At 72.3% G+C, this 41,598-nt stretch carries 29 protein-coding genes and 1 pseudogene; 11 read left to right on the forward strand and 19 right to left on the reverse strand.

What is annotated here, in order from left to right; all coding sequences use genetic code 11:
- Window positions 1–521 (forward strand): cellulose binding domain-containing protein (locus ACFOX0_RS30815; RefSeq protein ID WP_377552589.1); only part of this gene is annotated, 521 nt, incomplete at its 5' end.
- 101 nt (window positions 522–622) lie between these two features.
- Here the strand turns inward: ACFOX0_RS30815 and ACFOX0_RS30820 are convergent.
- Window positions 623–820, reverse strand: a pseudogene (locus tag ACFOX0_RS30820) (aminotransferase class V-fold PLP-dependent enzyme); the annotation flags it as partial.
- 164 nt (window positions 821–984) lie between these two features.
- Between ACFOX0_RS30820 and ACFOX0_RS30825 the strand changes: the two are divergent.
- On the forward strand, window positions 985–2,157 hold the full coding sequence (locus tag ACFOX0_RS30825) for an SGNH/GDSL hydrolase family protein (protein WP_377552591.1): 1,173 nt from the start codon (window positions 985–987) through the stop codon (window positions 2,155–2,157).
- Between the two features lie 54 nt (window positions 2,158–2,211).
- On the opposite strand, the gene ACFOX0_RS30830 is transcribed toward ACFOX0_RS30825, so the two are convergent.
- From ACFOX0_RS30830 to ACFOX0_RS30845, 4 genes are all read right to left on the reverse strand, one after another.
- On the reverse strand, window positions 2,212–4,338 hold the full coding sequence (locus tag ACFOX0_RS30830; protein ID WP_377552593.1) for a beta-galactosidase: 2,127 nt from the start codon (window positions 4,336–4,338) through the stop codon (window positions 2,212–2,214).
- 110 nt (window positions 4,339–4,448) lie between these two features.
- Window positions 4,449–5,789 carry an ABC transporter substrate-binding protein gene (locus ACFOX0_RS30835; RefSeq protein ID WP_377552595.1) on the reverse strand — a complete coding sequence of 447 codons (1,341 nt, stop codon included), beginning with the start codon at window positions 5,787–5,789 and terminating at the stop codon, window positions 4,449–4,451.
- A 73-nt stretch (window positions 5,790–5,862) separates the two neighbouring features.
- Complete coding sequence (locus tag ACFOX0_RS30840) at window positions 5,863–6,792, reverse strand: carbohydrate ABC transporter permease (protein WP_377552597.1); 930 nt, start codon at window positions 6,790–6,792, stop codon at window positions 5,863–5,865.
- A 2-nt stretch (window positions 6,793–6,794) separates the two neighbouring features.
- Window positions 6,795–7,712: a carbohydrate ABC transporter permease gene (locus ACFOX0_RS30845; protein ID WP_377552599.1), complete on the reverse strand. Its 918-nt coding sequence runs from the start codon at window positions 7,710–7,712 to the stop codon at window positions 6,795–6,797.
- Between the two features lie 308 nt (window positions 7,713–8,020).
- On the opposite strand from ACFOX0_RS30845, the gene ACFOX0_RS30850 reads away from it, so the two are divergent.
- The 8 genes from ACFOX0_RS30850 to ACFOX0_RS30885 all read left to right on the forward strand — a co-directional run bounded on the left by ACFOX0_RS30850 (window position 8,021) and on the right by ACFOX0_RS30885 (window position 22,534).
- Entirely contained in the window at window positions 8,021–9,031 is a 1,011-nt protein-coding gene (locus ACFOX0_RS30850; protein WP_377552639.1) for a LacI family DNA-binding transcriptional regulator, read from the forward strand.
- A gap of 149 nt (window positions 9,032–9,180) precedes the next feature.
- On the forward strand, window positions 9,181–11,853 hold the full coding sequence (ppdK, locus tag ACFOX0_RS30855) for a pyruvate, phosphate dikinase (RefSeq protein WP_377552600.1): 2,673 nt from the start codon (window positions 9,181–9,183) through the stop codon (window positions 11,851–11,853).
- 145 nt (window positions 11,854–11,998) lie between these two features.
- A complete protein-coding gene (adhE, locus tag ACFOX0_RS30860) occupies window positions 11,999–14,665 on the forward strand; it encodes a bifunctional acetaldehyde-CoA/alcohol dehydrogenase (RefSeq protein WP_377552602.1) in 2,667 nt (888 codons plus the stop codon).
- A 104-nt stretch (window positions 14,666–14,769) separates the two neighbouring features.
- Window positions 14,770–17,019, forward strand: coding sequence for a formate C-acetyltransferase (pflB, locus tag ACFOX0_RS30865; RefSeq protein ID WP_377552604.1), 2,250 nt, complete (start codon window positions 14,770–14,772; stop codon window positions 17,017–17,019).
- 5 nt (window positions 17,020–17,024) lie between these two features.
- Entirely contained in the window at window positions 17,025–17,771 is a 747-nt protein-coding gene (gene pflA, locus ACFOX0_RS30870) for a pyruvate formate-lyase-activating protein (protein ID WP_377552606.1), read from the forward strand.
- A gap of 196 nt (window positions 17,772–17,967) precedes the next feature.
- A complete protein-coding gene (locus tag ACFOX0_RS30875) occupies window positions 17,968–19,437 on the forward strand; it encodes an RICIN domain-containing protein (RefSeq protein WP_377552608.1) in 1,470 nt (489 codons plus the stop codon).
- 290 nt (window positions 19,438–19,727) lie between these two features.
- Window positions 19,728–20,780, forward strand: a complete 1,053-nt coding sequence (locus tag ACFOX0_RS30880) for an SMP-30/gluconolactonase/LRE family protein (RefSeq protein ID WP_377552610.1) — start codon at window positions 19,728–19,730, stop codon at window positions 20,778–20,780.
- Window positions 20,781–20,812: 32 nt separating this feature from the next.
- Entirely contained in the window at window positions 20,813–22,534 is a 1,722-nt protein-coding gene (locus ACFOX0_RS30885) for a PQQ-dependent sugar dehydrogenase (RefSeq protein ID WP_377552612.1), read from the forward strand.
- A 105-nt stretch (window positions 22,535–22,639) separates the two neighbouring features.
- Here the strand turns inward: ACFOX0_RS30885 and ACFOX0_RS30890 are convergent, their stop codons facing one another.
- From ACFOX0_RS30890 to ACFOX0_RS30910, 5 genes are all read right to left on the reverse strand, one after another.
- Window positions 22,640–23,743 carry a glycoside hydrolase family 53 protein gene (locus ACFOX0_RS30890; RefSeq protein WP_377552614.1) on the reverse strand — a complete coding sequence of 368 codons (1,104 nt, stop codon included), beginning with the start codon at window positions 23,741–23,743 and terminating at the stop codon, window positions 22,640–22,642.
- A gap of 157 nt (window positions 23,744–23,900) precedes the next feature.
- Window positions 23,901–24,953, reverse strand: a complete 1,053-nt coding sequence (locus ACFOX0_RS30895; protein WP_377552616.1) for a LacI family DNA-binding transcriptional regulator — start codon at window positions 24,951–24,953, stop codon at window positions 23,901–23,903.
- Between the two features lie 35 nt (window positions 24,954–24,988).
- Window positions 24,989–25,891 (reverse strand): carbohydrate ABC transporter permease, encoded by a 903-nt coding sequence (locus ACFOX0_RS30900; protein ID WP_377552618.1) that lies wholly within the window; start codon window positions 25,889–25,891, stop codon window positions 24,989–24,991.
- A 2-nt stretch (window positions 25,892–25,893) separates the two neighbouring features.
- Window positions 25,894–26,841, reverse strand: coding sequence for a carbohydrate ABC transporter permease (locus ACFOX0_RS30905; protein WP_377552620.1), 948 nt, complete (start codon window positions 26,839–26,841; stop codon window positions 25,894–25,896).
- Between the two features lie 64 nt (window positions 26,842–26,905).
- Entirely contained in the window at window positions 26,906–28,213 is a 1,308-nt protein-coding gene (locus ACFOX0_RS30910) for an ABC transporter substrate-binding protein (RefSeq protein ID WP_377552622.1), read from the reverse strand.
- 204 nt (window positions 28,214–28,417) lie between these two features.
- On the opposite strand from ACFOX0_RS30910, the gene ACFOX0_RS30915 reads away from it, so the two are divergent.
- Entirely contained in the window at window positions 28,418–30,721 is a 2,304-nt protein-coding gene (locus tag ACFOX0_RS30915; RefSeq protein ID WP_377552624.1) for a beta-galactosidase, read from the forward strand.
- Window positions 30,722–30,749: 28 nt separating this feature from the next.
- Here ACFOX0_RS30915 and ACFOX0_RS30920 read toward each other — a convergent pair whose 3' ends face one another.
- From ACFOX0_RS30920 to ACFOX0_RS30960, 9 genes are all read right to left on the reverse strand, one after another.
- The gene (locus ACFOX0_RS30920; RefSeq protein WP_377552626.1) at window positions 30,750–32,747 is read right to left on the reverse strand and encodes an ATP-binding cassette domain-containing protein; all 1,998 of its coding nucleotides are present in this window, start codon (window positions 32,745–32,747) and stop codon (window positions 30,750–30,752) included.
- Window positions 32,748–32,872: 125 nt separating this feature from the next.
- Window positions 32,873–33,937, reverse strand: a complete 1,065-nt coding sequence (locus ACFOX0_RS30925; protein ID WP_377552628.1) for an LLM class flavin-dependent oxidoreductase — start codon at window positions 33,935–33,937, stop codon at window positions 32,873–32,875.
- 84 nt (window positions 33,938–34,021) lie between these two features.
- On the reverse strand, window positions 34,022–35,251 hold the full coding sequence (locus ACFOX0_RS30930) for a vanadium-dependent haloperoxidase (RefSeq protein WP_377552630.1): 1,230 nt from the start codon (window positions 35,249–35,251) through the stop codon (window positions 34,022–34,024).
- Window positions 35,252–35,301: 50 nt separating this feature from the next.
- Window positions 35,302–36,339, reverse strand: coding sequence for an aldo/keto reductase (locus tag ACFOX0_RS30935; protein ID WP_377552631.1), 1,038 nt, complete (start codon window positions 36,337–36,339; stop codon window positions 35,302–35,304).
- A 23-nt stretch (window positions 36,340–36,362) separates the two neighbouring features.
- The gene (locus ACFOX0_RS30940) at window positions 36,363–37,694 is read right to left on the reverse strand and encodes an LLM class flavin-dependent oxidoreductase (RefSeq protein ID WP_377552632.1); all 1,332 of its coding nucleotides are present in this window, start codon (window positions 37,692–37,694) and stop codon (window positions 36,363–36,365) included.
- Window positions 37,691–38,440 (reverse strand): ABC transporter ATP-binding protein, encoded by a 750-nt coding sequence (locus ACFOX0_RS30945; RefSeq protein WP_377552633.1) that lies wholly within the window; start codon window positions 38,438–38,440, stop codon window positions 37,691–37,693. The genes ACFOX0_RS30940 and ACFOX0_RS30945 overlap by 4 nt, the downstream gene beginning before the upstream one ends.
- The gene (locus ACFOX0_RS30950; protein ID WP_377552634.1) at window positions 38,416–39,258 is read right to left on the reverse strand and encodes an ABC transporter permease; all 843 of its coding nucleotides are present in this window, start codon (window positions 39,256–39,258) and stop codon (window positions 38,416–38,418) included. Before ACFOX0_RS30950 ends, ACFOX0_RS30945 begins: the two co-directional genes overlap by 25 nt.
- Entirely contained in the window at window positions 39,255–40,316 is a 1,062-nt protein-coding gene (locus ACFOX0_RS30955; RefSeq protein WP_377552636.1) for an ABC transporter substrate-binding protein, read from the reverse strand. Before ACFOX0_RS30955 ends, ACFOX0_RS30950 begins: the two co-directional genes overlap by 4 nt.
- A gap of 596 nt (window positions 40,317–40,912) precedes the next feature.
- Window positions 40,913–41,598: RICIN domain-containing protein (locus ACFOX0_RS30960; protein ID WP_377552638.1), on the reverse strand; the 686-nt coding region annotated here is incomplete at its 5' end.

Genomic DNA, 41,598 nt, shown 5'->3' on the forward strand with positions numbered 1-41,598 from the left:
CCGGCGGCACCATCACCACCGGCAACCACTTCGACGCCTGGGCCCGCAACGGCATGAGCCTCGGCAGCTTCGACTACATGATCCTGGCCACCGAGGGCTACCAGAGCAGCGGCAGCTCCAACATCACGGTGGACGGTTCCGCCCCACCGCCCACCACCGCGCCGCCGACCACCGCACCGCCGACCACCGGACCGCCGACGACCCCGCCGCCGGGCGGTGGCGGTTGCCGCGCGACGTACTCGGTCACCAACAGCTGGGGCGGCGGTTTCCAGGCCAACGTGACCGTCACCAACGGCGGATCGTCGGCCCTCAACGGGTGGACCGTCCGGCTCACCCTGGCGAACGGGCAGACCATCAGCAGCCTGTGGAACGGCGTGAACACCGGCACCAGCGGGTCGGTGTCGGTGAAGAACGCCGCGTACAACGGCAACATCGCGGCGGGCGGTTCGACGTCGTTCGGGTACACCGGCAACGGTGACGGGTCGCAGACCCCGACCAACATCAGCTGCACCAGTCCCTGACCGCGGGACCGCACACCCCGTCGGGCCGGCCCGGATCCACTCCGGGCCGGCCCGAGTGGCCAGGACGCCCAGGCCAGGACGCCGCAATCAGGACGCCGAGGTCAGGACGCGGCGGTCAGGTCGCGCAGGCCGGCGAGCAGCCGGTCGACGTGCCCGGTGGTGGTGCCGAGGCCGAGGCTGGCCCGGACCGCGCCGCCTCCGGTCGGCGGCCGGTCCAGCCGGGTGGCCGCCTCGGCGAGCAGCCGGCGGGTGAGCGGGTGGGCGCAGAACAGGCGTACCCGACCGGTACGGGCACCGACCAGAACCGGGCCTCCGGGCCCGACGACACGACCGGCCGCCGCTCCCGGACGGTCGCGCCCGAGCCGACTAGGACATCGACGTCTGTTGACTTAATCCGTAAAGTGTTCCAGGCTGCGGACAGCCCTCCCCACCCGACGAGCGCGCCAGACGACGAGGAGACCCGGTGAATCATCGACGTGTTCCGGTAGCCGTCGGCGCGCTCGCCGTGCTGCTGACGGTCGGCGCGGCGGCCGTTCCGGCACCGACCCCGGCGGTCGCGGCCGGCAGCACCGCCGGCAGCAACCGGGCCAGTACGCCGGCGGTCCGTCCGCCCGCCGGCGTGCTGGCCCAGGTGCACACGGCCGGCCGGGTCAAGGATCTCGGCCCCACGGTCCGGTACACCTGGCCCGGCGTCTACTTCGAGGGCAGGTTCCGCGGCACCGGCGTGGGGCTCGCGCTCGACGACGCGGTCAACGACTACGACGTCCAGGTCGACGGCGCGACCGTGGCGACCCTGGTCACCCCGGGGCGGACCACCAGATGGATCACCGGCCTGACCCGCGGCACGCACACCGTACGGCTGGTGAAGCGGACCGAGAGCCCGGCGGTCGCCGGAGCGTTCGGCGGCCTGCGCGCGGTGCCGGGTGGCGCCGTCCTGAGCCCGCCCGCCGCCCGGCATCGGCAGATCGAGTTCATCGGCGACTCCTACACCGCCGGCTACGGAAACATGTCCACCACGCGCGACTGTTCGGCCATCGGCGGGGTGGACCGCAACAGCGACGCGGACCTCGCCTTCGGCGCGATCACCGCTCGCCGGCTGGGCGCCGACTACCAGGTCAACGCGAAGTCCGGGTTCGGTGTGGTGCGCAACTACAACGGCGCCCTGCCCGAGGTGGACTACCGCACCTACTACGACCGGGTGCTGCAGGAGGTGAGTCCCGAGCCGTGGCGGCGGCCGGCCGGCTGGCGCCCGCAACTGGTGGTGGTGGGCCTGGGCATCAACGACTTCTCGACCCCGCTGCACGCCGGCGAGCGGTGGGCGACCACGGACCAGTTGGTCGCCGACTACACGACGTCCTACCTGGGCTTCGTCGCCAAACTCCGGGCCCGGTACGGTCCGCGCACGACGATCGTGCTCAGCGCCACCGCCGTCGGGGACAGCCCGGTGTTCGCCGACGCCGTCCGGCGGGCCGTCCGCGAGCGCAACGCCCGGGGCGACGACCGGGTCCGGTACTGGTACTACGACGACCCGGGCCTGGACCGGCTCGGCTGTGACTGGCACCCGTCGCTGCACGACCACCGGATCATCGCCGACCAGCTCGACAGCTATCTCGCCACGCTCCCTTTGGCCTGGTAGCCGACCGGGTACCACCCCGGCCCGACGCCGACCGGACGAACACCGTACCGGCGGTCACCTGCTCACTCGGCTGAGCCGGTCCGGCTCGCGGTGGTCACCCGGGCCGCCGGCGTACCCGTTGGTCGGCGCGTCGGTGGTGGTGCCGGCCGGCGCGCCGGCGGGCCCGGTCTCGGTGTCCCGCAGGACCGCCACGGCCCGGGGCCGCAGGACCGTGCCGGTGCCGTCGATCCGGTGCCCGGGCACGCCGGCCAGGTCGAGCGTCCGTCCGGTGCGGTTGATGAGGAACCGGTACGGTCCCCGTACCGCCAGTTCGACCTTGCCGCGCAGCGGGGCCGGCAGTTCGCTGGACACGCCCGCCCGGTCGGCGAGGTCGGCCAGCACGGCGGTGAGACCGGTGGGTCCGAGCCGGCTGGCGACGTACGCCGCGGAGCCGCGCCCGGTGGCCCGGCGGGTGACGGCCACCCGGCCGGCCGGTGGGCCGGAGGTGTACCGGGCGAGCACCTCGACCCCCGGGTCGACGACGTCGACCCGGTCGGCCCAGACGGTGCCGGTGGTGCCGTTGTCCAGGGCGACCCGCTGCCCGTCGCGCAGCGGCCCGAACTCCTCGATCCGGATGCCCAGCAGGTCCCGCAGCGCGCCCGGATAGCCGCCGAGCCAGACGTGGTCGTGTTCGTCGACGACGCCGGAGAAGTAGGTGGTGACGAGGTGTCCCCCGCCGGTGACGTAGTCGCGGAGCCGGTCGGCGAGGGCGGCGGGCACCACGTGCAGCACCGGGGCCACGAGCAGGTCGTAGCGTTCCAACTCGGCGGTGACCGGCACGACGTCGGCGCGGACGCCGAGGTTGAGGAACGCGGTGTACCAGTCCAGCGCCTCCCGCCGGTAGCGCAGCCGGTCGGTGGGGTGCGAGTCGTGTTCGGCGACCCACCAGGACTCCCAGTCGAAGACGATGGCGGCCCGGGCCGGCCGGCGGTTCGTCCCGGCGATCTCGGCGAGGTCGCGCAGCCGGGCACCGAGTTCGGCCACGGCGCGGAAGACGGCGCTGTCCGTGCCGGCGTGCGGCACCATGGCGGAGTGGTACTTCTCCGCGCCGGCCGCGGACTGCCGCCACTGGAAGAAGCACACCGCGTCGGCGCCGTGCGCCACGTGGGTGAGCGAGTCGCGGGCCATCGCCCCGGCGACCTTCGGTACGTTGACCGGCTGCCAGTTCACCGCGCTGGTGGAGTGCTCCATCAGGTACCAGGGCCGGCCGCCGGCGATGTTGCCGGTGAGGTTGGCCGAGAAGGACAACTCGTCGAGCGCCTGCGGGCCGGGCACGAGGTAGTGGTCGTTGGCGACGAAGTCCACCTCGGCGGCCCAGTCGGCGTAGTGCATGCCGTTCGTCTCGCCCATGACCATGAAGTTGGTGGTGACCGGGACGTCGGGGGTCAGCTCGCGCAGCACCGCGCGTTCGGCGCGCAGGTGGTCCTTGAGCGCGTCGGAGGAGAACCGCTTGAAGTCCAGCTGCTGGGTCGGGTTCGGGTACGAGGCCGCCAGCCGGGGCGGCAGGATCTCGGCCCAGTCGCCGTACCCCTGGGCCCAGAAGGTGGTCGCCCAGGCGGTGTTCAGCGCCTCGACGGTGCCGTACCGCGCCCGCAGCCAGCGGCGGAACGCGGCCGCGGCGTCGTCGGAGTAGTCGTAGGCGTTGTGGCAGCCGAGTTCGTTGTTGACGTGCCAGGCCGCCAGCGCCGGGTGGTCGCCGTACCGGCCGGCCAGGGCCCGGACCAGCCGCAGGGCGTGCTCCCGGAAGATCGGTGACGTGGGCCGCCAGTGCTGCCGCCCGCCCGGCCAGAGGGTACGTCCCTCGCGGTCCACCGGCAGGATCTCCGGGTACGCGGTGGTCAGCCACGGCGGCGGCGACGCGGTCGCGGTGGCCAGGTCCACGGCGATCCCGTTGGCGTGCAACAGATCCATGATCTCGTCGAGCCAGGCGAAGTCCCACGCGTCCGCGCGCGGCTGGATCCGGGCCCAGCTGAAGATCGCCAGCGAGACGATGTTCACGCCGGCCGCCCGCATCGCCCGGACGTCGTCGTCCCAGACCTCGCGCGGCCACTGTTCGGGGTTGTAGTCGGCGCCGAATCCGAGTCGGGCCCGAGTCGGGTCGGTGGGCCAGCGCAGCCAGCGGTGACCGTGGTTCTCCTGCACAACGACTCCTGTTTTCCACGCCTACTGGTGGTTTTCGCGGGTACTGACGAATGCCACCCGCCGCGGCACCGTCCGGCCGTCGGGTCGGCCGGACGGTGCGTCCGCGCGGGCTACTTGACGGTGAAGCCCTGTTCCTTGCCGTACTTGACCGAGGCCTCCTGCCAGGCCTTCAGGCCGTCGCTCAGCGAGCCGTTGCCCAGGTACGCCTTGCCGGCGGTGTCACCGAAGACGCTGTTGGCGTAGACCTGGAACGGCAGGTACGACCAGCCCGGAACGACCTGTCCGGCGGACGCGGCCAGCACCTCGTTGACCTTCTGCCCGCCGAAGTACGGGAACTCCTTGTTCTTGAAGGCGGGCGCCTCCAACTGCGCCGCCTTGGCCGGGAAGGCACCGGCGTCGACCCGGGTCTGCGCGCCCTCGTCGACGGTGGCGTACTTCATGAACGCCCAGGCGAGCTTCTTGTTCGCGGCGGCGTTCATGATCGCCAGGGAGCTGCCGCCGTTCTCCGCGGTGGCCTTGCCGCCCGCCTCCCACTGCGGCATCGGCGCGACCCGCCACTTGCCCGACCCGGCCGCCGCGCCGGACTCCAGGTTGGCCGGCATCCAGGCGCCGGTGGTCAGCGAGGCGATGGTCCCGTCGGCGAGACCCTTGAACCACTCGTCGGTCCAGCCGTTGACCGGGGAGAGCAGCTTGCCGTCGATGAGCTTCTGCCAGGTGGTCGCGTACTTCTGGGCGCCGGGGTCGGCGAAGTTGACGCCGACCGTCGTGCCGTCGACCGTGTACGGCTTGCCGCCGGCCTGCCAGATCATGCTCGTGGTCTGGCCCGGGTCGCCGTTGTCGCTGGTGAGGTAGACCTTCGGGTCCGCCTTGTGCAGCTTCTCGGCCGCGGCGACGTACGCGTCCCAGGTGGCGGGGACGGCGATGCCGTGCTTGTCGAAGACGTCCTTGTTGTAGAACAGCGCCATCGGGCCGGAGTCCATCGGCAGGCCGTAGGTGACGCCACCGGACTTGACCCCGTTCCACGGGCCGGGGGTGAACGTGCCGTCCAGCTTGTCGGCGCCGTACGGCTTGAGGTCGGCCAGCGACTTGGCCAGGGCGAACTGCGGCAGCGCGTAGTACTCGACCTGGGCCACGTCGGGGACGCCGGAGCCGGCCTTGATCGCGTTCTGCAGGGCGGTGTACTGGTCCTTGTTGGTTCCGGCGTTGACCAGGTTGACCTTGACCTTGGGGTACTTCGCCTGGAAGCCCTCGACCACCTTCTTCAGGGTCGGCTCCCAGGCCCACACCGTGAGGTTGCCGCCGGCGTCCAGGGCCGCCTGCACGTCGGCCTCGGAGACCGGGCCGGAGGTGTCGCCGGATGCGTTGTCCGAGCCCGAACCACAGCCGGTGATGACTAACGATGCGCTCAGCGCGACGCCGGCCAGCAGCGCGCGACGACGGATGACCGTCATGGCCGTTTCCTTCCTGGGGGTGTTCATGGCGGGGGATCTCATGCGGGTGTGACTCGTGACCGGCGGGCGCCGGTCACTCCTTGACGCTTCCGGCGGCCAGACCCGACTGCCAGTACCGCTGCAGCAGCAGGAAGACCGCGATCAGCGGGATGATGGTGAGCAGCGAGCCGGTGATGACCAGGTTGAAGACCGCCTCGCCGCCCGCGGTCGCGGCCTGCTTGTTCCACGCGTCGAGGCCCAGCGTCAGCGGGTACCAGTCCGGGTCCTTGAGCATGATCAGCGGCAGGAAGTAGTTGTTCCAGGTGGCCACCACGTTGAACAGCAGCACCGTCACGGTGCCCGGGGCCAGCAGCGGCAGGGCGACGGAGAAGAAGGTGCGCAGCTCGCCGGCGCCGTCGACCCGCGCCGACTCCAGCATCTCGGCCGGGACGGCGTCCCGCGCGAACGTCCACATCAGATAGAGGCCGAACGGTGAGACCAGCGACGGGACGATGATCGCCCAGGGTGTGTTGGTGAGGCCCAGCCGGGAGAACATCAGGAAGGTGGGCACGGCCAGCGCGGTGCCCGGCACGGCGACGGCGCCGAGGACGACCGCGAACACCGCCCGCCGGCCCGGGAAGTCGAACTTCGCCAGGCCGTAGCCGGCCAGCGCGGCCAGCAGCGTCGCGCCGCCGGCCCCGACCACCACGTACAGCAGGGTGTTGAGCAGCCAGCGGGTGTAGGCGCCGTCGGAGTACGTGAAGGTCCGGGCGATGTTGTCGAACAGCGCGAAGTCCCGGTCCAGGCCCAGCCCACGGGAGCGGAACAGGCCGTCCTGGGTCTTCGTCGCGTTGATCACCAGCCAGACCAACGGCAGCAGCGTGTAGACCAGCACCAGCCCGGTCAGCAGGGTGAGCGGGGCGCTGCGCCGGCGGGCGCGCGCCGACGGGCGCCGCCGCGGCACCGGCCGGCGGCGACCGGGGGCGGGCCGGTCCGTCGGGCCGGCGAGGGGGGTGGTCACCATGGTCAGCCGGCCTTCCGCGTGCCGCGCAGCTGCACCAGGTACGCGACGATCATGGTGAGCACGCCCATGACGATCGCGACGGTGGCGGCGGTGTTGTACTGCTGCCCGTTGAACGACAACGAGTAGGCGTACAGGTTGGGGGTGAAGTACGTGGTGATCGAGTTCGGCGCCAGGGTCTTCAGGATGCTCGGCTCGGTGAAGAGCTGGAAGCTGCCGATGATCGAGAAGATGGTGGCGATGAGCAGCGGACCGCGCAGCGCGGGCAGCTTGATGGCACGGATGATCCGCAGTTGGCCGGCACCGTCGATCTCCGCGGCCTCGTACAACGACGGCGGCACCACCCGCAGCGCCGAGTAGAGGATCAGCATGTTGTAGCCGACGAACTCCCAGGTCACGATGTTTCCGATCGAGGCCAGGATGAGGTCGGCCGAGAGCGGGTCCGGCAGCGCGACGCCGAGGGCCTGGTTGAGGTCGCGGACCAGACCGAAGCGGGTGCCGTACATGAAGCCCCACATCAGGGTGGCGACGACGGCGGGCACCGCGTACGGCAGGAACACCGCGATGCGGAAGAAGGCGCTGCCGTAGAGCCGGCCACCGTCGATCGCCAGGGCGATGAGCAGGGCCAGGAACAGCATGATCGGCACCTGTACGGCGAGGAACAGCGCCACCCGGCCGAAGCCCGACCAGAACTGCGGGTCGGTGAGGACGTCGGCGTAGTTCTGCGCCCCGACGAACGTGGTCCCGCCGATCAGCCGGGTCCGGAACACGCTCAGGTAGAGCGCGTAACCGATCGGCGCGAGGAAGACCAGCGCGAAGACCGCCACGAACGGACCGACGAACTGCCAGCCGGCCCGGGACCGGCCGGCCCGGGTCGGCGGTCGCCGGCGTGCCATGGCGGTTGCGAGCCCTGCGGAGGCCATCGCTGCGCTCCTTCCGGCGGTGCGAGTCATGTTTACGTAAACATTTCCGCCCGGCCGCTGGCCTGCGGAAAGTGCCGACAAGATGACCGTCCGCAATGTTTACGTAAACTTGGGTTGCGGTATGGTGGCACTCTTCCTCAGGGCCGTCAAGGGCCCACGGGCGTACCGGGGTGGAACCGGCGACGCCGGGAGCAGGCAGGGAGCAGGCGGGAGCAAGGATGGGCATCGACGCGCCCCGGCAACGCCAGCCGGGCGTGCAGCGCGGCGGTTCCGGCGTGTCCGGCGGTCGTCGCAAGCAGCGCGTCTCCATGGCCGACGTGGCCGAACTCGCGGGCGTCTCCTCGCAGACCGTCTCCCGGGTCTCCAACGGCCACCCCGGGGTCATCGAGGCGACCCGGGAGCAGGTCCTGGCGGCCATGCGGGAGCTGGGTTACCGGCCCAACAGCGCCGCCCGCGCGTTGCGCTACGGCCAGTTCAACACCATCGGCGTGATCCTGTTCGGACTCTCCTCGACCGGCAACAGCCGTACCGTCGAGGCGATCGCCACCCAGGCCGCGGCCGAGGGTTACGCCATCACGCTCATCCCGGTCGGCGTGCCCACCCAGGACAACGTGCTGGGCGCCTTCACCCGGATGGGCGAACTCGCCGTCGACGCCGTCGTCGTCATCATCGAGGTCCACCTGCTCGACGCCAGCACGGTCGCGCTGCCGCCGGGCGTGCACGTCGTGATCGTCGACTCCGACGCCGGTGACCGCTACCCCGTCGTCGACACCGACCAGGCCGACGGCGCCCGCCAGGCCGTCCGGCACCTGCTCGACCTCGGCCACCGGACGGTCCGGCACGTGGCCGGGCCGGCCGAGTCCTTCGCGGGTGAGCGCCGGGCCCGGGCCTGGCGGGAGACCCTGGTCGAGGCCGGCCGCCCGGTCCCCCCGGTCGAGCGTGGCGACTGGTCCGCCGAGTCCGGCTACCGGGCCGGCCTGCGGCTGGCCGCGCTGCCCGACTGCACGGCCGTCTTCGCCGCAAACGACCAGATGGCCCTCGGCGTGCTGCGGGCCCTGCACGAGCACGGCCGGGCGGTCCCGGCCGAGGTCAGCGTGGTCGGCTTCGACGACATCCCGGACGCCGCGTCGTTCTTCCCGCCGCTGACGACGGTGCACCAGGACTTCGCCGAGATCGGCCGGCGGTGCGTCCGGTCGCTGCTGCGGCAGTTGCGGAACGAGCCGGCCAGCGCCGGCACCGACCTGGTGCCGACCCGGCTCGTGGTCCGGGACAGCACCGCGCCGGCCGCGCGACCCCGGCCCCCGGCCGCCGGTCGGTGAGCGGGCGGCGGCCGTAGGTCGGTCACCGCCGTACCGCGATCCTCGGGGACCTTCGGCCCGCGCGGGCCGCCGTCCGACCCTGTCGACGACGACGGCCGGGCCGGTACGACGGAGGTGGAACGTTCTCACCCCCCGGCGAGGAGACCGCGATGACAGCCAGGTACGTCCACGACTTCACCGAAGGCAACAAGGACCTCAAGGATCTCCTCGGCGGCAAGGGCGCCAACCTCGCCGAGATGACCCGGATGGGCCTGCCGGTGCCGCCCGGTTTCACGATCAGCACGGCCGCGTGCCGCGCCTACCTGGCCACCGGCGCCGTGCCACCCGGCCTCTTCACCGAGGTGGCGGAACACCTGCGGAGACTGGAGACCGGGCTGGACAAGCGGCTCGGTGACCCCCGGCGGCCGTTGCTGCTGTCGGTGCGCTCGGGCGGCAAGTTCTCCATGCCCGGCATGATGGAGACCATCCTGGACATCGGGCTCACCGACGTCACGGTCGGCGGGTTGGCCGCGCAGACCGGGGACGAGCGGTTCGCGTGGGACTCGTACCGCCGCCTCATCCAGATGTTCGGCCGGACGGTGTGCGGCGTACCGGGCGAGGACTTCGAGGCGGAGCTGTCCGGGGCCCGGGCCGCCGCCGGGGTCGACAGCGACGCCGAGCTGTCGGCCGACCAGCTGCGGCACCTGGTCGAGGCGTACCAGAAGGTGTTCCACCGGCACACCGGCGAGGACTTCCCGCAGTCGCCCCGGGAACAGCTCCACCTGGCGATCACCTCGGTCTTCCGGTCCTGGAACGCCGATCGGGCGGTGCTCTACCGCCGGCAGGAGCGCATCCCGCACGACCTGGGCACCGCGGTGAACGTGATGGCGATGGTCTTCGGCAACCTCGGCACCGACTCGGGCACCGGCGTGGCGTTCACCCGCGACCCGGCCACCGGCCGGCGCGGACTGTACGGCGACTACCTGCCCGACGCCCAGGGCGAGGACGTGGTCGCGGGTATCCGCGACACCGTCGGGCTGCGCGAGCTCGAACGCCGCCACCCGCGCTGTTTCGCCGAACTGATGTCGATCATGGACCGGCTGGAACACCACTACCGCGACCTGTGCGACATCGAGTTCACCATCGAACACGGGAAGCTGTGGATGTTGCAGACCCGGGTCGGCAAGCGCACCCCGGCGGCCGCGTTCGTCATCGCGGCGCAGCTCGTCGACGAGGGACTCATCACGACGGACGAGGCGCTGCGGCGGGTCACCGGCGGGCAGCTGGCCCAGCTGATGTTCCCGGCGTTCGACCTCGCCGCCACCCCGGAGCCGGTCACCACCGGCGTACCGGCGTCACCCGGCGCGGCGGTCGGTCGGATCGTGTTCGACTCGGCCGCGGCGGTCGAGGCGGCGGAACCGGTCGTCCTGGTCCGACCGGAGACCACCCCGGACGACCTCGCCGGCATGATCGCCGCCGAGGGCATCCTGACCAGCCACGGCGGTAAGACCTCACACGCCGCGGTCGTCGCCCGGGGCATGGGCAAGCCGTGCGTGTGCGGCGCCGCGGCGGTGCGCATCGACCCGGACCGGGGCCGGCTGTGCGTGGGCGACACCGTGCTGACCGCCGGGGACCTGATCTCCATCGACGGGACGACCGGACGGGTCTACCCGGGCGCCGTCGCGGTGCGGCCCTCGCCCGTGGTCCGGTACCTGGACGGCGAGCTGGCCGCCGACAGCGACCCGCTGGTCGCCGCCGTGGACCGTCTGCTGCGGCACGCCGACGCGGTACGCCGGCTCGGCGTGCACGCCAACGCGGACACCCCCGCCGACGCGGATCGGGCCCGCCGCTTCGGCGCCACCGGCATCGGGCTGTGCCGGACCGAACACATGTTCCTCGGCGAACGCCGGTCCCTGGTGGAACGGTTGATCCTGGCCACCGACGACGAGCAGCGCCGGGCCGCCCTCGACGAGTTGCTGCCGCTGCAACGGGCCGACGTCACCGGCATCCTGGCCGCGATGGACGGGTTGCCGGTCACCATCCGCCTGCTCGACCCGCCGTTGCACGAATTCCTTCCCGCGCTGGACGACCTGGTCGCCCGGGTGGCCCGCGCCGAGGCCCTGGGCCGGGACCCGGGCCGGGACGGCGTGCTGCTCGCCGCGGTGCGCCGGCTGCACGAGGTCAACCCGATGCTCGGGCTGCGTGGCGTCCGCCTGGGTCTGGTCGTTCCCGGCCTGTTCGCCATGCAGGTGCGCGCCGTGGCCGAGGCCGCCGCCGCGCGGACCAGGGCCGGCGGCCACCCCCGTCCGGAGATCATGGTTCCGCTGGTGGCGACGGTGCGGGAACTGGACCTGGTCCGCGCCGAGGTCGAGACGGTACTGGCGAACGTCCCGGACGCGCCGCCGATCAGATTCGGCACGATGATCGAGGTCCCCCGAGCCGCGTTGACCGCCGGTCAGATCGCCGAGCACGCCGATTTCTTCTCCTTCGGCACGAACGACCTGACCCAGCTGACCTGGGGCTTCTCCCGGGACGACGTCGAGGGCGCGTTCTTCTCCCGCTACCTGGACCTGGGTGTCTTCGGCACGTCACCGTTCGAGACGGTCGACGCCGCCGGGGTCGGCGCGCTGGTCGAGCTGGCCGTGCGCCGGGGACGCGCGACGCGACCGGACCTGACGGTCGGCGTGTGCGGCGAACACGGGGGCGACCCGGCGTCGGTGCGGTTCTTCCACACCACGGGGCTGGACTACGTCTCCTGCTCGCCGTACCGGATCCCGGTGGCCCGGCTGGAGGCCGGCCGGGCCGCCGTGCACACCGGCGACGCGGGCTCGGACAGCCGGTGACCCGCGGCCGCCGGCGGCGTGGGCGGCGGCCGGGCAGGTCGGGACCTTCGGCCCGCGCCCCGGTGCCGTTCGCCGGCAGCCCCCGCACCGCCGGCCGGACACGATTGACCTGGGCGAACGGATGCCCGGCGAGGAGGACTGAGCAGTGCTGAACCAGGTAATCACGCCGGTGGACGCGGCGGTCGACGCGCGGGTGCCCGCTCCGGCGCAGCTGGCGGTCGACGCGCTGGTCGCGGACGCGGCCAAGGCGCTGGAGGAGTACGGATCGCTCACCCAGGAGGACGTCGACCGGATTGTCGGCAAGGCGTCCGTGGCGGCGCTGGACCGGCACGGCGCACTGGCCGAACTGGCGATCGCGGAGACCGGCCGCGGCGTCTTCGAGGACAAGGCGGTGAAGAACATGTTCGCCGCCGAGCACGTCACGCACGGCATGGCGGGCCTGAGGACCGTCGGCGTCGTCGCCCGGGACGAGATCGACGGCATCGTACAGATAGCCGATCCGGTCGGCGTCGTCGCCGGCATCACCCCGGTGACCAACCCGACCTCCACGGTGATCTTCAAGAGTCTGCTGGCGCTGAAGACCCGTAACCCGATCGTCTTCGCCTTCCACCCCGCCGCCCAGCGGTGCAGCGCCGAGGCGGCGCGGGTGGTGCGGGACGCCGCGGTCGACGCCGGCGCACCCCGGCACTGCGTACAGTGGATCGAGAAGCCGGCGCTGGCCGCCACCCGGGCGCTGATGCACCACCCCGGGGTGTCGGTGATCCTGGCGACCGGCGGCAACGGCATGGTCCGCGCCGCCTACTCGGCGGGCAAGCCGGCCCTGGGCGTCGGCGCGGGCAACGTGCCCGCGTACGTGCACCGCGACGCCGACGTCGGGCGGGCCGTGCACGACATCGTCCTGTCGAAGACCTTCGACAACGGCATGATCTGCGCCTCGGAACAGGCCGTGGTCCTCGACGACGCGGTGTACGGCGCCGCGATCGCCGAGTTCCGCCGGCTGCACGCCCACCTGGCGAGCGCCCGGGAGAAGGCACTGCTGGAGCGGTTCCTCTTCCCCTCGACCGGCGACGGCCCGGCGACCGGCGACGGCGCGAACCGCGCCGGGGTACGGATCAACCCGGAGGCCGTCGGACGGCCCGCGCCGTGGATCGCGCAGCAGGCGGGATTCGCCGTGCCCGCCGGCACGTCGCTGATCCTGGCGGCGGCCGACGAGGTCGGCCCGGCCGAACCGCTGACCCGGGAGAAGCTCTGCCCGGTCCTGGCCGTGCTGCGCGCCCAGGACCAGGAGCAGGGCTTCCGGTACGCCGAGCAGATGGTGGAATTCGACGGGCTGGGCCACAGTGCCGTCATCCACACCGGCGACGCCGCCGTCGCCGAGCAGTTCGGCATGCGGGTCAAGGCCGTCCGGATCATGTGGAACACGCCCGCGTCACAGGGCGGCATCGGCGGGATCTACAACGCCTTCCTGCCCTCGTTGACGCTCGGCTGCGGCAGCTACGGCCACAACTCGGTGTCGAACAACGTGTCGGCGATCAACCTGATCAACATCAAGCGGGTCGGCCGGCGGACCAACAACCTGCAGTGGTTCAAGGTCCCGCCGAAGATCTACCTGGAACGCAACGCGATCCGGTACCTGCGGGACATGCCCGGCGTCGCCCGGGTCACCATCGTCACCGACCCCACCATGACCCGGCTCGGCTACGTCGACCGGATCAGCCGGGTCCTGACCGACCGCCCGACTCCGGTCACCATCCAGGTCATCGACAGCGTCGAACCGGAACCCACGATGGACACCGTCCAGCGCGGCGCCGAGGTGATCCGCGCGTTCCGACCCGACACGATCATCGCGCTCGGTGGCGGCTCCCCGATGGACGCCGCGAAGGTCATGTGGCTGCTGTACGAGCATCCCGACGTGGTCTTCGCCGACATGAAGGAGAAGTTCTCCGACATCCGCAAGCGGGCCTTCCGGTTCCCGGCCCTGGGCGCCCGCGCCAAGTTGGTCTGCGTTCCGACCACCTCCGGTACGGGTGCCGAGGTGACGCCGTTCGCGGTGATCACCGATGCGGCCGGCGGGCAGAAGTACCCGCTCGCCGACTACGCGCTCACCCCGAGCGTGGCGATCGTGGACCCGGCGCTCACCGCCGACCTGCCGCCCTCGGTGACGGCCGACAGCGGCTTCGACGCCCTCACCCACGCCACCGAGGCGTACGTGTCGGTGTACGCGAACGATTTCACCGACGGCCTCGCGTTGCACGCCATTCGACTCGTCTTCGATCACCTGGAGCGGTCGGTGACCGCCGGCGCAGCCGACCCGGTGGCCCGGGAGAAGATGCACAACGCCGGCACCATCGCCGGCATGGCGTTCGGCAACGCGTTCCTGGGCATCGTGCACGCGATGTCGCACACCCTCGGTGGCACGTTCCACATCGCGCACGGGCGGACCAACGCGATCCTGCTCCCCCACGTGATCCGGCACAACGGGACCGTGCCCGGCAAGCTGACCGGCTGGCCGAAGTACGAGCGGTACACCGCCCCGGAACGGTTCCAGGACATCGCCAGGATGCTCGGACTGCCGGCCGCCACCCCCGAGGAAGGCGTCGAGTCGTACGCCGTGGCGGTGGAGCGGCTGCGCGCGGCGGTCGGCCTGCCGGCGACCTTCGAGGCGGCCGGCGTGCCCCGGGACGCGTTCCTCGCCGCCCTTCCCCAGCAGGCCATGAACGCCTATCTGGACCAGTGCGCCCCCGCGAACCCGCGGATGCCGATGCTCGACGACATGCGGGAGCTGATGCGCCGCGCCTACGACGGCGGGTGAACGGGGACCCGGCGGTGCGGACGTCCCGGCGGGCCGGGTCTTTCGACCCTGACCGGCGCCCCGGCCGCCGGGAAGGCTGGGAGTGAGGGCAAGGAGGAGGAGTGATGCATCCACGACACACCGACCGGCCGGACGCCTGGCGCGGGTTCGCGGGCTCGGCCTGGCGGGAGCAGATCGACGTCGCCGCGTTCATCCGGGACAACGTCACCCCGTACGCCGGCGACGGGACCTTCCTGGCCGGGCCCACCGACCGCACCCGCGACCTCTGGGCCGGCCTGCGGGAGATGTTCGCCGAGGAACGCCGGCGCGGCGTCTACGACGTGGACCCGCACACGCCGTCGACCATCACCTCGCACGGTCCGGGCTACCTCGACCGGTCGCGGGAGTTGATCGTCGGACTGCAGACGGACGCGCCGCTGCGCCGGGCGATCATGCCGAACGGCGGCCTGCGCATGGTGGAGAACGGGCTGGCGGCGTACGGCTACCGGCTCGACCCGGAGGTGAAGCGGATCTTCACCGAGTACCGCAAGACGCACAACGACGGGGTCTTCGACGCCTACCCCCGGGACGTGGTCGCCGCGCGCCGGTCGCACATCGTCACCGGCCTGCCGGACGCCTACGGCCGCGGTCGGATCATCGGTGACTACCGCCGGGTCGCGCTGTACGGGGTCGACCGGCTCGTCGCCGAGCGCCGGGCGGCCAAGGACCGCCTCGACGACGCGCCGTGCACCGAGGCGGTGATCCGCGACCGGGAGGAACTCGCCGAGCAGATCCGGGCCCTGGCCGACCTGACCCGGATGGCGGCGAGCTACGGCCACGACATCACCGGCCCGGCGGCCACCGCCCGCGAGGCGATCCAGTGGTTGTACTTCGCCTACCTGGCGGCCACCAAGGACCAGAACGGTGCCGCCATGTCGCTCGGCCGGACCGCCAGTTTCCTCGACATCTACCTGCACCGCGACCTGGTCGAGCACCGGCTCACCGAGACCGACGCGCAGGAACTCGTCGACGACTTCGTGATCAAGCTCCGGATCATCCGGTTCCTCCGGACGCCGGAGTACGACGCGCTGTTCTCCGGCGACCCGACCTGGGTGACCGAGGCCCTGGGCGGCATCGGCGCCGACGGTCGCCCGCTGGTGACCCGGACCAGCTTCCGCTACCTGCAGACCCTCTACAACCTCGGCCCGGCGCCCGAGCCCAACCTGACCGTGCTCTGGTCGCCGGCCCTGCCGGTGGGGTTCAAGCGGTTCTGCGCCCAGGTCTCGCTGGACACCAGCGCCATCCAGTACGAGAACGACGAACTGCTGCGGCCCGCGTACGGTGACGACACCGCCATCGCCTGCTGCGTCTCGGCGATGCGGGTGGGCCGGGACATGCAGTTCTTCGGCGCCCGCGCCAACCTGGCCAAGGCGCTGCTGTACGCCGTCAACGGCGGCCGGGACGAGATCACCGGCGAGCAGGTCGCCCCGCCCACCGAGCCCGTCGGCGGCGAGTACCTCGACTACGACGAGGTGCTGGCCGCGTTCGACCGGACCCTGGACTGGCTGGCGCGGACCTACGTCCGGGCGCTCAACGTCATCCACTACATGCACGACCGGTACGCCTACGAGCGGTTGGAGATGGCCCTGCACGACTATCCCGTGCGGCGCTTCCTGGCCACCGGGATCGCCGGGTTGTCGGTGGCGGTGGACAGCCTCTCGGCGATCCGGTACGCCCGGGTGAAGATGCTGCGCGACGAGACCGGTCTGGCCGTCGACTACGCGGTCGAGGGCGACTACCCGGCGTTCGGCAACAACGACGACCGGGCCGACGAGATCGCGGTGTGGCTGGTCCGTACGTTCATGGCCAAGGTCCGGCGGCAGCCCACCTACCGGGACGCGGAGCCGACCCTGTCGGTGCTCACCATCACCTCCAACGTCGTCTACGGCACGCACACCGGCAACACCCCCGACGGCCGTCGGGCCGGTGAGCCGTTCGCGCCGGGCGCCAACCCGATGAACGGTCGGGACCGGCACGGCCTGGTCGCCGCGGCCCTGTCGGTGGCGAAGCTGCCGTACGACAGTGCCCGCGACGGCATCTCGCTGACCGCCACGGTCACCCCGGACGGCCTCGGCCGGCTCCGCGAGGAGCGGATCGACAACCTGGTCGGCGTCCTGGACGGGTACACCGACGCCGGCGGCTTCCACCTCAACGTCAACGTGCTGGACCGGGCCACGCTGGAGGACGCGATGCGGCATCCGGAGCGCTATCCGAACCTGACCGTCCGGGTCTCCGGCTACGCGGTCAACTTCGTCCGGCTGACCCGCGAGCAGCAGCGCGACGTCATCTCCCGCACCTTCCACGGCCGGCTGTGACCGTCATGGCCGACACGCTGACCGGGGCCGTCCACTCCTTCGACGTCTCGACCGGGGTGGACGGCCCCGGCACCCGATTCGTGGCGTTCCTCGCCGGCTGCCCGCTGCGGTGCCGGTACTGCCACAGCCCGGACACCTGGTACCGGCGCAGTGGCCGGCCGATGACGGTCGACGAGTTGCTGCTGGAGATCCGCCGGTACGAGCGGTTCATCAAGGTGGCCGGCGGCGGCGTGACGGTGTCCGGCGGGGAGCCGCTCATGCAGCCGGACTTCACCACGGCGGTGTTGCGCGGCGGCAGGTCCCTCGGCCTGCACACCGCCCTGGACACCAGCGGCTTTCTCGGCGACCGGGCCACCGACGACCTGCTGGACGCGACCGACCTGGTGCTGCTGGACGTCAAGTCCTGGGACCCGGGCACCTACCGCCGGGTCACCCGGACCGGCCGGGTCGCACCCACCCTGCGGTTCGCCCGCCGGCTGGCCGACCGGGGCACCCCGATGTGGATCCGCTTCGTCCTGGTGCCGGGTCTCACCGACGAACCGGACAACGTCGCCGGCGTCGCGGACTTCGTCGCGGGCCTGACCACGGTGGAACGCGTCGACGTTCTGCCGTACCACCGCCTCGGCGTATCGAAGTACGCCGCCCTGGGCCTGCCGTACCCGCTCGCGGACACCGCGCCACCGGACCCGGAGCTGGTCGGCCGGGTCGTCGAGCAGTTCCGCGCCCGCGGGCTGGAGTGTCCCGCGCGGTGAGGCCCGGTGGCCGCGACGCCCGCCACCGAGACCGTTTCGCGGGTGTGTGCCGAGCGTGTTGACGACAGACATCATACGAGTTACTTTTACGTCCATCGATAGAGATGTCGATCCGTTCGACGATTTCCCACGTCGGGGAGTCGGCGCTCCGACGAGCGGCGCGACAGCCGAGACTTCTCCCTCCCACGAGGATCCGATGGACGCGAAACATCAGATGTATCGGCCCGGCCACACCCGGGGTCTCCTGCCCAGATCGGCCGGACTGCTGCTGGCGGCCGTGCTCGCCGTCGTGGGTGCGGTGGCTGTGCGGCCGGCACCGGCGCACGCCGCCACCAACCAGTTCCGCGGGGTCAACTGGGCCGACCAGCGGGACAACTTCGTCAACGGCGTGCTCTACGTCTCCGGGCTCGGCGCGTCCGACACGTACGCGTCGGCGGCCACGGTGGCCGACCGGGTGGTCGGCCAGATGTACTCGCTCACCGGCGCGAACACCGTCCGGATGCCGGTCAACGAACCGACCGTGGCCAACTACTGGGGGACGTACACCGGGGCGATCGACACGGCACTCGGCAAGGGCAACGTGTTCCTCGCGTACTGGGCGTACAGCGGCGGCCGGCCGGCCAACACCAACGCCTTCTACCAGATGTGGGACGCGATCGTCGCCCGGTACGCCGGCAACCCGAACGCCTACTTCGAGGTGATCAACGAACCGTCCGGCTACAGCGCCACGGACCTGACCAACCTGTACAACACCTGGCTGAACCGCTATCCCACCGTGCCGCGCGGCCGGGTGATCCTCGACGGCACGGGCCTGGCCCAGGACGCCGCCCCGATCGGCCGGGACAGCCGGTTGACCAACACCCTGATCGGGATCCACGACTACTCGTTCTGGGGCAACTTCGAGGACGAGACCACCTGGGCCAACCACATCAACGGCTACATCGGGGCGTACGCCGACCGGGTGGTCGTCACCGAGTGGGGCGGCCCGATGACCCGGGGCAGCAAGAACGGTGTCACCTACGATCCGATCGACTACAGCATCCCCAGCGGGTCGTTCTTCGCCGACTACATCCGCGGCGTCAGCGGCCAGCTGCGCGCCCTCGGCGTGGGCAGCGTGTACTGGCCGGGGCTGCGCGACGGTGACTGGTACAGCATGACCAACAAGACCGGCAGCGGTGCGAACATCCAGCTGACGGTGCCGAACGGCTCGGGGCTGGGCCGGCTGCGGTACGCCTGGGGAACGGGCGACGCCGGCGGCACGTACGTGGCCGTCCGCAACGCCGCCACCGGCCGGTACGTCGACGGGCTGGGCAGCACCGGCAACGGCGCCAACGCCGGTCAGGGCAGCGACGCGAACGCCGCGAACGGGCAGTGGGTCGTCGAGAACTCGGGCACCTACGTCCGGATCCGCAACCGCGCCACCGGCCTGTACCTCGACGGCATGGGCCGCACCACCAACGGCGCCGCGGTGGGCCAGTACGCGAGTTCCGGCAGCAACAACCAGCAGTGGTCGGTGCTGACCGACGCCAACAACGTCCGGATCCGCAACCGCGCCACCGGCCTGTACCTCGACGGCGCGGGCAGCACGGGCACCGGTGCCGCACTGGTCCAGTGGAGCGACTCCGGCAGCGCCAACCAGCGGTGGAAGATCGTGGCCGCCGGCTGAGCGACACCAGGTCTCCGGTGGTCAGAGGTCCACCGGACCCGGAGCCGACCCGCTGACCGGGACGGGTGGGCATTCCGGAGCGGCCGGTCCATCCCTTGGCGGACGGAAGGGGATGGACCGGCCGGCACCTCGCGCGTTCCCCCGACGGCCCCGCGGGGTCGACTCCGGCCGGGTCGACCGGCGGCACCGGCCGCTGCGGATCGGCGGACCATCACTTACGCTCTTTGATAGGCGTACGTCGATGCAATGTCCCGCCGGCCCGACGGCCGCGCGCCGATTGGAGCGACCCGATGACCCGGCTGCCCAGAACCGCAGCGCTGACCAGCCTCCTGCTCACCCTCACCGTCACCGGGCACCCGGGAGCCGCTCTCGCCGGTGGTGTCAGCGCCCGACCGGTGACCAGCCACGCCCTCGCCGGGCCACCCGGCGCCCCGCCCAATGTCTGTCCACCCGGCGCCGGCTACGGATCGCCGCTGCCGGCCACCTCGGTCACCGCCACGAAGATCCGCGGCGGCTTCGCCTTCCTCGAGGGACCGGTGTGGCTCGCCGACCGGGGCTCCCTGCTGATGTCCGACATGGCGGCGGGGACCGGCCCGCAGAACGTCCAGCCGTCGGCCATCCGCCGGTTCACCCCGCCGGGCACGTTCGACACCCTCATCGCCGCCGCGGGCAGCAACGGGCTGGCCCTCAGCGCCGACGGGCAGCGGATCATCGCCGCCACGCACGACCAACGCAGCGTCTCGTCGTACCGGCTCGACGACCTGAGCCGCACCGTGGTGGCCGCGAACTACCAGGGCCGGGCGTTCAACTCGCCCAACGACGTGGCGGTCCGGTCGGACGACGTCGTCTACTTCACCGACCCGAACTTCCAGCGCGGTAACCGGCCCGACCAGATGGGCGGGCGTACCGGCGTCTTCCGCGTCGCGGGCGGCCAGGTGTCGCTGGTCGACGACACGCTGCGGCAGCCCAACGGCATCGCGCTCGCCCCCGACGGCGGCACCCTCTACGTCGGCGCCTACGGCGAGAACAAGATCTACCGGTACGCCGTCCAGCCCGACGGCAGCACCGGACCGCGCAGCGTCTTCGTGAACTACGTCGGCGGCCCGGACGGCGCCACCCTCGACTGCGCCGGGAACGTCTACTGGGCGTCCGGCTTCGACGGTCTGGTGCACGTGTACTCACCGGCCGGCACCCAACTCGGCACGATCCGGGCCGGCGGCACCGGCACCACCAACGTGGCCTTCGGCGGCCCCGACCGGCAGACCCTCTACATCACCTCGGGCCCCACCAACGACTCCGGCCTGTACGCCGTGCGGCTCAACGTGCCCGGTTACCCGTACTGACCGACCATCCCGACGCGAAAAGGACCCGTCACGTGCCCAACCATCGTCACCCGATCCTGTCCGCCGCGCTGGCGCTGCTGACCGGCGCCGGCCTCGCGCTGGCCGGCGCCCCCGCGCCCGCCGCGGCCACGGCCGGGCCGGCGGCCACGACGCCGGACCCCGCCGGCCGGCTCGCCGCCGACACCACGCCGCCCACCGCCCCGACCAACCTGCGCTCCTCCCGGCTGACCTGCCAGTCCGTCACGCTCACCTGGTCGGCCTCCCGGGACAACGTCGGCGTCGCGTTCTACGACATCTACCACGACGGCCAGCAGGTCACCTCGGTCACCGGAAGCACGCTGACCGCCACGCTCGCCGTGGCCCAGGGCGTCACCTGGGGGTGGTACGTCAACGCCCGCGACGCCGCCGGGAACGTGTCGCAGGCCAGCGCCACGCTCAGGGTCACCCCGCCGTTCTGCCAGCGCGACACCCAGCCACCCACCGCGCCGACCGGCCTGACCGCCACCGTCAGCGGCACGGACGTCACGCTGACCTGGACGGCCGCCACCGACAACGTCGCGGTCACCGGCTACGACATCCGGCGCGACGGGGTGACCGTCGGCTCGGTCGCCGGCACCGCGACCAACCCGCCCGCGACCAGGTTCACCGACACCGGACTGGCCGCCGACACGGACTACGCGTACACGGTGGTGGCCCGGGACGCGCAGGGCAACGTCTCGACGGCCAGCGCCGCGGTGTCGGCGCACACCGGATCGACCTGCACGAGCCCCGTCTGCGGGACGACCGAGATCACCACCGAACGGGACCTGCCGTGGGGCCTGGTGCAGTTGCCCGACGGCACCGTCCTCTACGGACGGCGCGACCTGTTCGACATCGTCGCCATGAAGCCCGACGGCACCGACAAGCACAGCATCGGCACGGTCCCGAACGTCGCCGGCACCAACGGCGAGGGCGGCGTCCTCGGCCTGGCCGTCTCCCCCGACTTCAGCACCGACCGGTGGTTGTACATCTACCACACCACCACGACCGACAACCGGATCGTGCGCATCCGCTACGACGGCACGCTGCGCACCGACACCGTCCAGGTGCTGGTCACCGGCATCCCGCGCAACAAGTACCACAACGGCGGCCGGCTGCGCTTCGGTCCCGACGGGATGCTCTACGCCGCCGCCGGTGACGGCCAGAGCCCGGACCGCGCCCAGGACATCAACGACCTGGGTGGCAAGGTGCTCCGGCTGCGCCCGGACGGCGGCGTGCCGGCGGACAACCCGTTCGGCAACTACGTGTGGAGCTACGGCCACCGCAACCCGCAGGGCCTGGCGTTCGACTCCCGGGGCCGGCTGTTCGAGCAGGAGTTCGGCAACAACGTCATGGACGAGACCAACATCATCGTCAAGGGCGGCAACTACGGCTGGCCGGCCTGTGAGGGCACCGTCGGCACCTGCGCCAACGCCGGCTACGTGGCGCCGGTACGCACGTACCCGGTCGCCGAGGGGTCGTGCAGCGGCATCGCCATCGTGCGCGACGTGCTGTACATCGCCTGCCTGCGCGGTGCCCGGCTGTACCGGGCCCGGATCAGCGGTGACACCCTGACCGACGTGCAGCAGTACTTCGTCGGCACCTACGGCCGGCTGCGCACCGTCGAGCCGACCCTGGACGGCAACCTGTGGCTGACCACCAGCAGCGGCGGTGACAAGGACAGCATCCCGAACAACAGCAACGAACGGATCTTCAAGGTCCGGCTCGGCGGCTGACGAGACCGGACCGCCCGCGCCGGCCGGTCCCCCTTCGGCGGGAGGCCGGCCGGCGCGCGCGACCGTGGTACGCCGGACCGCGCCACGGCTCCGGTCAGGACACCGTCACGAGGTCCAGAACAGGTTCGGGTTCACGTGCCCGGTCCAGTCGAAGACGGCCATGTTGTCCCAGCCGTCGCCGGTCCCGTTGATGTCCGCCGGGTCCCAACCGTTGCCGCGGATCGCGTACCAGGTGGGTTCCCAGTAGAAGACGCCCACCGCGCCGGCGTTGCGCGCGGTGTTCTGCACCCAGCTGAACTGCTGCGCCTGCCCCGCCCAGGTGGCCGGGATGTTCTCGCACAGCGTGCTGCCGGGGATCGAGTTCGGCGTGCCGTCGGCGTCCGCCGTGGTGAACTGGTACGCCGTCTCGGCGATCACGACCGGCTTGCCGTAGCGCGCCTTCATGTCGGCGATCACGTTGTACAGGTTCGCCAGCGTGCCGTGCCACATGCAGTAGTAGGACAGCGCGGTGACGTCCCAGGTCACGCCCTGCGCCCGGATCCCGTCGTAGAACCAGCGGGCGTTCGCGTCGCTGTCCGCGTCGGCCGTGTGGATCCACACCTGGGTGCCGCCGTTGCACGCCTTGGTGGCGTTGTAGCCCTGCTTGAGCAGGCTGGCCAGCGGGGCGAAGTTGTTGTTGACCACCTTGCCGGTGGGCCACAGCATGCCCACGTTGATCTCGTTGCCGATCTGCACCGAGTCCGGGGTGGTGCCCTGCGCCTTCAGCGCGGTGCACACGTCGTAGGTGTAGTTGTAGACGTCGGACTGCAACTGGCTCAGCGAATGCCCGGCCCAGGCCGCCGGCGGGTACTGCTTGCCCGGGTCGGCCCAGGTGTCCGAGTAGTGAAAGTCGATCAGCAGCTTGAAGCCCTTGGCCTTGATCGTCCTGGCCTGCTGGAGCACCTTGGCCTTGTTGTTGTAGCCGCTGGCCGGGCTGTTCCAGACCCGCAGGCGCAGGTAGTTGGCGCCCTTGGAGCGGAGGATGTCGTACGGGTCGGCCTGGGCGCCGGACGCGGCGTAGTACCGGGCGCCGAGGTCGAGGCTGCGCTGCAACGACGAGACGTCCGCGCCGAGCATGGTGAGGGTGTTCGCCGCGTGTGCGGGAGCGGCGAGGGCCAGCGGGGCGGCGAGAACGACCGCCGCCACGAGGGCCCGGATGGACAGTTTCATGGCGCTCTCCTTCACATGGGGGAAGGGATGCGGGACCGTCCGGCGGCGCTGCGGGACGGTCGTCGGGGGTGAACAGGCGTCCGGCGGCCCTGCCGGACGGGCCAGGAGGCCGGGGCGGATCGCCCGGCGACGGTGTCCGGCCCGGCCGGCCCGGTGCTCAGGCCGGCGCGGGCGAGGAGGAGCGGAGGACCAGACTCGTCGGCACCGTGACGGCGAGCGGGGTACGCCCGGCGATCACGTCGGTGAGCAGCCGGACCATCTCCTCGCTGATCCGGTCGAGCGGATGGCGGACCGTGGTCAGCGGCGGGTCCAGCGTGGCGGCCAGCCCGGAGTCGTCGAAGCCCACCACCCGCACGTCCTCGGGCACGGCCCGGCCGGCCGCCCGGAGCACCGGCAGGGCCGCGGCCGCCATGGCGTCCGAGGCGGCGAAGACCGCGTCCAGGTCGGGCGCCCGCCGCAGCAGCGCCCGCATGGTCTCGGCACCGCTGCCCCGGGTCCAGTCGCCGTGCCCGATGCGGTCCGGTTCGACCGGCAGCCCGTGCGCGGTCAGCGCGTCGGCGTAGCCGTGCAACCGGTCCACCCCACCCGAGGTGTCCTGCGGTCCGGCGATGGTGGCGATGCGTCGGCAGCCGGCCGCGATCAGGTGTTCCACCGCCGACCGGGCGCCGCCCCGGTCGTCGGCCGCCACCGAGCTGATCACCTGCTCGTAGCCGAGCACCCGGCCGCACGCCACGATCGGCACCTCGGCCCGGACCAACTGGGCCAGCAGCGGGTCGCCGGAGTGCGGCGAGACCAGCAGCACCCCGTCGACGTGCCCGCCGGAGAGGTACGCCACGGCGCGGTCGCGCTCGTCGGGGGTGGAGGCGATCATCAGGATCAGCGTCAACTCCCGGCCGGAGAGCGCCTGCGCCACGCCGCGCAGCAGCACCGAGAAGTTGGGGTCCTCGAAGAGCAGGTGCTGCGGCTCGGTGAGCAGGAAGGCGATCGAGCCGGACCGGCCGGTGGCCAGCGACCGGGCGTGCGGGTTCGCCCGGTAGCCGGTCCGGGCGATGGCGTCCCGCACGGCCCGGAAGGCCTCGGGGCTGACCCACTCCCGGCCGTTGAGCACACGGGAGACGGTGGCGTAGGAGACCCCTGCCTCGCGCGCGACGTCGCGGATGGTGGGCCGCTTGCGCCCCGTACCAGGCGAGGTCGGCACGGGTTGGATCATAGTCTGCGCCCGTTCCCCGGCCGGCCATCGCGCCGTCACGCCTTGACCGCGCCGGCGCCCAGGTCGACCCGCCAGTAGCGTTGCAGGCCGAGGAAGAGGGCGATGAGCGGGACGACCGACAGCAGCGCTCCGGTGATCACCGAGGTGTACATGGCCGGCTGCTGGACGCCCTGGTTGAGCAGGCCGGTCAGGCCCACCGTGACCGGGAAGAGGTGTTCGTCGCCGAGCATGATGTACGGCAGCATGAAGTTGTTCCAGATCGCCACGAACTGCAGCAGGAAGACGGTGACCAGGCCGGCCCGCATCATCGGCAGCGCCACCCGGCCGAAGGTGCGCCAGTCGCCGGCGCCGTCGATCCGGGCGGCCTCGATCACCTCGGTGGGCACCGCCGCCGCCGCGAAGACCCGACACAGGTAGATCCCGTACGGGCTGATCACGCTGGGCAGCAGCACCGCCCAGTAGGTGTTGGTCAGCCCGACCTTGGCCAGCAGCAGGTACTGCGGGATGGCCAGGATGACACCCGGCACCAGCACGCCGGCCAGCAGCACGTGGAAGACGACCGACTTGCCGGGGAACGCGTACTTGGCGAGGGCGAAGCCGGCCATCGCGGACACCAGGGTGGACGCCGCCCCGCCGAGCCCGGCGTACAGGGCGGTGTTGGCCAGCCAGCGCCAGTAGAGACCGTCCCGATACCCGCTGAGCGCGCCCAGGTTGTCGAACAGGTGGGTGCTCGGCGCGAGGGTGAACGTCGAGAAGAGTTCCCCGGCGTTCTTGGTCGACGCCACCAGCACCCAGAACACGGGGAACAGGCAGTACAGGGCGCCGATCAGCAACAGCACGGTGGCCGACGGGCTGATCGGCCGGTCGGCACGGCGCCGGCCGGCGGGTGCCGACGACCTGGTCGCGGGGGCCGGCCGGAGCGCGGTCGGAACGGACACGGTCAGTCCTCCTGGTTGAAGGCGCGGGCGCCGACGAGCCGGAGGAACCCGAGGGACACCGCCAGGGTCGCCAGCGCGATGACCACCGAGGTGGCCGCGGCCGAGTGGACGTCGTTGCGGGTGAAGGCGTCCCGGTACACCTTCATCAAGGGGGTCCAGGTGCTCGAGATGGTGTTGCTCAACGGGCGCAGCGTCATCGGTTCGGCGAAGACCTGCAACGTGGCGATGAGGGAGAAGACGAAGGTCATGATGAGCGACGGCAGCACCATCGGGATCTTGACCCGCCAGGCGATCTGCACGTCCGAGGCGCCGTCCAGCCGGGCCGCCTCGACCAGGCTGGTGGGGATGGTCCGCAGCGCGGTGTAGATCACGATCATGTTGAAGCCGGTACCGCCCCAGACCGCGATGTTGGCCACCGCCCACAGCACCGACGGTCCGGCGAACAGGTCCGGCATGCTCAGCCCGACCCTTTCCAGGACGTCGGCGGCCGGGCTGACCCGGGGCAGGTAGAGGAAGCCCCACAGCAGCGACGCGATCACCGCCGGCACCGCGTACGGCAGGAAGATGGCGGTCCGGGCGAAGGTGCCCACCCGGGTCCGTCCCGCGTCCAGCAGCAGCGCCATGAGCAGGGCCACGCCGAGCATGGTGGGCACGACGATCAGCCCGTACGCCCCGATCCGGTAGATGCTGGGCAGGAACTCGGGGTCGGTCAGCGACCGGGCGTAGTTGTCCAGCCCGGCCCAGACCTCTGTGCGCGAGCCGACGCCCAGGCCGAGGCCGCTGACCCGGACCCGGCGCAGGCTCAGGTATCCGGCGTAGCCGATCGGCGCGGCGAGGAACGCGGCGAACAGGACGAGGGCGGGCGCCAGGAACGCGTACGGCACGCCGGCCCGACGGCCCCGACGGCTGGCCGGCCGGAGCGTACCGGTGGGGGTGGGGGACGGCGTCACGGCGGTCACCTTCCGTCTGCGGTTGTGGTCGCGGTGCGGCGCCGGGCCGCACCGCGCCTGCGGGTCAGCCGGCGAGCTTGAAGCCGGTGTTCTTCATGTCGTCGACGGTGGTCCGCTGCATCGTGCTCAGCGCCTCGGTGAAGGCCGCGGCCCGCTTGGCCTGGGCGGCCTTGCCGAAGGCGTCGCTGTACGCGCTGTAGGCGACGTTGACGTTCGGACCGTAGGTGAACGGGTTGGTGGCCTTGGCGGACGCCTCGGCGATGGCGTAGAAGTCGGCCTGCCCGGCGAAGAAGGCCGGCGGCGCGGTCAGCGCGGTGGCGGTGGCGTCGAGCGAGGCGGGGTAGACGTTGGCGGTCGCGGCCAGCGCCTTGACCGACGCGGGGTCGGTGTTCAGCCAGGCGGCGAACTCGGCGGCCTGCTTGCGGTGCTTGCTCTGGCTGGTGACGCTGGTCGCCGAGCCGCCCCAGTTGCCGGTGGCCGGCTTGGCCGGGTCCCACTGCGGCAGCGCTGCGACCTTCCATCTGCCCTTGGTGGAGGCGGCGTTGTCCGCCAGTACGCCGGGTGCCCAGACGGCGCTGAGCCAGCCCACCTGGGTGCCGTCGTTGAGCGCCGCGTTCCACTCCGGGGTGTACATCGGCTTGTTGTCGACCACGCCCTCCTGCACCAGCCCGCCCCAGTAGTCGGCGACCTTGCGGGTGGTGGGGTCGTCGATGGCGACGGTCCAGGCGTCGCCGCGCACCCCCCACCAGGAGGCGCCGGCCTGCTGGGCGAGTCCGGCGAACCAGCCCGGGTCGTTGGCCGAGAAGGTGCCGAGGTACTGCTTCGCGTTCGCCGCGTGGATCTTCCGCGCGGCCGCCGCGTAGTCGTCCCAGGTGGCGGGCGGCGCGAGGCGCAGCGCCTCGAAGACGTCGGAACGGTAGTAGAACATCATCGGGCCGGAGTCCTGCGGCACGCCGTAGACGGCCTCGGAGCCGAGGGTGACGGCGTTCCAGGCCGACTCGGAGAACTTCGCCTTCCGGTCGCCGACCTCCTTGGCGATGTCAGCGACGGCGTTCGCCGAGACCAGGGTGGGGATCTTCTGGTACTCGGCCTGCATCACGTCGGGGGCGCCGCTGCCGGCCTTGATCGCGGTGAGCAGCTTGGTGACGGCCGGGTCACCACCGTCCTGCTTGTTGACGGTGACGTGGACGTCGGGGTGGGTGGCGTTCCAGCCCTCGACCACCTTGTCCATGTTCGGCGCCCAACTCCAGTAGGTGAGTTCCACCTTCTCGCCGGGCTTGCCGCCGTCGCCCGGCTCGTCGGAACCGCTGCACGCGGTGGCGGCGAGCAGTGCCGCGACCAACACCCCGGCGAGCGGGATTACCTTCTTCATCCATCCTCCTCGATCGGCTGGTCATCGTCGACCTGACTGGCCACCGTCGGGAGGAGAAAGCATCGGCGCCCGAACAGGACCTGTGACCGGTCACAGTGATACGCGTCTTCTTACTTGTCAAGGGCTTGCTTCCAGCCGGTTAACAAGCGGTATCCTCCCCGACCAGCACCTGTGATCGGTTACAGTCGCCGCGAAGGAGCCATCGTGCCCCAGCCCCTCTCCGTCCGGCATCAGCCCTGGTCGGCACCGCCACGCCGGCCGCGGATGAGCAATCGGGAGGACGCCCGGCCCGGCATCGCGCTGACCGACCGCCACCTGTTGCGGCACGGCGTACCGGTGGTGCCGGTCTCGGGCGAGCTGCACTACAGCCGGCTGCCCCGGCACCGGTGGCGGCAGCGGCTCCGCCAGCTGCGGGCCGGCGGCGTCACGGTGGCCAGCAGCTACGTCTTCTGGCTGCACCACGTCGAACACCGCGGCGAGCCGCGGTTCGACGGCAACCTGGACGTCGCCGCCTTCGTCGACCTGGCCGTCGCCGAAGGGCTCGACGTGATCCTGCGCATCGGCCCGTGGTGCCACGGCGAGACCCGCAACGGCGGCTTCCCGGACTGGGTACGGCGGGCCGACGTCCGGCACCGCACCGACGACCCGGCCTACCTCACCCTGGTCGGCGAGTGGTTCGGCCAGCTCGCCACCGCCCTCGACGGCCGCTGCTCCCCCACCGGACCGGTGCTCGGCCTGCAACTGGAGAACGAACTCTACGACCAGCCCGGTCACCTGCTCACCCTCAAGCGGCTGGCCCGCGCGGCCGGGCTGTCCGCCCCGCTCTGGACGGCCACCGCCTGGGGCAGCGCCGACCTGCCGGCCGAGGAGGTGCTGCCGCTCTACGGCGGCTACGGCGACGGTTTCTGGGTGGACGCCGACGCGCCCTGGGACCCCACCTTCCGCGACCACTACTTCTTCTCCCACGTCTGGGACGATCCGGGGATCGGGGCGGACGTGCGACGGTTGCGACCGGGTCCGGGCGAGACCGGACCGCCGCGTACCCCCTCGACGGACTTCCCGCCGGCCACCTGCGAACTCGGCGGCGGGATGGCCACCGCCTACCACCGCCGGCCACGCCCGGCCGCCGCGGACGTCGCCGCCGTGGCCCATTGCAAGATCGGCAACGGCTCCGCGTGGCAGGGCTACTACATGTACGCCGGCGGCACCAACCCGCCCGGTGAGCACGGCATGCAGGAGTCCCACGGCACCGGATACCCCAACGACCTGCCCCGGCTCGGCTACGACTTCCACGCCCCGATCGGCGAGGCCGGGCTGCTCGCCGACAGCCACGCCGAACTGCGCCGCCAGCACGCGTTCCTGGCCGCGTTCGGCGCGACGCTCGCGGACATGCCGTCCAGCCTGCCGCAGGTCCGCCCGACCGGGGTGGAGGACGACCGGACCCTGCGCTGGGCCCTGCGCAGCGACGGCAGCAGCGGTTTCCTCTTCGTCGCCTGGCACCAACCGCACGTGCCGCTGCCGGTCCACCCCGACGCCCGGTTCCGGGTGGTGCTCGACCGGGAGGAGATCCTGCTGCCCGCCCGGCCGGTCGACATCCCGGCCGGCACCCTGGCCCGCTGGCCGCTCGCGCTGACCGCCGGCGGGGTACGCCTGGACTGGGCTACCGCCTCCGCGCTCACCCTGCTGCCCGGCGAGGTGCCCACTCTGGTGCTGGTGGCCGAGGCCGGGATCGAGCCGGAGTATTCGGTCGGCGGCGTCGCCACCGCCGCCCGGCCGGGCCTGGACCCGGTCCGCCTCCGGACGACCGGTGGCGCGTTGGACCTGCTGGTCCTGCCCGCCGCCGTGGCCGCCGACGTCTGGGTCTGCGAGGCCGGCCCGGTCCGACGGTTGCTGCTGTCCGCCGAGGAGCTGAGCTGGGATCCGGACGGCCGGATCGAGGCGTACGGGCCGGCGCGGGTCTACGACCCGGTCCCGGGCGCCTTCGTCGATCTTCCGCTGACCGACGACCATCCCCGCTCGGCCGGGCCGACGGAGCCGGTGGTGGTCGAACCGGTCCGGGCCGCCGGGACGGTGCCGGTCGGCTACGGCACGTTCGACGGCCGGCAGTCGGCGCCCACCCCGGCGACCTTCGACGCGTTGGCCGCCGTCTACCGGGTGCCGCTGCCCGGCTGGGTGGCCGATCCGTCGCTCGACTGCTACCTGTGCATCCGCTGGGCCGGTGACATCGGCCAACTCCGGGTGGACGGCCGTCCGGTCACCGACCGCTTCTGGGACGGCTCGGTGTGGACGGTCAGCCTGCGCGACGCCGGAGTACGCGCCGGCTCCGAGGTGACCCTGCACCTGCTGCCGCTGGCCACCGGTTCGATCGTCGGGCTGCCCCGGGACGCCCGGGACCGGCTGGCCGGGACCGACGGGCAACTGCTGTCCGTCGACGCGGTGCTGGTGCGGGCCCGCACGTCCCGGTCCGAGCGCCGGAAGCCGGAAGCCGGTGTGCCGTCAACCGCCTGACGGGCCCGGGTCCGGGACACCCCCTCCGTCAGGCGGGTGACAGCACGCCGTCCGCTCCCGGCTCGCCGTCGGCCGGGCGCACGGGTCTGCCGGCGGTGGCGTCGTACCCGGCGGCCTGGATGGAGAACAGCTCCGCGTACCGGCCGGCGGCGGCCATCAGGTCGTCGTGGCCGCCCTCCTCGACCAGGCGGCCGTGGTGCAGGACGAAGATCCGGTCGGCGTGCCGGACGTTGGCCAACCGGTGGGTGATGAGGATGGTGGTGGCCCGGCCCTGCCGGTCCCGGATGGCCTGGAACAGGGCCTCCTCGGCGCGCGGATCCAAAGCGGAGGACGGCTCGTCCATGATGAGCAGTTCCGCGTCCCGGAGGAACCCACGGGCCGCCGTGATCCGCTGCCACTGGCCGCCGGAGAGGTCCTGACCGCCCGCGAAGGTGCGGTCCAGCAACGTCTCGTACCCGTTCGGCAGCTCGCGGATCATGTCGTGGGCCGCGGCCCGGGCCGCAGCGGCCTCGATCCGGTCCCGGCGGGGCTCGGTGCCGACGTCACCGAGGGCGATGTTGGTCGCGGCGGTGAACGGCCACTTGTGGTACTCCTGGGTGACCACCGCGGTCCGGGTGCGCAGCTCGTCGGCGTCCCAGTCGACCAGCGGCCGGCCGTTCCAGCGGATGGTCCCGGTCGTGGGGGTACGCAGATTGGCGATCATCGCGGCGAGGGTGGACTTGCCGGAGCCGTTCTCGCCGACGAACGCCACCGTCTGCCCGGCCCGGATGGTCAGACTCACCCCGTCCACCGCGGCGGTGTCCCGCTCCGGGTAGCACAGGCTGACCGCGTCGACGGCGATCTCGCGCAACCCGTCGGGCGTCGCGCCCGGCGACTTCGGCCGCTGCGGCAGATATGCCGCCGCGCGGGTCATGAACCCGGTGTAGTCGCGGAAGTGCTGACCCTCGGTGTAGACGTGGTCGACCTGGTACGTGACGACGGCCAGCGACCGCTGCGCGGACTGCACGGCGACCACGCAGGTCGCGGCGGCGGCGAGCGGGACCTGCCCGTCCACCAGGAGCAGCCCGAGCAGTACGTACACCACCGCGGTCGCCACGCCCGTGATCATCGCTCCGACCGTGGTGGTCGTGGTGACCCGCCGGGCCAGGGCGAGCTGGATGCCGGTCTCCACCCCCATCACCCGGTCGTACTGGTCCAGCAGGAACCGGCGCAGCCCGTAGGAGCGCAGCTCGGGTGCCGAGTCCCGCTCGGCCATCAGCCGGTGCAGCAGCCACAACCGCCGCCGGCGCACCGAGCCGGCCGCGTACGTCTGGTAGCGCAGGTGGCCGGCCCGCAGGGACGCCCACGCGTTCGGCAGGGTGGCCACCAGCAGCGCCACCAGCAGCAGCGGGTGGATCACCACGACCGCGACCGCGACGGCGAGCAGCCCGGCCAGCCCGGCCAGCAGGTTCATCGACGACTGCACGAGGCCGGTGGTGGAATCCGCGCCCCGGGACGCGCGCTCCATGTCGTCGGCGAACGCGTCGGCGTCGAACGCCGCCAGCCGTACCGCGGTGGTCACCTCGAACAGCCGGCGCTCGACCTCCCGGTCCACCTTCGGGGTGAGACCGTTCTGCGCGTAGCCCATCGCGGTGGCCATCCCGGCCCGGACCGCCGTCGCGGCGGCCAGCGCCGCGAGGGCCGGCAGCGCCGCGACCACCTTGTCCGCGGTCGGTCCGCCGGCGAACAGCTCGACGAGCACCCGCTGCGTGGCCAGCAGCCCGAACGCGGCCATCAGGCCCGCGCCCACGGTCGTGGCCGCCACCACGAACGTCCGGGTCCGGTCGGCCCGCCAGCTCACCCGCACGGCGGCCCGGACCAGGCCGGGCAGCTCGGCGAAGACGGCGAACAGGCCGGCCTTGGCCCGCGCCCGCATCCCCGTCTCCCACCAGGTGGTCCGCAGTTCCGGCAGGATCGACTCGGTCGCCGCGGGGTCCGGCCGGTCGGCCGCGGTCGCTGCGTGCGTCGAGGACGCGGTCTGGGTCATGGACGAACCTCCCAGGGACGGCGGGCGCACCGTGCGGTCACGGGCGGCCGGCGACGGACCGCCGGCATGGCTCGCAGTATCCGGGAAGGCACCGACAGTTACGAGCAGGATCGGGGCGCCGGCGGTCAGTCGCGCAGCAGCGGCAGCAACTGACGGCCCTGACGTTCGATCTCCGGCAGGTACGGCGTGTCGGAGAGCACGAAGTGGCTGATCCCGAGGCCCCGGTACTTCTGCAACGACCGCGCGACGTCCTCGGCCGAACCGACCAGCCAGGTCGTACCCGCTCCCCCGCCGCCGTACCGGCCGGGGGCGGTGTAGAGATTGTCGTCGAGCACCTCCGCGCGGGTGGCCAGGTCGAGCAGCCGTCGCTGGCCGACGGCGGCCCGCCAGTTCGGGTCGCGCCGGTGGGCGCCCTCGGCCGCCGCCATCTTCGCGACCTTGGCCTCCGCGTCGGCCCAGGCCTGTTCGGTGGTGTCCCGCACCAGCGTGGTGACCCGCAACCCGAACTCCAGCGGGGCGTGCTCGCGGCCGAGCCGCTCGGCCAGCCCTCGGAGCCGGTCGATCCGCTCCGCGACGCCGTCCAACGGTTCACCCCAGAAGAGTTGGACGTCGGCCTCGGTGGCGGCGACCCGCTCGGCGGCCGCGGAGGCGCCGCCGAAGTAGAGCCGGGGATGCCGGCGCTCCCCGCGTACGACGGTCCGGGGCAGCACCGTGGCATCGGTGACCCGGAAATGCTCGCCGTGGTAGGTGACCCGCTCCCGCGTCCACAACCTGCGCACGATCCGGATGAACTCGCGGGTGCGGTCGTACCGGTGGGCCTGGTCACCCTCGCTGTCGCCGTACGCCGGCAGGTTGTCCTTGCCCGAGACGATGTTGACCAGCACCCGGCCGCCGGTGAGGTGATCCAGGGTCGCGGCGGCCGAGGCGAAGTTGGCCGGTCGCCAGTAGCCCGGCCGCACGGCGATCAGCGGCTGGAACGTCGTGGTCCGCGCGGCCAGCGCGGCGGCGACTGTGAACGTGTCGGGCCGCCCCCAGCCGGTGCCGATGAGCGCACCACCCCACCCGTGTCCCTCAAGGGCCCGCGCGTGCCTGGTGAGGGTGGCCAGGCTGTTGTGGTCGTCGACGACATCGTCGCCGCGGTGTCCCGGCTCGGCCTGGTTCGGGATGTACCAGAGGAACTGCGAACTCATGCGGGGATCTCCCTGTCGGACGTGGTGGCGAGGGGTGACGCCGGGGCGGGGCGGCCGGCCCGGCGCCCCGCCCCGGCGGGCCGATCAGCCGAACAGCCGGTACGCGTTTCGGACGGTGTGGGCGGCGACGTCGCGGCCGAGCCGGACACCGACCTCGTCGGCGGTACGGGTGTGGATGCCGGACCACACCCGGGCGTCCCCGTTCTCCCGGGTCGGGCCCCGCCAGTCGGTGTAGGTGCGGGTGACACCGGGCTGGCTCGGGCTGGTGACGGTGTACGGCTGCCGGGCCCGCGGCCCGACCAACGCGGTCAACACCCCTTCCGCGGCACCCGCGTACGTGTTGTGCCCGCTGGGGTAGTCCGGGTGCGCGGGAGTGGTGTGCAGGGGTGTCCACGTCGGATCGTCCCCGGCCCGGATGGCGGTGACTGGCCGCCACCGCAGGTAGGCGTACTTGGTGTCGGAGGTGGCGATCTGGGTGTCGACGAGCGCCACGTGGAAGAGCGCCACCAGGGTCACCCGTTCGGCGATCGGCCGGGTGGACCGGGCCAGCGCCGCGCGCAGGATTCCCGTGTAGATGGTGAGCGACGAGCCGAGCCAGAAGGTCGCCGTGTCGGTCTGCGCCGGGGTCCGTACGGTGCTGTCGGCCGCGCCGTACGCGCGCACCTCGGCGAGGTCCGCACGGTAGCGCGCGCTGGTCAGCGCGGGCGGTGGACCGGGCCGGTACCGGTCGGCCCGGTCCAGCAGGAACGGCCGGGCGAACCGGGTGCCGGCCTGCTGGGCCGGGGTGAAGGTCGGCGGGGTGGGCTGCCAGACGCCCGGTTCCGCCGCCGGGGCGGGATAGGTCGGGTTGACCGAGGCGGGATCGAGGCCGTCGTCGGCGCGGCGGCCCAGTAGCGAGCGGGCCTCGGTCCGGCCGGCGCTCACCCCGCGGTCCTTGGCGCGTCCGGCGGGAATGCGCCCCAGCGTGCCGGCCAGAGCCGCGTCGAGCGAGGCCGCGCTCTCCGGGAGCAGCGCGCTCAGCGCCGTGTGTACGGCGGAGGCGAGCGCGGCGTCCCGGTAGTCCCGGTCCGCCCCGGCGGGGGTGGCCCGCAGGGCGCGGGCGGCGGCGAGCCACCCGATCGCCCACGCGCGGTTGTTGGTCACCTGGGGTCGGGTGCTGGTGGCGACGGCGGCGGCGGTGACGTCGTACCACTCGAGCGCGGTGTCGACCGGCGCGGCCGCGACCGCCGGTGCGGCCGGCAGGCCGGCCACCAGCGCGGCGACGGCGGCCGCCGCCACGGTACGACGGCGGCCGGCACGGGTGAGCAGGGGCATGGTGTGGTCACTCCTCACGGGCGGGGTCGGGCGGGTATGCGGTGAGCCGGTCACGGCGACTGTCGGCGGCGGCGGGCCGGGTCGGTCAGCGAGGGCGGCTGGTAGCCCGCGTCGGCCGGGTTCAGGGTGGTGCCGGGCGGGACGATGGCGTCGATCCGGTCCAGCACGTCCCGCGGCAGCGTCACCTTGGCGGCGCCGAGCTGGGACTCCAGGTGCCCGAGGGTGCGCGGCCCGATGATCGCCGAGGTGACGGCCGGATGTTCCAGGACGAAGGCGATCGCCAGGTGGATCAACGACAGGCCGGCCTGCTCGGCGAGGGCGGCCAGTTCGTCGACGGCGGCGAGCTTACCGGCGTTGGCGGCCGCGGTGGGGTCGAACCGGGCGGGGAACCGGTCGGCCCGCCGGGAGATCGGGGCGTCGAGGCCGCCGTAATACCGGCCGGACAGCCAGCCGCCGGCCAGCGGGCTCCACGGCAGGACGGCCAGGCCGTACCGCTGGGCCACCGGCAGTACCTCGCGCTCCACACCGCGGGCCAGAATCGAATACGGCGGCTGCTCGCTGACCACCCGTTCCCGCCCGCGCCGTTGCGCGACCCACTGGCCCTCCACGATCGCCGACGGTTCGAAGGTCGAGCTGCCGACGTAGCGGATCTTGCCCTGGTGGACCAGGTCGGTGAGCGCGCCGAGGGTCTCGTCGATGTCGGTGTCCGGTTCCGGCCGGTGCACCTGGTACAGGTCGATCCAGTCGGTGCGCAGCCGGCGCAGGCTGTTGTCCACGGCACGGACGATCCAGCGGCGCGAGTTGCCCCGGTGCTGGGGATTGTCGCCGACCTGGCCGTGGAACTTGGTGGCCAGGAAGACGTCGTCGCGGCGGCCGGTGGACAGCGCCTTGCCGACGATCTCCTCCGACTCGCCGTGCGAGTAGACGTCGGCGGTGTCGATGGCGGTGATGCCCTCGTCGAGGGCCCGGTGGATGATCCGGATGCCGTCCTCGTGGTCCGGGTTGCCCCGGCTGCCGAAGTTCATCGCACCCAGGGTGAGGGAACTGATCTGTACGCCGGTGCGGCCGAAGGGCCGGAGGTCGACCATGGGATGAAGCCCTTTCCGGACGGTCAGCGGACGGCGGCCACGGCGGGCCGGGCGAACCGGTTGGCCGGGCGCGGCAGCCCGTAGTGCTCGCGCAGGGTGCTGCCGGTGTACTCGGTGCGGAACAGACCACGCCGTTGCAGGATCGGCACGACGTGGTCGACGAACGCCTCCAGGCCGGACGGCAGCACGGGCGGCATGATGTTGAACCCGTCCGCGGCGCCGCTGCGGTACCACGTCTCGATGGCGTCGGCCACCTGCTCGGGCGTACCGGCGAAGGTGCGGTGCCCACGACCGCCGCCGAGCCGGCCGATGAGCTGCCGTACGGTCAGCCGTTCCCGCCGGGCCAGCGTGACGATGAGCGTGTACCGGCTCTTGGCGCCCTCGATCTCGTCCTCGGCGGGCAGGTCGGCGGGCAGTTCCCGGTCCAGGTGCAGGTCCTCCGGGGCGACCCGCAGGGTGGTGGCGAGCTGCTGCCGGGCGTACTCGGGTCTGATCAGCCGGTCCAGCTCAGCCTCCAGGGCGTGGGCCTCTGCCTCGGTGGCGCCGATGGCCGGGACGATGCCGGGCAGAATCTTGATCGTGTCCGGGTCGCGGCCGGCCTCGGCCGTGCGTCGCTTGAGGTCGCGGTAGAACTCCTGCGCCTCGCCGAGGGTCTGTTGCGCGGTGAAGACGGCCTCGGCGTACCGGGCGGCCAGTTGCTTGCCGTCCTCGGACGAACCGGCCTGGACCAGCAGCGGGTGCCCCTGCGGCGGACGCGGCACGTTGAGCGGGCCGGCGACCCGGAAGTGGCGGCCCCGGTGCTCCGGCCGGTGGATCAGCTCGTCGTCCCCCCACCGGCCGGCCGCCTTGTCGCCCAGCGGGGCGGCGTCGTCCCAGCTGTCCCAGAGCTTGAGCGACACGTCGACGAACTCGGCGGCCCGCTCGTACCGGTCCCGGTGGGCCGGCAGGTCGTCCAGGTTGAAGTTGCGGGCCGCGTCCACGCCGGCGGTGGTGACGATGTTCCACCCGGCCCGGCCGCCGCTGACATGGTCCAGCGAGGCGAACCGCCGGGCCAGGTTGAACGGCTCGTTGTACGTCGTGGACGCCGTGGCGATCAGGCCGATGCGGCTGGTCGCCACGGCCAACGCGGTCAGCAGTACGGTCGGTTCGAGGGTGCCGGCGGGTCGGCGGCCGACGCTGTTGAACAGCACCGGGCTGTCGGCCAGGAAAACCGAGTCCAGCTTGCCCCGCTCGGCCGTGCGGGCGAGCCGGGTGAAGTGCGCGACGTCGGTCTGGGCGAACGGGTCGCTCTCGGGCAGTCGCCAGGCCGCCTCGTGATGGCCAACGCCCATCAGGAACGCGTTGAGGTGGATCATGTTTGGCCTCCGGTCTCGTCGACGCCCAGCGCCGCCAGCAGCCTCTCCCGGTAAGCCAGGAACCGCGGCTGCCGGTGCGAGCGCGTCGTCGGCAGGTCGATGGTCTGGTCGAGGGCGACGCGGCCGGCGTCGAGCACCAGCACCCGGTCGGCGAGCGTGACCGCCTCGTCGACGTCGTGGGTGACCAGCAGCACGGCCGGCCGGTGCCGCGCGCACAGGTCGCGCAGCAGGCCGTGCATCCGGATCCGGGTCAGCGCGTCCAGGGCGCCGAACGGCTCGTCGGCCAGCAGCAGCTCCGGCTCGCTGACCAGGGCCCGGGCCAGCGCCACCCGTTGCTGCTCGCCGCCGGACAGTTCCTTGGGCCAGGCCCGTTCGCGGCCGGCCAACCCCACCTCCCGCAGGGCCGCCCGGCCGCGCTCGGTCGCGTCCGGTCCGGACCGGCCCAGGACGACGTTGGCCAGGACGCGCTGCCACGGCAGCAGCCGGGCGTCCTGGAAGACGACCGCCAGGTTCCGCGGCACCTCGACCAGGCCGGTGCCCTCTCCGGCGCGGTCGAGGCCGGCCAGCGCGCGCAGCAGCGTGCTCTTGCCCGAGCCGCTGCGGCCGAGCAGCGCCACGAACTCACCCGCCGCGATCCGCAGGTCGAGCCCGTCCAGGACCACCCGGTCGCCGAACCCGCGGTACAGGTCGCGGACCCGGACCGCGCGCGGTGGCGCGGCGGTCAGTCCGCCAGCGTGCGTCGCCATGCCAGCGCCCTCCTCTGTACGAGTCGGACGGCGCCGTCGGACGCCAGGCCGAGCAGGCCGTACAGGACGAGGCCGACGATGATGACGTCGGTCTGGCCGTACTGGCGGGCGAGGTCCATCATGTAGCCGATCCCGCTGGTCGAGTTGATCTGCTCGACCACCACCAGGGACAGCCAGGCGCCCACCACGGCGAACCGCATGCCGAGCAGGAATCCGGGCAGCGCGCTGGGCAGCACGATCCGGCACAGGAAGACGGCCGGTGACAGCCGCAGCGACTCCGCCAGTTCGACGTGCCGGCTGTCGATGCCGCGCAGCCCGTTGTGGGTGTGGATGTAGACCGGTACGAGCACGCCGAGCGCGATGGTGGTGACCTTCATCTGTTCGCCGATGCCCAGCCACAGGATCAACAGCGGCACCAGCGCGAGCGCCGGGATGGCTCGCTTGACCTGGATCGGACCGTCGAGGAACGCCTCACCCCACCGACTCAGGCCGGCCACCAGGGCGAGCACCGTACCGATGGCGGTGCCGATCGCCAGGCCGAGTCCCGCCCGGCCGGCGGAGACCGACAGGTGTTCCTGCAGCCGGCCGTCCGCGATCAGCTCACCGGCCGTGCGCACCACGGTCCACGGCGCCGACAGGGTACGCGGATCGATCCAGCCGGCCGCCGACCCGACCGCCCACCCCACCAGCAGCAGCACCGGCCCGACGGCGACGCCGTACCGGATGGGGCGGCCCGGGCCGAGTCGCCGCCCCGCCGGGCGGTCCGGCGCGGTCGGGACCTGCGCCGACCGGTGCCGGGTGAGCACCGAGGCGGTCACCGGGCACCTGCCTCGGCGAGCGCGTCCGCGGCGACCCGCTCGTACCGCCGGTCGTAGAGGTCCTCGGCCTTCAGCGGCTTGTTCCCGGTCTCCTTCGCCAGCAGGTCGATTGTCTCCTGATGCCGGGCGATGGCGTCGGTCCAGCTCGCCGGGATGTCCGCGATTCCGCCGTTGTCGACGAGCCACCGGCCGTCGGCGGTGGTGAGGCCCTGGTCCTTGACGTAGTACCGCTCGATCCACTCGTCGGGATGGGTCTCCCGCCATCGCCATGCCCTGGCCCAGACCCGCACGTATTCACGGATGGCGGCCGCCTTCGCCGGATCTGCCAGCACGGTGATCGGCGCGTACAGGTGTCCCGGGTCGTCCCGCAGGCCGTGCGCGATCGTGCTGCCGCCGTCCGGGCCGTACTTGGCCTCGTACCGTCTGATCTGGACGCCACCGATCGGTGCCACGTCGACCTGGTGGCCGGCCAGCGCCGTCACGTACACGTCACCGGTGCTGGGCAGCTCGACCAGCTTGACGTCCTTCCTGGTCAGTCCGGCCTTCCGCAGCACCCGCAGCACCAGGGCGCCCTGCGCCTGTCCCGGGCTGTAGGCGACCTTCCTGCCCCGGATGTCGGCCAGCGTCCGGACGGCGACTCCCGGTGCGACGCCGAGCCGGTAGACGGTGTGGTTCAGCGGGTCCTGCCGGAACTTCGACGCGACGATCCTGGTGGGGATGCCGGTCCAGTGCGAGTGGATCGGCGGGATGTCCGCGACCGACCCGAGGTCCAGCGCGTCGGCCCGGAACGCCTCCAGGGTCTGCGGGCCGCCGCTGAGGTTCGCCCACTGCACCCGGAAACTGAACTTGTCGGCCAGACCGGCGAACTCGATGGCCTTCTGGTGTTCCTTGTCGCCCACCACCAGCGTGGTGCCCTTCGGCACGGCCGAGGCGAGCGGCGCGGCGGCGAGCGCGGCGTCCGGCTCGGCGCCGCGCGCGCAGCCGGTCAGGCCCAGCGCGACGGCGCCGGCGGCGGCGGACAGGAAGGACCGGCGGTCCAGGACGTGGCGCGGCTTCACCTGAGGCTCCTTGTCGGATGGGGGCGGGGTGTGGGGCCCGCGACGGTCGACACCGCGACCGCGACGACCCGGCGGGGCGGCCGGATGCGGACGGTGTCCGGGGCGAATGGGGCGGACGGCTCGATGGCCATGGTGAGGGCACTCCCTACCTGGTCGGCTGCGGCGGGGACGCACCGTCGCGGGCACGTGGGCGCGGCCCGACGCGGCGCGAATGCCGGGCCGAACGCGACACGCGGGTGGCACCGGTCCTCGTTGAGCCGGCGACGCGACGGTGGTGGGAGAGAGAAGAAGCGGCGGGGTACGCGCTCAGCGGCAGCGGCCGCGCGCGGTGGTCCAGCCCCGGCAGCAGCCCCGGGACACCGCGATCGCGGTGCCGTCGAGCGGAGCGTCCTGGCCGGTCATGAGTTTAGCTTTTACCCACTAATCCTAGTGGTCAAGTAGGCTTTCATATGCTGAGACGACCGGGGCGGCGGCGCCGGTGGACGCCGGGTCGCCTCGCGAGCGTTTCGCCAGGTGACCGGGTGTACGAATGACGGTGGGGGCCGGGCCACTCGGCCCGACCCCCACCCTCGGTCCCGTACGGTGGGCGGAACCCGTCAGCTGACGGCGCTCCACTGCTGGTTGGAACCGTTGCCGCAGTCCCACAGCACGATCTTCGTACCGTTGGCCGTGCCGAGGTTGTACGCGTCCAGGCAACGCCCGGACTGCACCCCGCTGATGGTGCCGTTCGCGTTGACGTTCCACTGCTGGTTGGTCTGGCCGTTGCAGTCCCAGATGATCACAGGGGTGCCGTTCGCGGTGCCCCGACCGCTCGCGTCCAGACACTTGGTGCCCGACACCTGCAACTGCTTGCCGGACGTGTAGGTCCAGCGTTGCCCGGTGCCGCCCCAGCAGTCGTACAGCTGGACCTGGACGCCGTTGGTGGTGCTGCCGTTCGGCACGTCCAGGCACCGGCCGGAACCGCGACCCACCAGCTCCACGTTCTGGTACGTGCCGCCGCCGTTGCCGGGGGTGCCGATGCTGCCGGGCACACCTTGCAGGGCGTTGTACCAGACGGCGGCCATCTTGTCGTAGCCGCCCGCGGTCGGGTGGATGCCGTCGATCAGGTCACCCGTGGTCAACGCCGAGTGCATGTCGACCAGATGCACCCGCTTACCGGCGTTCACCTTGCCCTGCACGATGCCGGGAATCGCCGCGTTGAAGGTCCGCACCGCCGACTCCTGACCCGAGTTCGACAACGGGATCAGCTGCGCGACGAACACCTCCGCGTCCGGCACCGTCG

The sequence above is a fragment of the Micromonospora zhanjiangensis genome (genome assembly GCF_042650605.1).
Classification (GTDB): Bacteria; Actinomycetota; Actinomycetes; order Mycobacteriales; family Micromonosporaceae; genus Micromonospora_J; species Micromonospora_J zhanjiangensis.

Excerpts from the sequence above, each read along its gene's own strand:
- ACFOX0_RS30930 (WP_377552630.1), bottom strand. The coding sequence starts at position 35,251 with ATGCCCCTGCTCACCCGTGCCGGCCGCCGTCGTACCGTGGCGGCGGCC.
- ACFOX0_RS30835 (WP_377552595.1), bottom strand. The coding sequence starts at position 5,789 with ATGACGGTCATCCGTCGTCGCGCGCTGCTGGCCGGCGTCGCGCTGAGC.
- ACFOX0_RS30845 (WP_377552599.1), bottom strand. The coding sequence starts at position 7,712 with ATGGCCTCCGCAGGGCTCGCAACCGCCATGGCACGCCGGCGACCGCCG.
- ACFOX0_RS30940 (WP_377552632.1), bottom strand. The coding sequence starts at position 37,694 with ATGATCCACCTCAACGCGTTCCTGATGGGCGTTGGCCATCACGAGGCG.
- ACFOX0_RS30920 (WP_377552626.1), bottom strand. The coding sequence starts at position 32,747 with ATGACCCAGACCGCGTCCTCGACGCACGCAGCGACCGCGGCCGACCGG.
- ACFOX0_RS30875 (WP_377552608.1), top strand. The coding sequence starts at position 17,968 with ATGGACGCGAAACATCAGATGTATCGGCCCGGCCACACCCGGGGTCTC.
- ppdK (WP_377552600.1), top strand. The coding sequence starts at position 9,181 with ATGACAGCCAGGTACGTCCACGACTTCACCGAAGGCAACAAGGACCTC.
- ACFOX0_RS30880 (WP_377552610.1), top strand. The coding sequence starts at position 19,728 with ATGACCCGGCTGCCCAGAACCGCAGCGCTGACCAGCCTCCTGCTCACC.
- ACFOX0_RS30945 (WP_377552633.1), bottom strand. The coding sequence starts at position 38,440 with ATGGCGACGCACGCTGGCGGACTGACCGCCGCGCCACCGCGCGCGGTC.
- ACFOX0_RS30935 (WP_377552631.1), bottom strand. The coding sequence starts at position 36,339 with ATGGTCGACCTCCGGCCCTTCGGCCGCACCGGCGTACAGATCAGTTCC.
- pflA (WP_377552606.1), top strand. The coding sequence starts at position 17,025 with ATGGCCGACACGCTGACCGGGGCCGTCCACTCCTTCGACGTCTCGACC.
- ACFOX0_RS30890 (WP_377552614.1), bottom strand. The coding sequence starts at position 23,743 with ATGAAACTGTCCATCCGGGCCCTCGTGGCGGCGGTCGTTCTCGCCGCC.
- ACFOX0_RS30840 (WP_377552597.1), bottom strand. The coding sequence starts at position 6,792 with ATGGTGACCACCCCCCTCGCCGGCCCGACGGACCGGCCCGCCCCCGGT.
- pflB (WP_377552604.1), top strand. The coding sequence starts at position 14,770 with ATGCATCCACGACACACCGACCGGCCGGACGCCTGGCGCGGGTTCGCG.
- ACFOX0_RS30895 (WP_377552616.1), bottom strand. The coding sequence starts at position 24,953 with ATGATCCAACCCGTGCCGACCTCGCCTGGTACGGGGCGCAAGCGGCCC.
- ACFOX0_RS30850 (WP_377552639.1), top strand. The coding sequence starts at position 8,021 with ATGGCCGACGTGGCCGAACTCGCGGGCGTCTCCTCGCAGACCGTCTCC.
- ACFOX0_RS30910 (WP_377552622.1), bottom strand. The coding sequence starts at position 28,213 with ATGAAGAAGGTAATCCCGCTCGCCGGGGTGTTGGTCGCGGCACTGCTC.
- ACFOX0_RS30925 (WP_377552628.1), bottom strand. The coding sequence starts at position 33,937 with ATGAGTTCGCAGTTCCTCTGGTACATCCCGAACCAGGCCGAGCCGGGA.